The 46598-nt window shown below is 69.1% G+C and carries 48 protein-coding genes and 5 pseudogenes; 27 read left to right on the forward strand and 26 right to left on the reverse strand.

Annotation, left to right across the window (positions count from 1 at the left end):
- Positions 1–46: 46 nt before the first annotated feature.
- Positions 47–256 (reverse strand): hypothetical protein, encoded by a 210-nt coding sequence (locus IH45_RS1000000148945; protein ID WP_030674343.1) that lies wholly within the window; start codon positions 254–256, stop codon positions 47–49.
- 487 nt (positions 257–743) lie between these two features.
- The gene (locus tag IH45_RS01000000144200; protein WP_234440700.1) at positions 744–1028 is read right to left on the reverse strand and encodes a 2'-5' RNA ligase family protein; all 285 of its coding nucleotides are present in this window, start codon (positions 1026–1028) and stop codon (positions 744–746) included.
- A gap of 119 nt (positions 1029–1147) precedes the next feature.
- Here IH45_RS01000000144200 and IH45_RS0128015 point away from each other — a divergent pair, with 119 nt between their 5' ends.
- The 5 genes from IH45_RS0128015 to IH45_RS0128035 all read left to right on the forward strand — a co-directional run bounded on the left by IH45_RS0128015 (position 1148) and on the right by IH45_RS0128035 (position 4183).
- Positions 1148–1717 (forward strand): hypothetical protein, encoded by a 570-nt coding sequence (locus IH45_RS0128015; protein WP_234440701.1) that lies wholly within the window; start codon positions 1148–1150, stop codon positions 1715–1717.
- A 454-nt stretch (positions 1718–2171) separates the two neighbouring features.
- Positions 2172–2498, forward strand: a complete 327-nt coding sequence (locus IH45_RS0128020; protein ID WP_030674355.1) for an SH3 domain-containing protein — start codon at positions 2172–2174, stop codon at positions 2496–2498.
- Positions 2499–2545: 47 nt separating this feature from the next.
- Positions 2546–2800: a hypothetical protein gene (locus IH45_RS0128025; RefSeq protein ID WP_030674358.1), complete on the forward strand. Its 255-nt coding sequence runs from the start codon at positions 2546–2548 to the stop codon at positions 2798–2800.
- Between the two features lie 291 nt (positions 2801–3091).
- Complete coding sequence (locus IH45_RS0128030) at positions 3092–3781, forward strand: DJ-1/PfpI family protein (RefSeq protein ID WP_030674361.1); 690 nt, start codon at positions 3092–3094, stop codon at positions 3779–3781.
- Positions 3782–3862: 81 nt separating this feature from the next.
- Complete coding sequence (locus IH45_RS0128035) at positions 3863–4183, forward strand: hypothetical protein (protein ID WP_030674364.1); 321 nt, start codon at positions 3863–3865, stop codon at positions 4181–4183.
- Positions 4184–4229: 46 nt separating this feature from the next.
- On the opposite strand, the gene IH45_RS0128040 is transcribed toward IH45_RS0128035, so the two are convergent.
- Together IH45_RS0128040 and IH45_RS0128045 are read right to left on the reverse strand one after the other, a co-directional pair.
- Positions 4230–4628 (reverse strand): hypothetical protein, encoded by a 399-nt coding sequence (locus tag IH45_RS0128040; protein WP_030674367.1) that lies wholly within the window; start codon positions 4626–4628, stop codon positions 4230–4232.
- 101 nt (positions 4629–4729) lie between these two features.
- The gene (locus IH45_RS0128045) at positions 4730–5185 is read right to left on the reverse strand and encodes a winged helix-turn-helix transcriptional regulator (RefSeq protein WP_030674377.1); all 456 of its coding nucleotides are present in this window, start codon (positions 5183–5185) and stop codon (positions 4730–4732) included.
- A 279-nt stretch (positions 5186–5464) separates the two neighbouring features.
- Here IH45_RS0128045 and IH45_RS0128055 point away from each other — a divergent pair, with 279 nt between their 5' ends.
- Entirely contained in the window at positions 5465–6322 is an 858-nt protein-coding gene (locus IH45_RS0128055; protein WP_030674383.1) for a calcium-binding protein, read from the forward strand.
- Between the two features lie 93 nt (positions 6323–6415).
- Here IH45_RS0128055 and IH45_RS0128060 read toward each other — a convergent pair whose 3' ends face one another.
- A complete protein-coding gene (locus tag IH45_RS0128060) occupies positions 6416–6958 on the reverse strand; it encodes a DUF4334 domain-containing protein (RefSeq protein WP_234440702.1) in 543 nt (180 codons plus the stop codon).
- 164 nt (positions 6959–7122) lie between these two features.
- Here IH45_RS0128060 and argG point away from each other — a divergent pair, with 164 nt between their 5' ends.
- Complete coding sequence (gene argG / locus IH45_RS0128065) at positions 7123–8568, forward strand: argininosuccinate synthase (protein WP_030674388.1); 1446 nt, start codon at positions 7123–7125, stop codon at positions 8566–8568.
- Positions 8569–8740: 172 nt separating this feature from the next.
- Here argG and IH45_RS0128070 read toward each other — a convergent pair whose 3' ends face one another.
- Positions 8741–9463, reverse strand: coding sequence for a PhzF family phenazine biosynthesis protein (locus IH45_RS0128070; RefSeq protein WP_050515237.1), 723 nt, complete (start codon positions 9461–9463; stop codon positions 8741–8743).
- Positions 9464–9707: 244 nt separating this feature from the next.
- Here IH45_RS0128070 and IH45_RS0128075 point away from each other — a divergent pair, with 244 nt between their 5' ends.
- From IH45_RS0128075 to IH45_RS0128085, 3 genes and pseudogenes are all read left to right on the forward strand, one after another.
- The gene (locus IH45_RS0128075) at positions 9708–10283 is read left to right on the forward strand and encodes a restriction endonuclease (protein ID WP_030674402.1); all 576 of its coding nucleotides are present in this window, start codon (positions 9708–9710) and stop codon (positions 10281–10283) included.
- 39 nt (positions 10284–10322) lie between these two features.
- Positions 10323–10754 (forward strand): annotated as a pseudogene (locus tag IH45_RS1000000151100) (hypothetical protein); the annotation flags it as partial.
- 273 nt (positions 10755–11027) lie between these two features.
- Positions 11028–11633, forward strand: a complete 606-nt coding sequence (locus IH45_RS0128085; RefSeq protein ID WP_032918590.1) for a hypothetical protein — start codon at positions 11028–11030, stop codon at positions 11631–11633.
- A 95-nt stretch (positions 11634–11728) separates the two neighbouring features.
- Here IH45_RS0128085 and IH45_RS0128090 read toward each other — a convergent pair whose 3' ends face one another.
- Entirely contained in the window at positions 11729–12448 is a 720-nt protein-coding gene (locus IH45_RS0128090) for a TetR/AcrR family transcriptional regulator (RefSeq protein ID WP_030674408.1), read from the reverse strand.
- Positions 12449–12506: 58 nt separating this feature from the next.
- Between IH45_RS0128090 and IH45_RS0128095 the strand changes: the two genes are divergently transcribed.
- Together IH45_RS0128095 and IH45_RS0128100 are read left to right on the forward strand one after the other, a co-directional pair.
- Positions 12507–13370, forward strand: a complete 864-nt coding sequence (locus tag IH45_RS0128095; RefSeq protein ID WP_030674411.1) for an SDR family NAD(P)-dependent oxidoreductase — start codon at positions 12507–12509, stop codon at positions 13368–13370.
- Between the two features lie 436 nt (positions 13371–13806).
- Positions 13807–14271, forward strand: coding sequence for a cupin domain-containing protein (locus IH45_RS0128100; protein WP_030674414.1), 465 nt, complete (start codon positions 13807–13809; stop codon positions 14269–14271).
- Between the two features lie 163 nt (positions 14272–14434).
- Here IH45_RS0128100 and IH45_RS1000000151105 read toward each other — a convergent pair.
- Positions 14435–14797: pseudogene (locus IH45_RS1000000151105) on the reverse strand (helix-turn-helix domain-containing protein); the annotation flags it as partial.
- On the opposite strand from IH45_RS1000000151105, the gene IH45_RS1000000145495 reads away from it, so the two are divergent.
- The gene (locus tag IH45_RS1000000145495) at positions 14711–15124 is read left to right on the forward strand and encodes a hypothetical protein (protein WP_050515238.1); all 414 of its coding nucleotides are present in this window, start codon (positions 14711–14713) and stop codon (positions 15122–15124) included. The pseudogene IH45_RS1000000151105 and the gene IH45_RS1000000145495 overlap by 87 nt on opposite strands.
- A gap of 400 nt (positions 15125–15524) precedes the next feature.
- Here the strand turns inward: IH45_RS1000000145495 and IH45_RS0128110 are convergent, their stop codons facing one another.
- Both IH45_RS0128110 and IH45_RS0128115 read right to left on the reverse strand, forming a co-directional pair.
- Positions 15525–16316, reverse strand: a complete 792-nt coding sequence (locus IH45_RS0128110) for an SDR family NAD(P)-dependent oxidoreductase (RefSeq protein WP_030674417.1) — start codon at positions 16314–16316, stop codon at positions 15525–15527.
- A gap of 226 nt (positions 16317–16542) precedes the next feature.
- Positions 16543–17670 (reverse strand): serine hydrolase domain-containing protein, encoded by a 1128-nt coding sequence (locus IH45_RS0128115; RefSeq protein ID WP_267885163.1) that lies wholly within the window; start codon positions 17668–17670, stop codon positions 16543–16545.
- A 471-nt stretch (positions 17671–18141) separates the two neighbouring features.
- Here IH45_RS0128115 and IH45_RS0128120 point away from each other — a divergent pair, with 471 nt between their 5' ends.
- Entirely contained in the window at positions 18142–18678 is a 537-nt protein-coding gene (locus tag IH45_RS0128120; protein WP_030674423.1) for a hypothetical protein, read from the forward strand.
- Positions 18679–18872: 194 nt separating this feature from the next.
- On the opposite strand, the gene IH45_RS0128125 is transcribed toward IH45_RS0128120, so the two are convergent.
- Positions 18873–19436 (reverse strand): GNAT family N-acetyltransferase, encoded by a 564-nt coding sequence (locus IH45_RS0128125; RefSeq protein WP_030674427.1) that lies wholly within the window; start codon positions 19434–19436, stop codon positions 18873–18875.
- Positions 19437–19577: 141 nt separating this feature from the next.
- Between IH45_RS0128125 and IH45_RS01000000144215 the strand changes: the two are divergent.
- Positions 19578–20275, forward strand: a pseudogene (locus IH45_RS01000000144215) (inositol monophosphatase family protein).
- Between the two features lie 253 nt (positions 20276–20528).
- Positions 20529–20849: a hypothetical protein gene (locus IH45_RS0128135; protein ID WP_030674431.1), complete on the forward strand. Its 321-nt coding sequence runs from the start codon at positions 20529–20531 to the stop codon at positions 20847–20849.
- A 38-nt stretch (positions 20850–20887) separates the two neighbouring features.
- On the opposite strand, the gene IH45_RS0128140 is transcribed toward IH45_RS0128135, so the two are convergent.
- Entirely contained in the window at positions 20888–22264 is a 1377-nt protein-coding gene (locus IH45_RS0128140; RefSeq protein WP_394298715.1) for an MFS transporter, read from the reverse strand.
- A gap of 274 nt (positions 22265–22538) precedes the next feature.
- Between IH45_RS0128140 and IH45_RS0128145 the strand changes: the two genes are divergently transcribed.
- Together IH45_RS0128145 and IH45_RS0128150 are read left to right on the forward strand one after the other, a co-directional pair.
- Positions 22539–23000, forward strand: coding sequence for a winged helix-turn-helix transcriptional regulator (locus IH45_RS0128145; protein WP_030674437.1), 462 nt, complete (start codon positions 22539–22541; stop codon positions 22998–23000).
- 283 nt (positions 23001–23283) lie between these two features.
- Positions 23284–24273: a PI-PLC domain-containing protein gene (locus tag IH45_RS0128150; protein WP_030674439.1), complete on the forward strand. Its 990-nt coding sequence runs from the start codon at positions 23284–23286 to the stop codon at positions 24271–24273.
- 166 nt (positions 24274–24439) lie between these two features.
- Here IH45_RS0128150 and IH45_RS0128155 read toward each other — a convergent pair whose 3' ends face one another.
- Together IH45_RS0128155 and IH45_RS0128160 are read right to left on the reverse strand one after the other, a co-directional pair.
- On the reverse strand, positions 24440–24826 hold the full coding sequence (locus IH45_RS0128155; RefSeq protein ID WP_234440703.1) for a lytic polysaccharide monooxygenase: 387 nt from the start codon (positions 24824–24826) through the stop codon (positions 24440–24442).
- 351 nt (positions 24827–25177) lie between these two features.
- Positions 25178–25492, reverse strand: a complete 315-nt coding sequence (locus tag IH45_RS0128160) for a hypothetical protein (protein ID WP_158813293.1) — start codon at positions 25490–25492, stop codon at positions 25178–25180.
- Positions 25493–26230: 738 nt separating this feature from the next.
- Here IH45_RS0128160 and IH45_RS0128165 point away from each other — a divergent pair.
- The 3 genes from IH45_RS0128165 to IH45_RS0128175 all read left to right on the forward strand — a co-directional run bounded on the left by IH45_RS0128165 (position 26231) and on the right by IH45_RS0128175 (position 28562).
- Positions 26231–26485: a hypothetical protein gene (locus tag IH45_RS0128165; protein ID WP_030674448.1), complete on the forward strand. Its 255-nt coding sequence runs from the start codon at positions 26231–26233 to the stop codon at positions 26483–26485.
- Positions 26478–27647, forward strand: a complete 1170-nt coding sequence (locus tag IH45_RS0128170; RefSeq protein ID WP_158813295.1) for a DUF6895 family protein — start codon at positions 26478–26480, stop codon at positions 27645–27647. Before IH45_RS0128165 ends, IH45_RS0128170 begins: the two co-directional genes overlap by 8 nt.
- Positions 27648–27896: 249 nt before the next feature.
- On the forward strand, positions 27897–28562 hold the full coding sequence (locus IH45_RS0128175; protein ID WP_030674453.1) for a pyridoxamine 5'-phosphate oxidase family protein: 666 nt from the start codon (positions 27897–27899) through the stop codon (positions 28560–28562).
- A 48-nt stretch (positions 28563–28610) separates the two neighbouring features.
- Here the strand turns inward: IH45_RS0128175 and IH45_RS1000000150215 are convergent.
- Together IH45_RS1000000150215 and IH45_RS0128180 are read right to left on the reverse strand one after the other, a co-directional pair.
- Positions 28611–28829 (reverse strand): annotated as a pseudogene (locus IH45_RS1000000150215) (hypothetical protein); the annotation flags it as partial.
- A gap of 4 nt (positions 28830–28833) precedes the next feature.
- A complete protein-coding gene (locus tag IH45_RS0128180; RefSeq protein WP_030674456.1) occupies positions 28834–29460 on the reverse strand; it encodes a class I SAM-dependent methyltransferase in 627 nt (208 codons plus the stop codon).
- 93 nt (positions 29461–29553) lie between these two features.
- Here IH45_RS0128180 and IH45_RS0128185 point away from each other — a divergent pair, with 93 nt between their 5' ends.
- Together IH45_RS0128185 and IH45_RS0128190 are read left to right on the forward strand one after the other, a co-directional pair.
- Positions 29554–30144, forward strand: coding sequence for a helix-turn-helix domain-containing protein (locus tag IH45_RS0128185; protein WP_030674459.1), 591 nt, complete (start codon positions 29554–29556; stop codon positions 30142–30144).
- A 359-nt stretch (positions 30145–30503) separates the two neighbouring features.
- On the forward strand, positions 30504–31004 hold the full coding sequence (locus tag IH45_RS0128190) for a nitroreductase family protein (RefSeq protein WP_234440704.1): 501 nt from the start codon (positions 30504–30506) through the stop codon (positions 31002–31004).
- A gap of 32 nt (positions 31005–31036) precedes the next feature.
- On the opposite strand, the gene IH45_RS0128195 is transcribed toward IH45_RS0128190, so the two are convergent.
- Positions 31037–32062, reverse strand: coding sequence for a hypothetical protein (locus IH45_RS0128195; RefSeq protein WP_030674465.1), 1026 nt, complete (start codon positions 32060–32062; stop codon positions 31037–31039).
- Between the two features lie 110 nt (positions 32063–32172).
- Between IH45_RS0128195 and IH45_RS0128200 the strand changes: the two genes are divergently transcribed.
- Positions 32173–32820 carry a TetR/AcrR family transcriptional regulator gene (locus tag IH45_RS0128200; protein WP_030674468.1) on the forward strand — a complete coding sequence of 216 codons (648 nt, stop codon included), beginning with the start codon at positions 32173–32175 and terminating at the stop codon, positions 32818–32820.
- 371 nt (positions 32821–33191) lie between these two features.
- Here IH45_RS0128200 and IH45_RS1000000147015 read toward each other — a convergent pair whose 3' ends face one another.
- Positions 33192–34151: an MFS transporter gene (locus tag IH45_RS1000000147015; RefSeq protein WP_234440705.1), complete on the reverse strand. Its 960-nt coding sequence runs from the start codon at positions 34149–34151 to the stop codon at positions 33192–33194.
- 904 nt (positions 34152–35055) lie between these two features.
- Positions 35056–35748, reverse strand: a complete 693-nt coding sequence (locus tag IH45_RS1000000148950; RefSeq protein WP_030674474.1) for a hypothetical protein — start codon at positions 35746–35748, stop codon at positions 35056–35058.
- A 357-nt stretch (positions 35749–36105) separates the two neighbouring features.
- On the opposite strand from IH45_RS1000000148950, the gene IH45_RS1000000148955 reads away from it, so the two are divergent.
- Complete coding sequence (locus tag IH45_RS1000000148955; RefSeq protein WP_030674477.1) at positions 36106–36327, forward strand: DUF7489 domain-containing protein; 222 nt, start codon at positions 36106–36108, stop codon at positions 36325–36327.
- A gap of 106 nt (positions 36328–36433) precedes the next feature.
- Here IH45_RS1000000148955 and IH45_RS0128220 read toward each other — a convergent pair whose 3' ends face one another.
- Both IH45_RS0128220 and IH45_RS0128225 read right to left on the reverse strand, forming a co-directional pair.
- The gene (locus tag IH45_RS0128220; RefSeq protein ID WP_030674480.1) at positions 36434–36886 is read right to left on the reverse strand and encodes a hypothetical protein; all 453 of its coding nucleotides are present in this window, start codon (positions 36884–36886) and stop codon (positions 36434–36436) included.
- Between the two features lie 474 nt (positions 36887–37360).
- A complete protein-coding gene (locus tag IH45_RS0128225; protein WP_030674483.1) occupies positions 37361–38206 on the reverse strand; it encodes an alpha/beta fold hydrolase in 846 nt (281 codons plus the stop codon).
- A gap of 162 nt (positions 38207–38368) precedes the next feature.
- Here IH45_RS0128225 and IH45_RS0128230 point away from each other — a divergent pair, with 162 nt between their 5' ends.
- Positions 38369–39142, forward strand: a complete 774-nt coding sequence (locus IH45_RS0128230; protein ID WP_078897819.1) for an AraC family transcriptional regulator — start codon at positions 38369–38371, stop codon at positions 39140–39142.
- Between the two features lie 401 nt (positions 39143–39543).
- Here IH45_RS0128230 and IH45_RS0128235 read toward each other — a convergent pair whose 3' ends face one another.
- The 5 genes and pseudogenes from IH45_RS0128235 to IH45_RS0128255 all read right to left on the reverse strand — a co-directional run bounded on the left by IH45_RS0128235 (position 39544) and on the right by IH45_RS0128255 (position 44438).
- A complete protein-coding gene (locus IH45_RS0128235) occupies positions 39544–39792 on the reverse strand; it encodes a hypothetical protein (protein WP_030674488.1) in 249 nt (82 codons plus the stop codon).
- A 36-nt stretch (positions 39793–39828) separates the two neighbouring features.
- Positions 39829–40002: a hypothetical protein gene (locus tag IH45_RS1000000148960; RefSeq protein WP_158813297.1), complete on the reverse strand. Its 174-nt coding sequence runs from the start codon at positions 40000–40002 to the stop codon at positions 39829–39831.
- Between the two features lie 617 nt (positions 40003–40619).
- A complete protein-coding gene (locus IH45_RS0128245) occupies positions 40620–42092 on the reverse strand; it encodes a glycosyltransferase family 39 protein (protein WP_234440706.1) in 1473 nt (490 codons plus the stop codon).
- Positions 42093–42918: 826 nt separating this feature from the next.
- Positions 42919–43443: pseudogene (locus tag IH45_RS0128250) on the reverse strand (class I SAM-dependent methyltransferase); the annotation flags it as partial.
- Between the two features lie 116 nt (positions 43444–43559).
- The gene (locus IH45_RS0128255; protein ID WP_030674495.1) at positions 43560–44438 is read right to left on the reverse strand and encodes an SCO4651 family lipoprotein; all 879 of its coding nucleotides are present in this window, start codon (positions 44436–44438) and stop codon (positions 43560–43562) included.
- A 469-nt stretch (positions 44439–44907) separates the two neighbouring features.
- Between IH45_RS0128255 and IH45_RS0128260 the strand changes: the two genes are divergently transcribed.
- Entirely contained in the window at positions 44908–46320 is a 1413-nt protein-coding gene (locus IH45_RS0128260) for a lamin tail domain-containing protein (protein ID WP_030674499.1), read from the forward strand.
- The last annotated feature ends 278 nt before the right edge of the window (positions 46321–46598 follow it).

Below are 46598 nucleotides of genomic sequence, written 5' to 3' on the forward strand. Positions count from 1 at the left end.
CGACGAGTCGACGTGATGTGGGCACTCCTGCGCGACAACAGAGTCTTCACCTTCGCCCCGCCGGTCGCGCAGGCAGCTTGACGCAGTCATTGAAACTCCGGGGCGCGGAGCCGCCCACCGGACGCATCGGTTCGATCTCCAACGCCGCGTCCCCCACCGCGAACTGCGCGCGGCCGATCAGCGTGACCTGCTCGCGGGACGTGGCGACGAGCTGGTCGTAGCGTTCCCGCGTGACGTTTCCGATCCGCTCCGACACGAGGGCACCGCCTCACTCCGGGCGGGCCCGACCACCCACCGTGGTCGATCAGGAGACTCACCGCCCAGGCCACCGTCAGCGTGACGCCGCCGCCGGTGCGGTGGGGCAGACCCTTTTGCGTCGTTCCGTTACGGCGTCTCCGTGACGCCCTTCCGTGACGCCTCACGCGCCCGCCAGGCCCGCACCCGGCACCGCCGCGAGCAGTACACCGCCGACCGCTGACGCTCCACCCCCACCGTCCAGCGCCGCCCGCACACCGGGCACTCGGCCTCCTCGCCCCGCTGGATCGCCGCCGTCCGCCGCCGGGTCTGCTCAAGCTCCCGCCACCGCCGCTGCCTGCACCGCCCCGAGCAGAACACCGCATCCCGCGCCTTCGACTCCGGCAGCGGATCACCACACGCCCGGCAGTACCGACGAACACCTGTCCGCGTCGCCACCCCCCCGATCGTCCAACCGGACGGACGACCTGGCCAGCGTTCAAAAACACTCACTCAAAGGTGAGTGTGAAAGCGTCGTGCCCGGCGAAGAGACCGGTCAATTCGCGGTCGGTGACGGTATCGATACGGCTCTCGTGTAGAAACGGGTACAGCACGGTCACGTGTGCAGGGAACCCGGCCCGGACCAGCGGATCAGCTTCGGGAACCTTGATGGTGAACGCGGTATCGCCCGGAACGTCCGGCCATCCCGATTCCGATTCCGAGGCCGTGGACTCGCCCTCGTACGCGCCCTCGCCCTCGTTCGCGCCTTCGGCGGCATCTTCGTCTGCGTACATCCACGCCATGATCGCATCGGCGGGGCGGAAGGGTGGAGCCGGAGGCCGCCAGGAGTCCGCAGCTTCGGAGCGTACCCTCAGCCCATGATGTGCACTATGTGTTCCCACCTGGCGGTCCTGTGAACGGCTGGTGGCCCTACCTGGAGGAACGCACCCGGCGGGAGATCGACGCGCACGTTCTGCGCGACCGTCGACTGATGGCGGTCAAGGCCGTGTGGGAGGCGCTGAGCCCGTTGGAGTTGGGGCCGCACGCGGCTGAGCAGGTGGTCCACGCACGCTACGAGGCCCTCGGCGACCGCGTGCACTTCAGCCCGCCCGACCCGCTCGACGTCCCCGCACTCGCGGCCCGTGCCGCGGCTCTCCCGGGCCCGGTGGCCGCCATCGAGGCTCTGTGGGACGGCGACACCGTTCACGACTGGTTCGTACTCCTCGTCGCAGTCCTGGACCACCCGGCCGGCGAAGCGCGCCTGGCAACCGTCCACCACCGCCCTGGCGGCCCCGCACCAGGCACCACCGCCGCCGAGGCAGGCCGGAGCCTGGCCGACTCCCTCAGGGTGCCGTTCCACTTCGCCTCTCCGGATACTCCGGACGATGAGGCGCCGCGCTGGCGAACCGTCCCGCGTATTCACTCGCTGAGCATGAGCAGTGTCCAGACGACAGCGGCCTCCGGGGAACCCAACTGCTCGTAGACCGCAAGCACGTCCTGCCGGCAGGCACGAGCGCGATCGGGGTGTCCGGTGTGCCGCAGGGCGCGGCCCAGGGTGTCGACGGCGTCGGCGCGGACCCAGCTGTTGCGATGCTCTGCGAGGTGGCAAGGGCTCGCTCGACGAAGCCGTACCAGCGGTCACGCCATTCCCCTGCCCCGAACTGGGCCGGCCTCAAGCTGACTCGGCGCAAGCATCGACTTTGCGGAAGTAAAGTACTTGCGTCCGTCCGACGCTGTCCGCAATGGCCTCGCCGCTCTCGATGCCCGCAAAGGATCACTCGCGCGTCGTACCCGCTCACCCGTGTGTCATGTTCGCGATCAGATCATCTAGGATCGGCGCGCCGTCCGTCGGCCGACGTGGCGGCGCGGCGCGCCGAACGGGGGTGCGCCCGGCATCGGCGTGAACGACAAGGAGAAGCAAGGTGCGTCAAGGCCTGATGGGTAAGGGGATCGCTACGGCGGTCGCGACGGCCGCGCTGTTCGGCGGTGCCGTGGTCACCGCGCCGACCGCGAGCGCGGTCACCCACCCGAAGTGCAACCTCGACGAGCCCGACGCGAACTACTACAAGATCAGGGGCAGCGGCGTGAACTTCCGTACGGGCCCCAGCACGAAGTCCAAGTCGCTCGGCCAGCTGAGCAAGGGCACCAAGTTCACGTACTACTGCACCAAGACGTACCCCGAGGTGTGGTGGTACGGCAAAGTGACCTCCGGCTCGCACAAGGGCCAGAAGGGCTGGGTCCGGTCCGACTACGTGACGTACTGACGGCGCGCGCTGCGGGTGGAGCGACCGGCAACCGTAGGGTCTGACCAATGGGAATAGCTTTCGCAATCTTGTACGTGCTGGTCGGGGTGCTCGTGCTGTTCGACGTCGGAGGGTTCATCACCCGGCGATGTGAACGGATACAGAGCAAGGCTGCCGAGCGCCATAGCGAGATGATGGCGCGATACGGGCGCTTGCAGACGACTTACGTGGCGGGACCATTGGCCCAGCCGGCCGTTCTCCGCGCATTGAGTCTTCCTTTGATCGCGTTGGGCGCGCTGCTCCTTTTGCTGCACTTCGGCTGACGTACAGCAATCCGGTACTTCGGGGCCTGCGGCGGTTCCCCGCCGCAGGCCCCGATCCGTCGGTGCCCGGCTGCCGAAAGGCGCACTCCCGTCGAATGACATGCGTGGTCCGGATATCCCGCAATCACCGCCGCTTCGCAGCTCGGTGGCCTCTTCGCGGCGTAGGCGGGAGTGTTGGCGGGATCCCGTTGAGGAGTGTCACTTCAGCCACTGGGAGGCGCCGTCGGGAGGCGGTTACGTTCGGGGCACACCCGGCACAGACCGGGCTCCTCCCTGGCGAAAGGTCCCTCCATGCACGCTCAAATCGTCTTGTTCGACGGCTTCGACCTGCTCGATGTCATCGCTCCCTACGAGGTGCTGAGCGCCGGCGGCGCCGCCTCCTCGGGCGCGGTGAGCGTGGAACTGGTCTCCGCCGAGGGACCGCGCGAGGTGGTCAGCGGCACCGGTGGGACGGCGCTCCGCGCCACGGCCGCACTCGACCCCGGGCGCCCCGGCCTGATCGTGGTCCCCGGCGCGGCGGGCCGCATCGGAGGCCCCGACGAGGTCCCTGATCACGACGCGGGAGCCGGACCGGGGCAGCAGGACGACACCATCCCCGTACTGCTGGGCCGCACTCTGACCACCGAACTGCCCGCACTGCTGCGGGCCGCGATGGAGAACCCCGAGGTCACGGTCAGCGCCGTCTGCGGGGGCTCACTCGTCCTGGCCATGGCGGGCCTGTTGGAGGGGCGCCACGCCACCACCCACCACATGGGCCTGGACATGCTCGACGCCACCGGCGTCCACGCGGTGAGCGCCCGCGTCGTCGACGACGGCGATCTCGTCACCGGCGCCGGTGTCACCAGCGGCCTCGACCTGGGGCTGTATCTGCTGGAGCGGGAAGTGGGCCCCCGTATAGCCCACGCCGTCGAGGAACTCTTCGCCCATGAGCGCCGCGGCACCGTCTGGCGGAACAAGGGACCGGAGCCCGTTCGGTTCTGACAGAAATGCCCTCTCCTTTTCCTCCTTTTGTCCTCGTGCTGCCCACTCGCACCACCACACACCGTTAGGAAGAACAGCACCATGACCGTTGAAGGCACCTGGGATCTGTCCATGTCCACCCCCATCGGCAAGATCAAGGCCGTGGCCGAGTTCCGACGCGAGGACGGTCTCCTCGTCGGGACCGCCCGTGGGGCGGGGGAGGAAGTCCCGCTCAGCCATGTCGTTTTCGACGGCGACCGGCTCACGTGGAAGCAGTCCATCACCAAGCCCATACGGCTGAACCTGGCCTTCGCCGTGACCGTCGACGGCGACACCCTGACCGGAACCTCCAAGGCGGGGCGCCTCCCGGCCTCGAAGGTGACCGGCGAGCGCCGCGCAGTCCCGGCGGGTACGCAGAACTGAGGAAGGGGCGGCGGTCGCGGCCGGACGCTCACGAAGTGGGCGGTGGTTACAGGACGGCGTCTGTCCGCAGTGGTCCGGCGGTGATGCGCAGCGTCTTGACGCGCGGCGGTTCTTGCCGGTCGAGGTAGTAGATGTGCATGAACGGGGCACGTACGACGGTGCCGGGGTCGGTCTTCTCGGCCATGGTGGCCTCGCCGCGCAGGAAGCAGACACCGTCCGCTGTGGTCCAGGATTCGAGAACTTCATGGGTGATGTGCAGTGGCTCGTCGATTTTGACGAAGAACGCCTTGATGGCCTGGACCCCGACCACATGGGCGGTTCCGAAGAACATCTCGGTCTCGTCGGTCAGGTGCGCGAACCCTTCGCCGAAGGACAGGGTGTCGATCTCGCGCATGATCTGCAGCACCCACTCCGGGGTTGCGGTCGGGGTGGCGGTGTGGGGCATGGCGCGTTCCTTTCGGGCTGCGGGGCGGGGAGGCGGCGCGTACGGCGTTGATCTCGTCCGGATCTCCCGGGCGGTGATCAGGCCGAGCGAGGGCGGCGGGCTCAGCGGCCCGCTTCGGTGTCGAGCGGCACGAGAGCGGACGCCTCGATGGGCTGGTGACAGCTGCTGCATGCGAGGTACGGCTCGGTCCTGTCCCCGCATGCGGTGTGAAGCAACGGCCGGCCGTCGAGTTCCTGACCGCCCGCCCGGACCTCCGCCCAGCGGGTGACCGCCACGACGGCCGGGACGACCAACTCACGCGCTGCCACGGTGAGCCGGTATTCGTACCAGGGCTTGTCGGAGCGGTACGCACGCTTTTCCAGCAACCCCAGTTCGGTCAGGTCGTTCAGCCGCGCGGTGAGGATGTTCGCCGAGATCCCCAGCGCGCGTTTGAGCTCGCCGAATCGGTGCACGCCGAAGAAGATCTCTCGCAGGATCCGGTAGTTCCAGCGCTCGGAGATCGCGGCCAGAAAGGCCTGCCCGTGCTGGAAGGTGGGGCGCTTGTCGCTGTTGGCCACGGTGGACCCTTCATGGTTGCGATTCACTACTAGTGCGAGTTTAGAACCATAGAGATGTCATCGCGTTTGACGCGGTGAAAGAGGAGCGCGCGGGCTCCGTCCCGTCCCGCCCACTGGCGCTGCCGCAGGAATCGCCGCCCGCATGGACGGCCATGCCCCAGCCACCGCCCGGCCCGCCGAAGTTCACGCTCGACGCCACAACGCCCTCCTCGGCCCCCTGGTCCAACCAAGTGACCGCGAGCACCACGGCACACCGACGTCCCGAAGGGCCACCTCCGTATGCGCACCTACAGCACCGTCGCTGCCACCGCCTCCCTCGCCCTCACTCTCGCCCTCGGCTCAAGCGTCCTCACAGCGCCGACCGCCCAGGCAGCCTCACAGACCACTACGGCCACTGTCGTGCACGAGAACGGCGGCGAACTCACGTACAGGGCCGCCTCCGGCCAGCAGAACAGGCTGACGGTCGACGAAGAGATCGAGCACCGCGGCGAGTTCGACTCGTACTACGTCCTCACCTTCCGCGACCGGTACGACATCGCCATCGACGCGAACGCGGCGAACGCGGACGAGTGCAGGTACCCCGCGCAGGGGGACCACACCGCCGTACGCTGCGCGGTCAAGATCCCGGAGAACTCGGACGACTCGGACACCTACGGCATCGACCTCGGCGACCGGGACGACACCGTGACGCTCGAACCGGGCAGCAGCGCATGGGCCCGGGTCCACGGCGGCAAGGGCAACGACGTGCTCAACGGGTCTCCGGGAGCCATGCTGCACGGCGACGAAGGTGACGACCGCCTCGACGGCGGCGATGGACCGTTCGGCTTCGGCTCCTACGGCGGCCCGGGGAACGACACCCTCACCCACTGCGGGCAGGACTGCTACGGCGGCGCCGGCAACGACTCCCTGACCGGTACGGACGAGGAGAACAACCTGCACGGCGACGACGGCAACGACGTCCTGCACGGCCGGGGCGGCGCCGACGTCCTCTACGGCGGCAAGGGCAACGACCGCCTGTACGGCGAGGCGGGCGACGACACGCTCTGGGGCAACAGCGGTGACGACGTCCTGTGGGGCGGACCGGGCACCGACAAGCTCTCCGGGGGCCCCGGACGCAACGAGGTACATCAGGACTGAGCGGGGAGGAAAGCCCGGGGCGGGTGTGGAGCCGGGGATGAGCGGGGGTCTGGCCTCCGGCCTACCCGCCACCCCCGGCCGCCCGCGACGCCGTCATGGGCGCGGCACCGCGGATATGCGGGTGAGGTGGAAGTAGAAGTCCGCGGGAGCGCCCTTCTTGGCCATCACCCCCAGCAGCACGTCGTCGGTGAGCCGGCGGAAGTGGTCGATCACGGGCAGCTGGTCATAGACCATCGCCGTGGACTGCTTGCCGCGGTAGACGACCTCGTGCAGCGTCGCGAGCCCCATCTCCTCGTACGAGTAGACGGCGCCGCTCTCGTCGCGGCACAGCAGCGGCTCCACGTGATCGGCGTCGATGAACCGCTTGCCGTACCACCGCATCTTCGCCAGCAGCTCGGCGTTCTCGCTGGTGTGCTCGAACCCGCCGCCCTGCCAGGTGCCGGTGAGGACGCCGACATCGACCGGCTCAAGGCGGTCGAAGAGTTCGGCCAGCTTCGCGTTGGCGTATGCCCCTCCGGACGCGATGGTGTCCAGAACGTCGCGCACGTCCGAAACTTCACGCACGTCTCGCGCTTCGTGCGCGTCCTGCGCGTCCTGCGCGTCCTGTGCTTCGTGTACTTCCTGCTCGGCGCCCATGGGCGGACCTCCCTCGGTCGGGGTCGGGGCGGACGGAGTGTGCTCGGCGCCGCCCGCCGCACCGTACCCGGCCGCCGTGAGCGGAGCCAGGGCGAATGGCCGAGAGTCCCGGCCCGCCCTCGGCCCTCGTTGCATGAGCATGCGGAATGACGCATACTCTTCCTATGTCCAAGGTCCTCACCTCCCTCCCCGCCGGCGAGCGCGTCGGCATCGCCTTCTCCGGTGGTCTCGACACCTCCGTCGCGGTCGCGTGGATGCGCGCCAAGGGTGCCGTCCCGTGCACCTACACCGCCGACATCGGCCAGTACGACGAGCCCGACATCGCCTCCGTGCCCGGCCGTGCGAAAACCTACGGCGCCGAGGTCGCGCGCCTGGTCGACTGCCGTGCCGCGCTGGTCGAGGAGGGCCTGGCCGCGCTCGCCTGCGGGGCGTTCCACATCCGCTCGGGCGGACGCGCGTACTTCAACACCACGCCGCTCGGCCGCGCCGTCACCGGCACGCTCCTCGTCCGGGCGATGCTGGAGGACGACGTACAGATCTGGGGCGACGGCTCGACCTTCAAGGGCAACGACATCGAGCGGTTCTACCGGTACGGACTGCTCGCCAACCCGAACCTGCGGATCTACAAGCCCTGGCTGGACGCGGACTTCGTGACCGAGCTGGGCGGCCGCAAGGAGATGTCGGAGTGGCTGCTCGCCCACGACCTGCCCTACCGCGACAGTACGGAGAAGGCGTATTCCACCGACGCCAACATCTGGGGCGCCACCCACGAGGCCAAGACGCTGGAGCACCTGGACACCGGCGTGGAGACCGTGGAGCCGATCATGGGCGTACGGTTCTGGGACCCCTCGGTCGAGATCCCGGCCGAGGACGTGTCGATCGGCTTTGAACAGGGCCGCCCGGTGACGATCAACGGCAAGGAGTTCGCCACCGCCGTCGACCTGGTCATGGAGGCGAACGCGGTCGGCGGCCGGCACGGCATGGGCATGTCGGACCAGATCGAGAACCGGATCATCGAGGCCAAGAGCCGGGGCATCTACGAGGCGCCCGGCATGGCCCTGCTGCACGCGGCATACGAGCGCCTGGTCAACGCGATCCACAACGAGGACACCCTCGCCCAGTACCACAACGAGGGGCGGCGCCTCGGACGGCTGATGTACGAGGGCCGCTGGCTCGACCCACAGGCGCTGATGGTGCGCGAGTCGCTGCAGCGCTGGGTCGGCGCGGCCGTGACCGGTGAGGTGACGCTGCGACTGCGGCGCGGTGAGGACTACTCGATCCTCGACACCACCGGCCCGGCGTTCAGCTACCACCCCGACAAGCTGTCCATGGAGCGCACCGAGGACTCGGCGTTCGGCCCGGTGGACCGGATCGGCCAGCTCACCATGCGCAACCTCGACATCGCCGACTCGCGCGCCAAGCTCGAACAGTACGCCGGCCTCGGCCTGATCGGCGCCACGAACCCCGCCATCGGCGCCGCCCAGGCCGCGGCGACCGGCCTGATCGGCAGCATGCCGGAGGGCGGCGCCGAGGCCATCGCCTCCCGGGGCGAGGTTTCGGGGGACGACGCGTTGCTGGACCGGGCCGCGATGGAGTCGGGGACGGACTGATCGCTTACCGGTTACCGGTATGGGCGCCGCCTCCTGGAACAACGTGGCTTCCACGATGTCCGCTCTGCGACCTCGTGGGCGCGTACCCGGCGGCGGCGCCCCGACCTCGTAAGACCAATGGTGCGGTGCACACGGCGCCCGGACGTGGGCCGGGCGCCCCTGCACGCCCGCCTCAGCCCCGGCCGTAGGCCCGTTCCACCGCGGCGGTCACCTCCTCGGCAGGCGTTCGCACCGCGCACCGGCCGCCGAGTTCGACCAGGCCGTCACCGGCGGGGGAGGTACGTATCACCGAGCCCTGCCCGTGCAGGACCCGCAGCGGGCGCCCGTGCCGGAGAGTGAGCAGCATCGACGCGCTGCCGCAGGCCTCGTCCTCGCCCTTGCCGATCCGCGGGGCCCACAGCCGCGCGCGGACCTCGCCGGCGTCCTCGTCCGTCCAGGCCCAGACCTGAGTGAAATCCTCCCCGTCCGGAAGCTCGGTCAGCGCGTCGATCTCCGCCGCGGACGCCATCTGGAGATGGCGCCACGGCTTGGACCAGGCGGCGGGCGCGGTCAGCCAGCACACCCCCTCCGTGTCGCGTCGGCAGACCACCGGCCCGGCCTCCGGGACGATTTCCTCGACGGTGTGCCCCAGATGGTGGAGGGCTTCGAGCGTGCCGAGTACGGGGTGGCCGCCGAACCGGATCGGCAACCCGTACGAGCCGTGGATGGCGATCGTCGTGCGCCGTGCGGCCGGGAAGCGGACGAAGGCGACCGCGGGGATGCCGAGCCGGTCGGCCAGCTCCTGCCGCCGGTCCTGGGGCAGTCCGCCACCGTCCGGTTCGATCACCACGAGTACGGGATTCCCGTACTTCCCGTCATCGTCGACGAAAGCGTGTGCCAGCAAGCAGTCCACCATGGGTGTCTCCTCGTGCGTCGGTGGGGTCGAGAGATCGTGCGTCTCTGCCGGTGGGATCGCGCGTCCCGGGTGATCATGCCGCAACGCAGGTTCGCCGGCGCCGGGCGGCGTAAGGGAAGCGGCCTGAGCCTGGCCCCGGCCCTGCGCCTGGGCGCCTCGGCTCTTCCCCAACCGCACCGGGACGGATACTCCACCGCGCGAACGGGGAGGCAAACCGCAGCGCGGGCTTCGGGAAGGGGGCGGGATGGTGACGCTGGTGCTGTTGGGGGTGGCTGTTGCGGCGGTGGCCGTGGTGGTCGTTGGGCTGGTGCGGGCGGGGCGGCGCGAGGCGCGTGCCGAGTGCGTCCGCCGGCAGGAGGAGGAACGCCGCCAGGCGCGCCGGTCGTTGGCGGCGGTGTGGAAGATGAACGGCCGGCAGTTCGAGGAGTACGTGGCGGGGCTGTGCCGTAGAGACGGCTGCACGCAGGTACAGCAGGTGGGCGGCGCCGGGGACCTGGGCGCGGATGTCATCGCCTTCTTACCCGACGGCAGAAAGCTCGTCATCCAGTGCAAGCGCTACGCCAAACACCGCTCGGTCGGCAGCCGCGATTTACAGACCTTCAACGGCACCGCCCGCGACGAACACGGCGCCGACCTCCCCGTATTCGTCGCCTCCTGCGTCTTCACCCAACAGGCACGCGCTTTCGCCGCCAAACACCACCTCGTGCTCATCGACGTCAACCTGCTCGGCTTCTGGAACGGCGGCACGCCACTGACCGCGTTCTTGGACCTCGACATCGGCCGGTCGGGCAACCATCGCAAAATCGCCCCCGACGACTGAGCCGCGTCCGGCGGGGCGGGACGCACCGCCGGTTCGCGCCGCCCCGCCGAGGCGATGCCGGTGGAAACGCCGGCGCCGCTGTACACGGTGATCGACGAAGCAGACGTCGAACTGACGGCCTGCCGGCGGCGGGCCGGTTTCACGATCCGGCACCGCGAGTGGGAGTACGCCGTACCGACCGACCCTCGACGCACCGGGCTCGAAGCGGCCCTGCCGCCCTCGGGCGTGACGATCGTGCCGCCGGTCAGGCGGACGGGAATCTGCTGCGGGCGGTGGACCGCGCGGTCCGTGACGAAGCCGAGGCGGCCGTCGGGTGGCAGTCGTTGGGCAGCCGATGCCCGCTGAGGTGATCGCCCTCCTCGAAGGCGAACTCCCTGGGCGGAAGTTGACGCGTCCAACCGAGCGGCCTCGACGCTGTTCGAGGGCATCGGCGCCCGGCCGGTGAGCAGCAGCCTGGAGCTGGTGCGATGACGAAGAACAAGCTGGAACTGATGCGATGACGAAGAGCAAGAACGTCATCGAAGTCGGGAGCAATGACGGCTCGCCCGGCCGCGACCGTTCGACAAGAACGCAAATAGTACGGGCTCCAGGAAGGCGGCGGGCGGATTTCCACGGCCGGTGGACACTCTTCACCGCTTTGGTGAATCCGGTAGTGCGGCTCTCCGGTACTGCGGCATCGTCGTCTCCGGCGCCCTTGTGCACGGGCGTACTCGGGCGTGGTCGAAACGGCTGGAAGGATGGCCAATGGGCGAGCGGGAGACATGGACGACGGAAGAGTTCGGCGCCTCGCACGAAGGTGCGGTCGGTGTGCTCCTGGCCGACGGGACCGTACCGCGCCCGGTCTTCTTCGACAGCGGATCCGGTGTGGGCGGGCCGAGCGTTTCGCAGTGGAGTGTCTATGACGGCTGCTTCGCACACGTACCGCGGGCGGCCGCGTTGCGCGCGGTGTGTTCCTGCGGCTGGACCGGCACAGAGCACGGGCTGGACTGGGACGCGATCGGCGATCAGAAGCTTTCCGAGGCGGGCGCGGGCGCGGCAGACGCTTGCATGGAGGACTGGGACGTGCACACCGAAGAGGTGGAAAGGTCGGCCATTCCGCTGCCGGAGGCGTTCACCACTGCGCTGACCCAACTGGGGGAGGAGGTCGAGAAGCTGGCGAAGACCTCGCCGCTGGCGGCTCTGCGGGCAGCCCGCCTGCTGGAGGTGACCGCCGTACAGGCCGGGTACTGGCCGGCCCACGATGCCAGGCAGGACACGAGCCCCGAGCAGGCCGCCGCCGCGCTGGGGCTGAATGAGGACGAGGCACGGAAGCTGATGGCCCGCTTCGGGCGGTGGAGCCCGTATCGCTGAATCCCGTATCGCTGAAAGGTGGTGCTGACTGCGGTGGTCCTGCGCATGCCCCGCATGCCCCGCAGTCTCTGCCGCGGCTTCTCCCTCACCCTCGCCTACCCGGAGTCGTCGCCGGCGCCGTACCCCCGAAGCAGTCCGCCCAGGATGTCGGTCAGCCGCGGGGCGACGTCGACGACAGCGTGGGCGAGGTCCGGGTCCGATTCGTAAAGGCGGCGGAGTTCGGTGCCGGGGGCGGCCATCTGCCACAGTGCCCCGGCCATCGACGTGGCCGTGGCGACGACGTTGCCGGCCTGGGCCGGGCTCAGCGTGGTCACCCGGCGCAGCGCTTCGCCCACGGCCGTGACCTCGGCAATCGCGATCGTCTTGAAGGTCCGTACGCTCTCCAGCGAGACGTTGCGCTCCAGGTTCATCGGCGTGTGGGCGAGCAGGTCGCAGAACAAGGGCCGTGCCACCAGTGATTCGGCCAGCAGTCGGGCGACCGTGTGCGGGCGCGGCTCGCGGCCCGTGCCGGAAACAGCTTCCGCGGAGTCTGCGTCGTCCGCGCCGGGCGCCGCGTCGGCGAGCTGTGCGCGTACGGCCCGCGACCACTCCGCCCACCCGGCGGCGGCCAGGCGCAGAAAGATCTCTTCCCGGGTCTCGAAGTAGCGCAGCATCGCGGACTTGTGCATGCCGACCTCGGCGGCGATGTCGGTCAGGGTCACCGACCGGATGCCGTTCGCCGTGGCCAGGCGGGTCGCCGCGTCGAGGATCGTGGCCTCGCGGGCGCGCTTGGCCTCGGGGCTCCGGGCTCTCGTGGACTGACTGCGGCTGGCCATACGGGCATCCTAACGCAACCGGGTTGCACTATTAACGCAACCGTGTTTTGCTATCGGCATGGCAACCCAGACGTGGTTCATCACCGGTTCGTCCCGCGGCTTCGGCCGCTCCCTCGCCGTCGCCGCCCTGGAGGCGGGCGACCAGGTCGTCGCCACCGCCCGCAAACCGGAACAGCTCACCGACCTGGTCGAGCGGTTCGGCGACCAGGTCCTCCCGGTCGCGCTCGACGTGACCGACGCCGCGTCGGCCGCGGCCGCGCTCGGCGCCGCCCGCGACCGCTTCGGCCGCATCGACGTGCTCGTCAACAACGCCGGCTACGCAAACGTCGCCCCGGTCGAAACGGCTCCCGAGGACGACTTCCGCCGCCAGTTCGAGACGAACTTCTGGGGCGTGTACAACGTCTCCAAGGCGGCGCTGCCCCTGCTGAAGGCGCAGGGCGGCGGCATCGTCGTCCAGTTCTCCTCCGTGGGCGGGCGGGTGGGCGGCAGCGCCGGTCTCGGCTCCTATCAGGCGGCCAAGTTCGCCATCGACGGCCTCACCCGCGTACTCACCACCGAGACCGCCCCATTCGGCATCCGCTACCTGGTCGTCGAGCCGAGCGGCTTCGCCACCGACTGGGCCGGCGCGTCCATGGACATCCAGGACATCCCGCCGGAGTACGGGGCGACCGTCGGCGCCTTCACCGACCAGGCCCGCGGCAGCCGAACCGCCGGCGACCCGGACCGCGCCGCCGAAATCCTGGTGCGCGTGGTCAAGCGCGACCACCTCCCCACCCACCTGCTCCTGGGCGAGACCGCGGCCCGGATGGCGCTCGACTACTCGCGACGGCAGATAGCCGAGGCCGAAGCCTGGCAGGCCGTTTCCGTCTCCGCCGATTTCGGTGCGGAGTACCCCGTTGGGCTGCCGGAGGACGCCGCGTAGGCCGATGGTCGGCCGGGGTGAAAGTGAGGGCAGTCGGTGTTGCGACGGGGCGGGGAGTGCGCTTGAACGCGCTTTAGCTCGCTGCCTGTTCGCACTCCGGCTGCCCGGAGGTGGTGATCTCGGGCATGGGGTGTCGCGGAAGCCGGATCTTGCCGGAGGCATTGCGGTGAGGCGTACGTTCAGCGCGGGCTGAAGGCATCCGGCTACGGGCTGCTTCGCCGCCGGGGCCGGGCCGTGTCGACGCGGGTTCCTGTGTGGCCAAGAGGCCCCCGTGTGGCCAGGAGATCCCTATGCGGCCAGGAGAAGGCTTGAGAACAAGCCAACTGCTGTCGGCGTATGGAAGGGGCCTTCGCCTCATGCGACGATTTAACGGTCAATATTTGTGTCTCCGGTGAGCCGGCCGCCGACTCGGGACCGCGCGTCGGAAGGACCCCACATGAGTATTGCCCTCGTGCGGAATCCGGGGGACGGGCCGGATTTCCGCTACTACAAGAGCGTGATCGAGCAGGTCGTGACCAGTGCCGAGACGCACGGGGCGGTCACCGTCATGCGTCTCACCGTGGGCCGCGAGGACGCGCCGCCCCTGCACAGTCACAGCCGGGAGGACGAGAGTTGGGTGGTCCTGTCCGGCCGCGTCCGGTTCTGGGTCGGCTCGGCCTCGCTTGCCGAGTGCGAAGTGCGCGACGCCGAGCCAGGCGCCTACGTCTACGGGCCCCGACTGGTGCCCCATACGTTCCAGACCATCACGCCGACCGCGGAGCTGCTCATCATCAACAACCCTGGCGCCGTCGAGGGTTACTTCCACTCGATCGGCCCCGCCGACGCGCGCAGCGACGCGGAGCACGTCGACATCCTCGGACAGTACGGGGTGGTGCTTCTCGACGCCCCGCCCTCTGCGTGAAGGCGGGCGTGGTTGCGGTTGCGGTTGCGGAGGGAGGCGACCGAGCGGTTCGCGCGGGGGGAAGGAGGAGGCGGCGGCGATCGCCCGGGATCTGCGGGTCACCGCCCGCTCGGTGTGGCGGTGGCGGATGACCTGGAGTCGGCCAGGATCCCTTCCCCCAGTCGGTCACCGCCTGCCCGTCCCGTTCGGCTGCGCGGCGGGCGGGGGCCTGGCAGGTCCATCCGTGCCGCTTGAGCAGGACCGCCACGCCCTGGACGGTGTAGCTCTTGTTAAACCGGCGTCCGATCAGCGTCCTGACCCTCGACAGGGCCCAGGTCGGGTCCGGCCAGCCGTGCGCAACCGGTGGAAGGACCCGGGCGGCATGTAACACCTGGCTCGTCTTCGGGGACGAGACCGGCTGCACGCTGACGCCGCCCACCACCCGCACCTGGAGCCGCCGATGCCACACCCCGACCGTCCGGCTCCATGGCCGCTCCCGGCACCGTCGCCTGTCGGTCGCCGCCTGCTCTGCTACAAACCCGGCCACCCCACCCGACTGATCTACCGGTCCCGCGCCGACACTCGCCCCGAGGGGCGCAAGTCCTTCGCCTGGACCGACTACCGCGGCTTCCTTTGCCTCCTTCCGGCCGCTCACCAGCAGCTCGACGGCGACGTCGTGCTGGTCTGGGACAACCCCAACCCCCGCCTCGCGGCCGGCGTGCGGCGCTACGTCGCCGACCGCGACTGGCTCACCGCCTACCAGGCGCCTGCGGGGCGCCTGGCGTTCCGGCCCCTGATGTGGGTGGCCGTTCTCGGTGAGGGGAGCGGGTCGGCCTTCAGCTGGGGCGTTTCGGACGCGCGCAGGCTGTCATGAGGGCGCCTACCGAGGCGCTCTGGCCGGCGAACACAAGGCTGTCGCGTCCGTGAACCGCACAGATGAGCCTTTCAGTGTCTCTCGGGAATCGTGCCGCGCTGCGCGGTCGACGCTCCCCAGGAGCGGCCCTTGCCGGGGCATCGGGCATGCGGCTGGCCACTCCTTTCGCGCTCTGGTATCGCGGTATCGCGGGAACGGCCTGGCGCACGGCTCGGGCCTGGTCCGCAGCCGGCCCGGCGAGGCCCTGGCAGCACTGCCTGGAAGTGCCCCCGGTGAAGTAGTCGGCATACGGGGCGAATCCACCGCCGGGCTCCCGCCTCGGCGCCATGGCGGCGTCTTGCCCTGCCCCCTGGTGACCTCGGGTCGGGCGAAAGGCTGGACTTGGGCCTGAGCGAGTGCGTCAACGCTTGTGGCGCTGGCCCTTGGCCAGCTGTTCGGTGGTCTTGTCGCCGCCGATACGGCGCTGGACTGCGGCGGACAGGCTGGGGGCGGCGCCGGCGAACAGCGCGACCATGCGCAGGCCGAGCGGGGCCACATCCACCTCGGCGAGGTTGCGCTCGATGGCTCGTACGGTTGCGCGTGCCACGTCCCGCGGGGAACGCGTGCCGATCCCGCGCGGCAGGGTGGCGCCGGAATCGACGAACATGCCGGCGTCCCTGACGAAGCCGGGGAAGACAGTCGAGACGCCGACGTTGTGGGGGCGCATGTCCTCGCGCAAGGCGAGGGCGAAGCCGCGTAAACCGAACTTGGTGGCGTTGTAGAGGGACGCCTGACCGGACGCAGCCTTGCCGGAGAGCGAGGAGATGAAAACCAGGTGGCCGCGGCGGCGGGCGGCCATACGCTCCCCGGCCAGTTTCGCCATCACGATGGGGGCGCGGAGGTTGACGTCGAGCGCGCGGTCGATCTCGTCGATGGAGTAGTCGGTCAGCAGGCCGGTCGCGGGCAGCGCGGCGTTGGCCACGAGCACGTCGATCTCGCCCGCTGCTTCGAGCAGTTCGCCGATCGCGTCCCGGTCAGCCAGGTCGGCGGGGACGGCTCGGCCGCCCAGTTGCTCGGCCAGCGGCTTGAGCTTGTCCGTACGGCGCCCGGTGAGCACCACCTCGCCTCCGCGGGCGGCCAGGACCGTCGCCAGCGTCCGCCCTATTCCGCCGGTGGCGCCCGTCACCAACACCTTCGCGTCACGCAGATCCATGGCAGGAGGGTCCCATCGCTGTCATCGCCAGGACAGGGGCGGCGTGCGCCAGTTTCGCCGGGCGGGCGGACCCCGCCCGGTGGGACATGGAAGAGGATCCCGCCGGCAGGGAGGAGCGCCCGAGGACGGCAGCCGCCCTCTCCGTCTCCCGCTGGTGCCCCAACCCCAGGGAGCGACAACCTGGCACGTGCCATGCGGCAGCCCCTCCGACACCACGCATTGATGATCAGTAATGCGGCCGCGCCATGTCGAAGGCGGGGCGCCCGGTGTACTTTCCCGGCGGCGTCGTGCCGGGCTTCTTGCCGCAGAATTCCGCCTCCGCGACGTCCTGGTAATTCTGCGCCGTCTGCCGTGTCAGCCAGTCGCCGTTGATATTGAAGGCGAGCAGGTTCCGGCCGCCCACGGTGCCGGACATATGTGTGAGGGAGCCGTGCAGGCTCCCGTCGTGGCCCCATACCGTAATCCCGCAGGACAGGTCGCGGCCCATGAGACCGAGTCCGTACCGGTCGAAGAGGGCCCCTTCCGGCAGACGTACGGAACGCAGCATGGCGCGCAGCTGCACAGGCGGCAGTAGCTGCCCGTCCAGCAGCGCGGTCAGGAAGTGTTCGAGGTCCCCGGTGGTGGACACCAGGTCGGCGGAACCGGCCCACATGGTGGTGTTGTATTCCGTCGCGTCGTGGACTGCAGCATGCGGAGCCTGCACGTAGAGCGTCGAGTACGCGACGGGGTGCGGGGCGGGCAGGGTGGGATCGGTGTTGGGGAAGAACGTCTCGCGCAGCCGCAGCGGGTGCAGAATGCGGCGCTCGATCTCGTCACGGTAGGAGTGGCCGGTGACCTCTTCGAGGATCATTCCGGCGACAAGGTAATTGGTGTTGGAATACGCCCAACCGCTGCCCGGTTCGAACAGCGGCCGGTGTCGTAGTGCGGCCCTCAGCACGTCCTCGGGAGCGAATGTGTCATAGCGGTGTTCGAGGAAGCCCGCGCCGGCATATAGCTGCCTCAACGTAGGGTCCTCGGCGAAGTTGAACAGCCCGCTGGTCTGCTGGAGCACTTGGCGTACGGAAGTCCGGCGGCCGTCGTTGCCGTTGCCGCGAATCACACCCGGCAGCCACCGTTCCACGCTGTCGTCGAGACTGAGCGCGTTCTCGGCCTCCAGTTGCAGCATGACGGTGGCAAGGAACGTTTTGATGACGCTGGCGGCACGGAAGTGGTCGGCGGCGACGCGCTTGCGGCCGGTGTCGAGATCGGCGACCCCGGCCGTACCGCTCCACGTGCCGTCCTGGTCCTGGGCGAGGGCACCCACGCCCGGCAGCCCGGCCTTCGTCACCAGCCGGTCCAGGGCCTCCTGCGTCAACTGGTGTCGGCCGGGCGGCCGATGGCCATCTTCTGCAGCCCGAGCCGGCCCCGCCAGGGCGGTTACGCCAACCGCGAGACACGCCGCCATCGTTGCGTAAGCCCGTAAACGGATACGGATACGGATACGGGCATGGGCACGGGCGTGGACATGGACGCGGCGCGCGCCGACGCGGGCGGTTCGGTTGCGCATACGCGATCTCCCCCCAACTGCGCGCGGCGCGCGGCGGAAGGCGTCACCTTTTCCACCACACAGGCTGCGCGTGGCTCAGCGAGCAACAGTCGGCCGAGCATAATCGCTGCCCGAGTATGCGGCTTGAGTAGCGGTGGATGATGCGGGGAACGTGCGGTGATCGGCGATTTCAGTGACTCGTCAGGTTGGTGGGTGGGGGCAGATTCCGGTTACCGCTTCTGGCTACAGCTTCTAGTCGTCCCTTCTGGTTACCGCCCCCAGCTGGCAGACTCCTCGATCATGGCGAACAGCGGACTGTGGGTGGGCGTCCTCACGGCGTTCACCGCACTCGGAGCCAGCTACATCACCGCGCGGGCGACCTCGCGCGCGGCGCTGGCCCAAGCCCGAACGACCACGGTGGCGGAAGCCCTTCGCGAGCAGCGCGACCGACGCCGGTCCACCTATCGGGAGATGATGCACTGCGCACACGCCTTCTCCGAAGTCACGTGGCAGATCGACGACGTAGACGCGGCGCCTGACCGTGGAACCAAGGACCGGCTCCTGACGGAGATGTACGAGCGCATCGGCCCGGCCATCGGAAACATGAACAAGGCAACCCACGAGGTACGGCTCGACGGCCCGGCCGAGGTTTCCGCCGCGGCGGAGCAGGTGCGACAGATGGCGCGACGCGTACAGCCGCTGCTCAAGGCGCTCATCGGTGCGGAAGATCCTGGGCCGAGGCACGACTACGATGCCGCGTACCTGGAATTCCGGGACGCTCACGTCGCGTTCATCGGTTTGGCAAGGCGGGCGCTGGAGGTTGCGGATGGTGGATAACGGCAGTCATGGAGAATGAAGGGTAACGGTGGTCATGGCGAATGAGAGGTAACGCTGGTCATAGCGGAGCTTCGACGCCTGTGAAGAGCGGTACCCCGATCGGCTGCATCTGGTGAATGCGAAGTGGCCGCTGACACGTGCTTCCACACTTCCACGTGTCAGTGCTGCCCGCTTCCGTTCCTTTACGCCCGTTGTCAGCCGTGCCGACGGAGATCCAACATGTAGAAAACCTTGTCGAAGCGCCGTTCGCCGACGGCGACGAAGTCGGGCAGCCGGCCGTATTCGGTGAAACCCAGCGACCGGTAGAGGCGCAGAGCATGGTCGTTGTCGCCCCGGGCGTCCAGGGTGAGGACTTCGACACCCGCCCGCCGGGCATCACCGACCAAGGCAGCGGACAGCGCCCGGCCAACGCCGCACCCGTGCGCGGCGGCATCCACCGCGAGCTTCTCCAGGTCGGCGTGCGGCCGGTGGGTAGGCCGGGCATAACGCAGCCAGTACCCCAGCCCGACCAGCCGGCGGTCGACGTAAGCGGCACGCAGGGCTCCATCCCCGGCCTGCACCGCACGGAAGACGCTGCCGAACAGTTCCGCCACCTCGTGGCGTGAAGGCGGTTCGACCCAGCCGAGCGCAGCACCTCCGCGTACCAGGTCCGCCAGAATCCGATGGGCCGCCTCCGCGAACCCGGCTTCGAGGCCGGGATCGGACATCAGCTCCGTCCCATCCAGGACGACCGGCTCAGCGGCCCCCTTGCCGGTCATAACCGAATTCATGATCGGAAGCCTATCCGGCCGCCCGTGCGCCGGCCGAGCACCGTCACCGGCTACTCACGCCGGGATGCCCAGCGCTCTGGCCGGAAAGATCCGCCGGGTCGGCAGCCTGGCCTCGCTAGGCTGCACGGCATGATCGACTCGTACATGAGCTCCGACGCTGCAGTCGCGATAGCCGGGGCGCGGGCCGGCGCGGACGTGGTCCGCGAGATGTATGGCCGGCGGCTCAACCGTATCGACAAGGGCGCCGGGGACTTCGCCACCACCGCCGATGTGGAGGCCGAGAAGGCGATCCTCGGTGTCATCCGTGCCGCACGGCCCGATGACGCGGTGCTCGGAGAGGAAGGCGGACAGCAGGGAGCCGCCGGCGCTGTGCGCCAGTGGTTGGTGGATCCCCTGTGCGGCACGCTGAACTACGCGGTCGGCAACATGCTGGTGGCCGTCAACGTGGCGCTGCGGGACGGGGCGGCGGCGGTGGCCGACCCGTTCACGGGCGAGATCTTCTGCACCGACGGGAAGACCGCCCGGGTATGGCACGACGGGGCCGACGACGCGCTGCTGACCCCCACGCCGAACGCTTCCGGCCGCGCATCGTCTCCACGTCCCTGGCGCTGGCCTGGGTCGCTGCCGGCAAGCGCGCCGCGTATGTCACCGACGGCGGCGACCTGTCCAGCAGTGTGCATTTCGCCGCCGGCATCGCTTTGTGCCGGGCTGCCGGCTGCGTCGTCACCGGGATCGACGGTACCCCGATCGATGAGGGGGGACGTGGGCTTGTGGCCGCCGCCGATGACGATACCCACGGGCTGCTGATATCGATGCTGCGAAGCTAAGGCTGAAGCCGGAGCCGAGCCGAAGCCGAGTCGAAGCTGAAGCCGGAACTGAGGTTGCTGCCGGCTGCAAGGTTCCCGGCCAGGCGGTGTGTGTACCCATGGCATTCGGCGGCCGGACCCGCCCGAGCATCGAGCACCTCGACCCCCGAGAGCTCTGCGCTGGGAGTAATTCCGTTGTGGTACCCGAAGTTACGTCCATAAGGTCACCGTCATGTCCTTGCGTCCTCGAATGCGTCAAGCCCTGCGGGAAGCCATGAGCGCCCGTGACAAGACCGCGGTGAGCGCTCTGCGCTCGACGCTTGCCGCACTGGACAATGCCGAGGCGGTGCCTACGGAATCGTCCGAGCCGCGCGGCTTGGCTCTTGAGCAGTTGCCGGTCGGGGTCGGCGCCACCGAAGTGGCGCGGCGTGAGCTCAGTGAGCGTCGAGTCGTGGACATCGTGCGGTCGGAAATTGATGAACGACTCGCGGCCGCGGTGCAGTTGACGTCCCCCGCGCATGCCGCTCGGGCGACGCAGCTGCGCGAGGAGGCTGCCGTACTGCTTCGGCTTCTCGACGGTGCCGACGCGGCTTAGCGCCGCCGCCTCGTGATGGAGCCCGACATTGGGCCTGACTACGCGGCGCCCCGCGGCAGGGTGCCGTCCCCAGAGGGGCCGTCCCCAGAGGGGCCGTCCTCGGGCGCGCTGCCCTTGTTCATGCTGCCGTTCGGCATGCTGTCCCTCGAAGAAGGAACCCGGCCCACAGGCCCAGGCCGCTCACCCGCCAAGTTGACGACGCCCGGCATCCCCGTACGACGGGTCGTCGCCCACAGAATCAGGGCGGCGAGGCTGAATGACGCCCCGAGGGCTGTCACGGCCGGCCAGCCCGCTGCCGCGTAGGCGAGGGAGGAGCCGAGGGCGCCGAGGCTGCTGCCCGCCGAATAGAAGACCATGTAGCCGCCGATGATCCTGCTGCCCGCGTCGGGTCGGACGGCATGGATCAGGGTCTGGTTGGTTACGTGGACGGCCTGCACGGCGAAGTCCAGCAGGACGACGCCGATCGCCAGCGCCCACAGCGATTGCCGGGTCAGGGCGATCGGGAGCCAGGACAGCGCCAGCACGGCGAGGCCGACGCCCGTCGTACGCTGGGCGAACCCCCGGTCGTTCCAGCGCCCGGCCACTCCGGCAGCCACGGCCCCGGCCGCCCCGGCGAGCCCGAATGCGCCGATCGCGGTGTGCGACAGCGACCACGGCGGACTGCTCAGGGGCTGCGCCATGCCGCTCCACAGTGTGCTGAAGGCCGCGAACACCAGCAGGGCGAGCGCGCCCCGGATCCGCAGCAGCGGGTGGCGGGCGAACAGGGTGACGGTCGAGGTCACCAGCCGTCCGTACGACGCCACCGGCCGTCCGTGCGATGCCACCAGCCGTCCATACGACGCCTCCCGCACCCCGGCGGACGGCGCGCCCGGGGGCAGGCCGCGACGCACCCGGGGCAGCACACGATGTAGCAACAAGACGAGAATGGCGATGACACCAGCGGCCGCCAGATAGACGGCCCGCCAGCCGGCCAGGTCGGCGAGGACGCCGGCGGCGGCGCGGGCCAGCAGGATCCCGGTGACGATACCGCCGGTGACCGTACCGACGGCCCGCCCGCGCCGGGCGGGCGGGGCCAGGGCGGCAGCCGCCGCGACCATCGTCTGGGCGACTACGGCGAGCAGCCCGACCACGGCGAGTGCCCCGAGCAGCGCCGCCACGCCCGGCGCCAGCCCGGCGGCCAGCAGCGCGAGTGCCAGCAGCCCGAGCTGACCGGTGACCAGCCGTCGGGTGTCGAGCAGGTCGCCGAGCGGCACGAGCGTCAGCAGGCCGACCGCGTAACCGAGTTGAGTCACGGTGACGATCGCGCCGAGCAGCCCGGCGCCGAGCGCGAACCGCTCGCCCAGAGTCACCAGCAGGGGTTGGGCGAAGTAGACAGTGGCCACGGAGCTGCCGCAGGCGACGGCAAGCAGGGGCATGAGCCGGGCGGGCGGCGAAGCGTCCGACGGTAACGCCGCGGCATGCGCCTCAGGGGCGCCGGTCCCGCCGCACCCACCGACCGCACCGGAGCACTGAATCGCCATATCGACACACCTTCCGCTCGTTCCGCGCATTGCATCTGGTTGCAACTTGCCACCTGGCTGCCTGGGCGACAGTAGCCATGCAAGGTGGCATGTTGCAACCAGCTGTGAAAGAGTTCGGGGAGCCAATCCCTGGAGTGCGCCATGGAATTGGAAGCGAGAGGAGCCACGCATGGTCGCCCGCACGCGTTTCGACGCCGATCCCTGTCCCGTTGCCCGGTCGGTGAACGCCATCGGTGACTGGTGGTCGCTGCTGATCGTGCGGGACGCCTTCGACGGCAGCCGCCGCTTCGGCGAGTTCCAGCGCAGCCTCGGCATCGCCAAGAACATCCTGGCGGCACGGCTGCGCGCCCTGGAGAAGGCCGGGGTACTACGAGGCGCACCCGCACCGGACGGCGGCTCCCACCGCGAGTACCTCCTCACCGACAAGGGCCGCGCCTTGTTCCCGGTGATCGTCGCCCTGCGCCAGTGGGGCGAGGAACGGTGCTTCACCCCTGGCGAGAACCACTCCCGCCTGCTGGACCGCCGGACCGGCAGCCCGTTGCGGCGTCTGCAGATCCGGGCGGCGGACGGGCAGTTGGTGGAGCCGGAGGACACAGTCGTGGAAAAGGTGGTACGGGAGACAGACGGTTGAGACGGACGGCACCGCATGTCCCCGTACGGCATCGCACGCCCCCGTACGGCAGGCCCCCGTACAACTTGACGCCTGAGCAGGGCGAGAAGGCTGCCGCGCGGACGTACTTGCAGTCGCCCATGGCGTTCAAAAAGTACGGTCAGCCGTCTCGCGCCCTGCCACAAGGGCACCGCGGGTAACCCTTCGTACCGTCAGTTGGCCCGTTTGCTTCTATCACATGTCATGGTGCAGTTGGTGAGATCGGCTGTCCGCTTCAGGACACCGACATGAAGGAGTACCTTCCTTGACCACTCACCTTCGCCATGTCGCCGGCCCGCGGAGGGTACTGGCGCTGATGGCGGCCCTGTGCGCGATCATCGGTGTCACCGCGCTCGGTACGACCCCGGCGGCAGCGGCCGACCAGCGCCACGCGATCTACGCCATCGCGCACCGGGTCGACACCCTGGACGGCGTGGACGCCGCGCTCAACCACGGCGCCAACGGCATCGAGATCGACGTCTGCGCCTGGTGGAATCCGAACGAATGGCGCGCATACCACGACTGCTCCTCGGCCGGTGAGAACCGGCGGGGCCCCAGCTTCGACAGCATGATCGACCGCATCATCTCCAACGCCAACGCAGGACGCCGGTTGGCGCTGGTCTGGCTGGACATCAAGGACCCGAACTACTGCGGAGAAGCGCCGAACCGTACGTGCAGCGTCGCCGGACTGCGCGACAAGGCGCAGCGGCTGACGGCTGCCGGTATCCAGGTGCTCTACGGCTTCTACGAGTACCACGGCGGCAACACCCCGGACGTCGGCGGCAGGGGCTGGCAGAGTCTGGCAGGCAAGCTCGGCAAGCTGGAGGGCATCACGACGACCGGATCCCGCGATGCGGTCCGCAGCGCCTACAGCCGTTTCGGTTCCGGGTTCCCGAACGGCCGCCGGGTGATGGACTACGGCGACAACAAGATCTCCAACGGGTTCGGCAACTGCACGGAAGCCAGCTGGAACACGTGCGCGGAACTGAAGAAGGGTGCCGCGGACCGCGCCGCAGGCCAGCTCGCGGCCACGCTGTCCTGGACGACCACCTACAACGACCCGTGGTACGTCGACAAACTGCTCGGCGAAGCGCGCGTGGACGGCATCATCGCGGGTTACGCCAACTCCACCGGCGAGCGCGAGTACGACAACAGCTGGCAGTGCGCCAACGCCATCAACGCCATCCGCGACTGGGTGAACCGCCACGGCGCCACCCACCGTATGGCCAACAGCGGTGACCGCCTGTTCAAGTAGTGGAGGGCCTCGGGCCGGGGCCGTACCACCCCTGAACCTTCTCGAAGCCGTCGGCCGGCGCTCCGGTCGACGGCCCTTCAATTCGCCCTTCGATTCGATGAGGGGCAACGGCCGTGCGGGTGGCCTCTGCCATTCTCCAGGCCCGGCGGGCCTCCGACCGGACGGCTCAGCCGCGTATGTTCACGTCGATGCAGGCGTAGAACGCGTTGTCGGTATCGGCGATGTTCCAGACTGCCAGCACCTTCTGCCTGCCCCGGACCGTACCGAAGTTGGACGTCTCCGATGCGCTGACGTCGTGCACCTTCCAGCCCCGCCTTTCGTCATCGAGGTCGGAGAACTGCGCGTTGCCGCCGCTGCAGCTACTCAGCCCCTTGGGGCCCTCGACGGCGTCCGGCTCCCACTTGATGGGGCCGCACTCCACCGTCCCGGCGAAGCACTGGTCCTGGCGGCTGGCGGGCGAGGTGACCCAGAGGGGGCGTCCGCTCAGGAAAAGATCGGCGATTTCGGGGTGGCCGACTCGGCCCTCTGTCCGCCCTCTATCAGTCCAGACCATAGCGGATGACCGTACGCGGCCAACCAGCGGCCTGGGGGAGCGGCCCGGTGGAGCGGCCCGGTGGTGACCTGGCTGCCGCCGGAGGTAGCCGACCGGTGGTCGATCGATATGGCCATGTTCCCGCCCTGCACCGGGCACTTGCCCCCGGACACACCCGGCCCACCTGCCCCCGAACGCCTGCCCCCGCAGGCCTGCGGCCGCACGCCGACGAGCGCAGCCGCAGACCGTCCGTACCCCCTTCGACCAGGACCGGAGCCAACTGCCGTACCAGAGCCGGCAGCCCGGCCGGGGGAGTGAGCGTGGGCCTGATCGGCTAATTACCCCGGGCGCCTTCCGGCACCGTGCAGCCCCTTACACCCACTTGTAACCGTAGGTGCGGACCGAGGACGCAACGCTGCTGCAGTACGCGTAGGACCACTTACGGCTCTTCTTCCTCGCGCCGTACACGGTGGAGCCGTTCTTGCACTTGGCCCACGCGTAATACTTCCGCGAGGTGTTGCACGAGACTCCGGCGGTGACGCCGTCCGTCCAGGTCTGACACGTGGCCTTCGCCTGGGTGGACGCTGCCGGGGCCGCGGGCGCGGCGGAAGCCGGAGCCGCGGTGAGGCCGCCGGCGGTGAGCGCGGCCGTCGCCGCGATGATGGGCATGACAGTCTTCAGTCGCATGTGTCCCCCTACGGTGATCAGCGGACTGCTGCCCGACATGGCGGTATTCAACCCGGACCAAGACGGCGAGCACGTCAACCAGGGAGTGGAACTAAAGGTCAACCACGGCAGCAGGTCCGGCGGGCGTCAAACTCCCGCGGTACGGCCGTGCCCGCCCGTGTCTCCGCCGGGGCTCTCCACGGCCGCTTGACTGCCGTCGGCTTGGAGAGGGCCGCCTTCACCGACTTCGTCCCAGCTCGGCGTCGCACCCCATGGCCTTCTCGATCACATACGGGCACCTACGGGCACGTACGAGCATGTACGGGCACGTGCGGGTCGTGTTGTCAGTGGCTCGGGATACGGTGCGGTGACATGGGCCGGACGTAGGTCGTGCACGGAGGTTGTGCAGGGACTCGCGGCTATGGGGGGTGGGTCGGATAGGCCCCGGCAGCCGGCTCGGACCTGGAGATGTATATGCCGTGTCCCCACCCCCCCACCCGCGCGCGGCATCGGGGGCCGAGTCGCCGTCTTCGGACAGACGTGCCGTTCGACGTCGTCGGCGTCCGATTGGTCGGCCGAAGGACGCCGAAGGCCCGCCGTGAGCCGGATTGCGAGAACAGGCTCCAGGAACCGATGAGAGCCCGACTCCGCTTGCAAAATTTGTCACAGCACGCAGATATTCGTACGCACGGGCAATCCAATGACGTCAGGCCCAACGAACACACAACGCAGGAGGGACACCGACGACAAAGGAGGAACATGAAAGAGAGCCTGACGCACCGCGAGGTCGCCAAGATGGTCTCGGGGCTCATCGAAGCGGGCGTCATCAACGGAGGAATGACCCTCGGGCAGCTGGCGGAGGCGCAGGAGGCGGCTCTGTCGGACGGCCCCGAGGACCCGAACCTCCACATCCTGTGCTGCAACGAGTACGGTCTCGTGACCGAGGGGAACCCGCAGCAGCCCGCGGACGCTTCCGACGCGGTGGCGGAGAGCGTACGGAGCGACCTTGCCTAGCCAGGGTCAGGTGCCCGCCGGTTCGCCGGCGGGCACCGTCGCGGACGGGGCGTATCTCGGCGGCCGGATATGCGAAATCCTCGATTTCGCCGTGCGCCATATACCGCGGCTTCATTCCTATGCGGAGCACTGGAAGGGAAAGCAGGACCCCGTCGTCTCGATGAACGAGAAGATCGTGGTCGAGGCGGCCCTTCTCGCACTCACCTGCCATCGGATCAGCCACACGCAACCGCGTATCGCGTCCGCGGTCCGGGCGCTCGCGGAAGTCCTGCTGCCCCATGCCAGAAGCGCGCGGAACGCGGAACTGCTGGCGCGTCTCCCGCAGACCGCCACCTCGATCGGCATCTCGCACCTGCTCCTCGACCGCATCGGATTTCCCGACGCGCGCTACGACGCGCTCCACACGGCAGCGGTCGCCGCGGCGCACCCCTGCGCGCCCGAACGGCTGCCCTACCGCTTCATGGAACAGCAGTGGCTCGCCTCGCTCGCCCCGGGCGGCAGCAGTCGGCATGCGGTTGAGGCGCCGCCCGGGTCCATCCTGTACGCGGACCTGACGGCGGTCGAAATGCACCCCAACGACGTCTACGCGCTCACCCACGCGGCCATGTTCGGCACCGACTTCGGGCGGCGCGCGGTCGATCCGCGAGTCAGCATCGATGCCGTGCTGGACACCCTCGACTCCTGCCTGGCGCTCCAGATCGGCAAGGGGAACCTCGATCTGGTCGGAGAGCTGCTCTTCTCCGCCGCGATGCTGCGCCCCGGCACCACCTGCGCGTACACCCGCGCGGGCTGGGACCTGCTGACCGACGTGTGGGAGCGGTTCGGCTATCTGCCGACCCCGCAGTTCTCGACGCCCGAGTACGAGGAACTGGCGCCCAAGGTCCGCCCTGCCTACTCCTTCCAGCACACGTACCACACGATGTTCGTCGCCGGGATCCTCTGCGCGGTGCTGTACGACGCGCTCGACACGCCACCACGGCCACACGCGCACGCCGCGCCCGACGACGTGGGCTCGGACGCCGCCTTGGCGCTGGCCGCCAAGGACTACCGGCTCGATGTGCTCACACGGCAGCTCGGACGGCTTACGGTGGAGGAAGGACGGCTGACCCCGACGGCCAAGGCAGCGGCGCGCTACCTGGAGCTGCAACGCGCCAGGCCCTGAGAGCGTCCGCCTCAAGAGGGGCCGGCCCAGAACCACCTAACAGTGGTCAGGTCGGACAACATGGCCCGGTTCGCCCGCGCTAACCTCCGGCTCAGCTCAGTCCATGTGCTGACCAGATGACCGGACTCCTCGGCTCGGTGCCACACCGCCACGTTCTTCCGACTGCGCCGAGGAGCAGCGACCGGCCAACGCGGGCGAGATCACGCGCTGGCCCGCGCACTGCCTCGGTCGCCTTCTAGGGTCGTCCGTATGATGATCGACACTGAAGCTGCCGGCTCGCTCTTCGAGACCCTCCGGGCGGACGCCCTCACCAGCCCGGACCAGCTGCGCGAGTTCTACCCGCAGCCGAATCCGAACTCGCTCCGCAAGGAGATCGACCACCTGACCGAGGAGACCCGGGCGCTGATCGGCTGTTCCTCGCTGGTGTTCATCGGCAGTGCGGACGTCGAGGGCCGGGCGGACGTGACGCCGCGTGGCGGCCCGGCCGGGTTCGTCTCGGTGCTGGACGAGCGTACGTTGGTGATCCCCGACGCGACCGGCAACAAGCGGCTCGACACCATGCACAACGTGCTGCAGACCGGACGCGTCGGGCTGCTCTTTCTCATTCCCGGCCGCCCGACCACGTTGCGCGTCAATGGCCGCGCCTGCGTCTCGGCGCGCCCGGAACTGCTCGCCCAACTCACTCCCGTAGGTAAACCGCCGGTCACGGCGATTGTGGTGCATGTCGAGCAGGTCTATCCGCACTGCCCGAAGTCGCTGATGCGCGCCAGCGCCTGGCAACCGGAGCGGTGGGTGCCCGCTGACGCCCAGCCGACCAGCGCCGAGGTGACGCTGGCCCAGCTGAACCTGCCGGGCCTGACCGTCGACCAGATAGAAGAGACCGAACGGGAGTCACTGCGCCTGCGTTACGAGTGAAGCCGGACCGCGTGGATCGGGCGGACCGAGCAGATCAAGCGGACCGGGCAGGCCGAGCAGATTCGTGCCCGACGGCACCCCGACTGCCCGGACCTGCGATTCGGGTGCGCCGTCGACCTGCGCAGCCAACGAACCCCGGAGGTGGTCGAGGAAACCGCGCAGGACTTCTGCCTCGCTGCTTCCGGTGTGGGGCGGAGGGGTGTCGCCGTGACGGTTGCGGCGGGTGGCGCCGGGCACAGGTGTCTCCTCGCCTCCGGGGCCGGCCATCGGATCAGCCCGTACGGCGGATGAGAAGGACGTGGTCGGTGACCTCGGCGGTACGGCCACCCGGTCCGGTCGCGATCCGGCGGAGTGCCTCGGCCCGCTCGACCGTCCATGTCGCCGGGTCCAGGCCGATGCCCGTAGCGACTTCCCGCGGGCTCGGGTACCGGGTGTCGGGATCCTGGTCCCACGACCACGGTGCGGCCGAGCCATGGTCGACGACCAGCAGCCGCCCGCCCGGGCGCAGTGCGTGCGCCGCCGAGCGCAGGACGGTCGCCCGGTCCAGGGCGAAGGGCGTGTGCAGATAGTGGGCACAGACCAGGTCGAATCCACCGGACGGAAAGGACTCGTGCAAGTCGTGCCGTACGGGGAGGACGCGTTCCCCCAGGTCGTGTGAGCGGGCGAGGGCGGCGAGCCGCTCGACCGCCACGGCCGAGATGTCGGTCGCGGTGACCCGCCACCCCTGCCCCGCGAGCCACAACGCGTCGCCGCCGTTGCCGCATCCGAGGTCCAGCGCGTCACCGGGCGGCAGGCCCGTCACCGTCTCGGTGAGGCGGACATTCGGCCGCGGGCCACGGACTGCGGGCCGGGCCGCGTAGACGCCGTCCCAGAACGTGACCGCATCAGTGGTGTTCATCGAAACTCCTTGGTCCGTGTGCCGGTTGCGCCGAGTCTCGCCGGGCACACCACGACGTGGCACGGATTCTTGCGGTTACGGCAAGATGACCTCATGAATCGCAACGCGGACGACGAAGTGCTCGACGCGGTGGGACCACGACTCCGCGCCCTGCGGCGCGACCGCGGCATCACCCTCGCCGATCTCGCGGCGACGACCGGCGTCTCGGAGAGCACCCTGTCCCGGCTGGAGAGCGGACAGCGTCGGGCAACCCTCGAACTGCTGCTGCCGCTGGCCCGTATCTACGACGTGCCCCCGGACGACCTCGTCGGCGCCCCCCACACCGGTGATCCGCGGATCCACCTCAAGCCGATCAGGCGGTTCGGCATGACCTTCGTACCCCTGTCCCGGCGTCCGGGCGGGGTTCACGCCTTCAAAATGATCATCCCCGCCCGCCCGGAGCCACTCGAACCGGCCCCGCAGACCCACGAAGGCTTCGAATGGCTGTACGTACTCAACGGCCGCCTACGCCTCGTACTCGGCGAGCGCGACCTGACGCTGCCACCCGGCGAGGCCGCCGAGTTCGACACGTCCTTGCCGCACTGGCTGGGAAGCGCCGATGGTCGCGCGGTCGAGCTGCTCATCCTGTTTGGCCTGCAAGGGGTGCGTGCGCATGTACGTACTGACGCTCAGCGGTCGTCTTAGGACGGGCCAGGGGTACGTTCACGGGCCGTACGCAACGCGCGCCGATGCGCTCCGTACGAAGCGCGCACCGATGCGTCCCGTACGCAACAGGCACCGACGCGTTCCGTACGCGACGCGCGCCGACACGTTCCGTACGCGACGCGCACCGATATGTTCCGTACGAAGCGCGCGCCGAGAGCGCCGGCTGCCGCCTCCGGTCGGCCGGTCCGGCGCGGCGAAAGCTCTGAGAAGATCGTGAACAGCCGTGGTCGCTGTGGTCGGCCCTGGAGGGCTGGCTGCGACGCCCTGCATTCAGCCGCGCGTACCGAGGACCTGTGATGGACGTACCACCTCCCCCTGCCGTCTCGACGCTGACGTCCATGAGGGCGAAGCGGTGGTTCACCGACAGGCCGGTCGCGGACGAGGAGCTGCGCCAGGTGCTGGAGGCCGGACGCTGGACCGGCTCGGCCCGTAACCGCCAGCCCTGGCGGTTCGTCGTGGTGCACAGCCGCGCGGTCCGTCAGCAGCTTGCAGGCCTCGGCGCCTACGCCGGGCACCTTGCAACAGCGCCCGTGGTGATCGCACTGGGCGTCGAGGAGGACGCAGGGGGAGAGGACGCCCAGTTCGACGCGGGCCGCGCCGCGCAGAACATGATGCTCGCCGCCCACCTCCAGGGCCTGGGCAGTTGTCCGGCCTCCTTCTTCCCCGAGGCGAACGCTGACCGGGCAAGCCGCCTCTGCGGACTGACGCCACCTTGGCGGGCGCGTACCGCCATCTCCATCGGGCACCCCGCCCCGCCACCTGACGGCACCTCCGCGATTCCCACAGGCCGCCTGCCTCTGGCCCAACTCGTCACCGAGATCTCCGAGCCGCGTCACTGACCGATGCCACCGCTTTCGCGGCGGCGGGATGGTCAGCCGCGGTATTGGCGGGCGATCGCGGCGAACGAGGCCTTGGGCTCCCACGGCAGGCCGGGGTAGGTGTCGCCACAGCGGTCTTCGAGAACTTTGACGACGCCGAGGCTGGCGAGGTCGAGGTCGTCGCGGGGGTCGCCGTCGGGGCGGTGGGGCAGGTTGTAGAGCGCGAAGAGGAACACGAATGCGCTGTCGACGCCCTCGCTGTCGAAGACTTCCAGCAGTTCGCTCAGGTAGGCCGCCTGGCCGGCTTCGTCGCGCTCGTACCGTCCGGTCAGCCGGAGCGGGGCGCCGGTGGCCGGCTCGGTTTCGAGGACATCCATGCTGCGGGGCGCGACGTCACCGGCGCCGCGCCAGGTGGCGGTGCCGAAACCGGTGATGGCGACCGGTTTGGGCTGTGCGGTGAGGCTGCGTACGCCCTCCCGGAACCGGTCGGCCACCTCCGCTGACCGGATGAGTTCCAAGGTCGTGAAGTCGAACAGGTCCCAGTCGACGCCTTCGAACTGTATGGCGGCGTAAGTGACCTTGCCGTGGAAGTGCTCGCGGACCAGCGCCACGGCTTCGCGGAGGAAGGCGTTGAGACGGGTGCGGAGGGCGGCCAGCCGTTCGGGTCGGCGGGCCAAATCCCCCAGCAGCCAGTCGAGCCGCTCCTCGGTGCCGGCGCCCTCAAGGAACCCGTGGTTCATGACGCTGAGTTCCACGCCGACGACGAACACGACCTCGGCCCCCTGCGCCCGGAGCCGCTCCGCGCGCTGAGCACAGTCGGCGACCAGCGTGAGGATCTCGTCGGCCGTCAGCTCCAGTGGGTAGGGGGAGAACCAGATCTCCAGTCCCAGCTCGGCGGCGTGGCGGGCGGCGAGCTCCAGGCGCTGGGGGTCGCCGCCGGTGATGTGGACGGCGTTGCAGTGCAACTCGTCCTGGATGACGGCCAGTTCCCTCCTGACCAGGTCGGAATCGAAGCGCTCGCGGGAGGTGCAGCCGTGGCGGACGAAACCGGTGTCGTAGCAGATGCCTTTGGCGCGCATATGTCCTGCCCTTCCGTCGGGAGCCCGAGCGTAGGAGTAAAACATGCGTGCGCGCAAGTTTGCGTCGGCGCAAATTTGCGTGGCTGCATCCAAGCTGGAATGCTGCGCGGATGACGACGAGACGGACGGGACTGCGCGAGCAGAAGAAGCAGGCCACCCGGGTGGCCTTGCGGGAGGCGGCGCTGCGGCTGGCCCTGCAGTACGGTCCCGAGAACGTCCGCGTCGACGACATCGCGGAGGCCGCCGGAGTGTCGCCGCGGACCTACAACAACTACTTCTCCAGCCGCGAGCAGGCGATCGTCGCCGCCGTCACCGCCGAACGGGAAGAACGGATCGCCGCGGCGGTGGCGGACCGGCCCGCCCACGACCGCCTCGCCGACGCCCTGGCCGACGCGATCGTCGAGCAGTACACCGAACCCGACGACCACGACGTGCTGCTGCTGATCACCGAAAACCCCTCACTGCGCGACGCGTTCCTCGACACCGCCGCCACGCTCGAACACCCCCTCGCGGACGCGATCGCCCAGCGCCTCGGCGACACCGCCGGCACGCTCACCGCCCGCGTACTCGCGGCGACCGTGGCCGCCGCGGTCCGAGCCGCACTCCACCAGTGGCTCCAGCCCCCGGCTGCCCCCTGCGCCACCGGCGGTCTCGTCGTGCCGTCCGGCTCGCTACCCGACCTGCTGCGTTCCGCGCTCGCCGCACTCGCGCCGGCGCTTGATGCCGCCGACAAGCTCCAGGACGTACAGACTGGTTGAATCGCCTCTGCCCGATGCCGACCTGCGCCCCGCGCCAGCCGGCTCCCGACTACCCGCGGCGCATCGGTACGAGCAGTGGCGCCACGACCTCCATCACGAACCCTCGCTCCGTGCGACGAACCCTCGCTCCGTGCGACGCGACCGGATCATCCGGGGCGAGGGCCGTGGCCCAGCCCGTCCCTTCGGACGCGATCCCGGACTCGGAACCGCTCACCTAGGGCCGGTTCCCGATGACGACTTGATGTTCTGCATCGCAGGGCTGTGGCGGGGAGCCGGAATGGGTGCATGGCGCGGAGCCGGAACCAGTGCACGGCACGGAGCTGGAATCGGTGCATGGCACGACGCCGGAATCGGCAACCCGGCGGGACTGTTCAGCCGGGCCAGGGCCGAACAGCCCGACGGCGAGGGCCATGACCGCGAGCGCGGTGGCGCTCCACAGCAGTGGTGTGATGCCGGCCGCCTCCACGACGACGCCGCCGAGGAAAGCGCCCAGGGCAATGGCTGCGGTGAAGACACCCACGTAGCGCCCGGTGATGTGTTCGACGGGCGCGGCATGCCGCCGCGGCGCCTGCCGCGAAGTTGCCGACCAGCCCGAAAACGCCGTAGAGCAGCAGGGGCAGGGTGATGGCTCCGGGGGAGGATCCGGTGCGTTCTTCGAGTACGGGCCGTACGTAGGTGTAGGCGGCGAAGTGCGCGGTGACGAGGAACACGATCAGCACCAGGCCGACCACCACCGGAGCGGTACGCAGCAGTGACTCACGGCGGGTGCGGTGGTCCGTGCCGACCGAGGCGGCGGGGCGGGGGAGTCGGGGAAATGCCAGCCGCAGCCCTACGGCGAGCGCTGCCGCGGCTGCGGACAGTGAGGCGAAGGCGGCGCGCCACCCGAAGGCGTTACCGACGAAGGTGCCCAGGGCACGCCGATGACCGAGGCTGCCGCGACCCGCCGATGGTGAAGGTCGCCGCCAGCGCGACATTGCGGGGCGCGACGAGTCGCGTGGCGACCGCGGACGCCAAGCCCCACCCGCACCCATCCCGACTCCGACGACGACCCGGGAGACGACCAGCAGACCAAAACCGTCCGCCACGGTGGTCAGCGCGTTGCCGACGGCCAGTACCACCATCGCGACCGCCGACACCGCGCGCCGGTCGAGCGCGCCCACCACGCGTACCACCAGCGGAACCGTGACGGCGGTCACCAGGCCCGTGATCGTCAGGCTGAACCCTGCCCGCCCCGGGGAAATGCGCAAACCGTCGGCCAGCGGCGTCAGTACGCCAACCGGCAGCATCTCCGACGTCACGACCACGAACGTACTCAACGACAACACGGCCACCACCACCCACTATCACGACGTGGTACGAGCCGAAGCCGAGCCGGGTTCCTTCACCGAAGCATCTGCACCCATGACGCCAGTCAAACAGCGGGCCAGGCCCTGATCAACGGCGGTTTTCTCATGGATCGATCAGCTGGATTGGTTGGTGGGTGGCCGAGAGGGGCGCGATGAACCAGGTACGCGTACAAGAGATCGAGTGCCTGCTCAGGCTGGCCGAAGAACTGCGGGCGAGATCCCCCTGAGCTCACCCTTCTCCGCCGTACTCGACAACCGACTCGATACCGCGGCGGTATAACTACCGTCGTACGAAGCCGAGTTGACCGTCGGTTGCCGGTTCCATCCGCAGGGCCGGCTGCTCGCCGTCGCCTCTTCCCACCCGCTGGCCGACGTTGGGCATGTCCACGTCGAGCAACTGGCGGGCCTCGACACCCTCCACCCGACCGGCGACGCCCCCGACTACTGGAAAGCGGCGCGCGTGCCGCGATCCACCCCCGCGGGAGTGTTCATGCGCTCGACCCGTGGCATCGCCAGCGCCCAGGGGGCCTCGCGCTCATGGCTGCCGGCGACCACGCCATGCTGGTCTGCCGACCGCTGGCCGAGCGCGTCACCCGCAGCTCACCATGCTCGCTCGGTTTCTGCGGAAGGAGTTCACGGGGCCCAAGCTTTCGGAGCAGTCTCATGTCTGATTCGGTGTGCTTTTGTGGTGGTCGCTGTTTCGGTGAGGCGATGTCCGTGGCTGGGAACTGACCGCAGGGAACTGCACATATCACCGTGCGAGGGGCGCGGCGGCGCGTCGCGGGCGCCGGTCCAGCGCAGGCACGCACACGTTGAGGCCTGATTCGCCGTACGGGCCACGGCGTCGGCGCTGAGCAGCAACTGCGGACCAGCTTCTGCGAGGGGACTCTCAAGCAAGGCTTGCATATGTCACCGTACGCCCCGGCCTCAATACGCAGGCGACCCGGCGAGTCAACTCTTCTCCCCGGCTTTCCAGTTCGCTACGTCGAGCGTTGTAGGCGTCTTCGTCGCGCTCTGCCAAGTACTTATTCATCTCGGTGTCGAAGTCGTTGGCCCAGGTGTACAGGTCGTCCACCAGATCGCCGGGCAGAGCGAGGCCGGCTGCGGGGTCATCTGGCATGAAGTCACCGAACCCCTCCGCGCGGAAGGGCCCCCACTTGTACTCGGCCATGATGGTCATGTGAAGTGGATGCGGTGGATTGCCATGTAAGTCCTGAGTCCAGGACAGGCGCGAGCACCCCCAGCACACGAACTTCGCCGTGCCGTGCTGAGCGTCCCAGTAGCGCACGGCCCACGGCGGCCCCAGGTGCTGCGCCACGGACTGGGCAAGTCCACGGCCGATCCGGACGTGTTTACGCAGACTTGCCTTGACGGTGAAGCCTTCCGGCGGAAGCTCGGCGTTCCATGACGTGAGCCTGTGCATCACGCCTTCAGGAAGGCGCAGGGCAGGATCTCCCGTCGACAGGCCGATCGTGAAGTCCTCCGGGGTGTCCGCATGGAACCCCGCGGTCGAGGTGTACAGGGGGGAGTCATCTCCTCGTGCCCGCACTAGAAGTTGACGGGGCGCCTCTTGCTCATTCATGCCGGATGCTTTCCTACGATGTGAGCGTCGTCATACACCATTATGGTGAACGCGGTCTCGAATCCTCCAGCTTCTCCAGCGCGCGAGAGGGGCGATGTGGATGAGCCAGGCACTTACGTCGACCAGTCCAAGTCCTCAATGGGCGGCCTTACTGGTCGACCACCGCGCCTGGCTCCACCGGAACGACGGCGTGCAGGTACGTGGTGTCGATGTGAGGGCAGCCATGAGCGTCATCGCGAGGAGCGCTCCCGCCATCCCGACGGGCCAGGTCCCACGCCCCGCCATGACATTTGTCATCCCCAGGATGCGACTCGTGGCCCTGCAAGGGAGATGGCTGATCCCCGTAGACTTCACGTCATGTTCAATTCTCGCAAATTCGGACGAGACGACTCCTGGGAAGGTGTCATCGTCAAGAAATCCCGAGGCATGCTCGACGGATCGAACATGTACCACTTCATCGAGCTTCGCCTTGACGACGACGAAACCGTGAAAGTCCGGATCAGTCGACGACTCTGGAAGTCGATCGCGGTCGGCGATCGAATCGTCAAGCGGCCGGGAGCTGATCCGGCCAAGGTGTAGCCCTGCAAGTGAAGCACGGCATGCCCATTGAGCAGGGTTACTGCGGTTTTCGCAAGTGTGAGATGGTCGGCGGCCGCGCGGTCCGTTGGAACTCGCATACCCGACGCTAACGGATATTGCGAGCCAGCCAGGGAGTCAGACCGGGGCCGGTGATCAATTCCCTGTACGTCTCATCCCCGGGCAGCGGCACGACGAGCCACTGGCCCGGCGGAAACAGTCGGCTTTTGGTGAAGGCGAGCCCACCGTAAACGGACCTGAGGAACGCGGGAACGCAGTCGCGGGGGACGTCGTGGAATTCCACACCGTCCACGGTGATCTGCGCGTCGTCCTCGGGGAAGAGCCGGACGCTCACCGCCGGCGAACCCGCCAACTCCACGAACGCCTCGTGCGGCAGCGAGCCATCGGGGTCGAACACCGTGAAGGGCGCGGCTGCCGTACGGCGCGACGTCTGATCCGCGCCGATGTCCTCGGTGACGGACATCGTCAGCTCGAATTCCCTTGCGATACCGCGAATCGCGGTGACTGCTGCCTCGGTGGTCGGCAAGTGCGTGTTTCCCATACCCTGATCATGCTTGACGCAGGCAGAGTGTGGCCAGGCTGCCGACGGGCTCTGCAAGCGGGGCCATGCCGTTGTGGGCAGGACGCGGGCGCAAGGTGCGTCCGGCAGCCCTAACTGACCGGAGCATCGTACGCTGGTACGGCTCGCGTGGGCCGAACGGGATGGTCGGCCACGCGCGTTCGGCCATCGCGCGGTCGGCCCGGCTGGAGCTACGGCTGCCGCCCATGACAAGGAGCCCTTACGGCATCTAAGCCTGCGCGAAACGTCCATACCTTGATTGTGTGGAAAGAGCCCGGACCGTCTCGGCCCGGGCCCTCGTTGTTCCTTACGCCGAGAGTCGCCCTTAGCGTTGCTTGCTTCGTGTGTCCCCCGGGGCCGACATGGCTTGCGGGAGGGGCCGGCCGGTCCGCCGCCCGGCTTACAACTCGGGGCGTAAGCACGTGACAGGCGACATCGGCAAGTGACCCTTGACGCTCAAGCGGTGTGATTCCCGGTGAAAGCCAGAAGAAGTGCGGCGGTCCGCAGCGGTTCCTCCACGATGGGCGTGTGTCCGGCACCGGGCAGCAACTCGACCTGCGCATCCGGTACTACGCGATAGTCGGCCGCGGATGAGGGCCGCCACCTGCGGTCCTGATCGCCGAAGATCACCTGCAGTGGCTTGCCGAGGGTTGTCAGACGATTTGGGAGCGCCCGCTGGTTCAGATAGGCGGTGGATGCCTGCATTGCGGCGGTGACCGCGTGGTAGGTCATACCGCGCAGTTCGTCGACGAGTTCTTGTGGGACCGGGTATCCTGCGCGGAATCCGGTGCTCGCGAACCTGCGAATCTGCTCGTCGGTCGGTGGCCATTGCGTGGGGTCGAGCGTGATGGGCCCCGGTGCGATGAAGGCGTCCATGCTGGGGCCGGTGTTGATGAGCGTGAGCGCGGTGACCAGGTCGGGCCGTTGCTCGGCGAGAGCGGTAGCGGCGTAACCGCCACTGGAATGGCCGACGGCGATGACGTGCTTGACGCGGAGCCGGTCCAGCGCAGTGCCGAGCGTGCGCGCCTGCTCGGAGGTTCCGTAGCCGCGGCCGACCGGTTCGGCCGAGCGGCCGTGACCCGGCAGGTCGATCTGGATGACGTGATGGGACGCGGTCAGCAGCGGAACCAGCGCATTCCACGAACGGCTCGAAGTGGCGGATCCGTGGATGAGCAGGAGCGCGGGGGCGCTGCGAGGGCCGTCCTGGCAGACGTGGATGTCGCCGTGCTCCAGGTGGAGGACCGAGTCCTCGGTGGTGCCGGTGTCGCCGTTCACCTGCGGCTTCCTGTCGGGAAGAGTCATGGGCCCACTGTCGCTTTCGGGGTGCGCCCACGGATTGGACGAATGTTCCCTCCCTGGCCCGCGTAGCATTCGACAATGGGGTCCACCACGCGTGCCCGTAACGATCCTGCTGTGTGGGACGTCGCACGTCCGCAGCGGCCCAGCCGGGTGGCCGGTGTCGACATGGCCGGATTCCGGGTCCCGGGTCCGCTCGTCGGCGACCTGCGGGTGATTCCGCACCCGGCCGTGATGCTGATCCTGGAGTTCGGAGCGAACGCGCCCACCGTGGACGACGGCGCCGGGCGGCGGCATCGGGGAAGTCTTGTCGCCGGTCCCGGATGCGGCTCCGGCGGCGAGGTTCGCGCGTGGGGCGAGGACATCGAGTGCGTGCAGGTGCGCCTGTCGCCGTTGGTCGCAGGTACGGTTCTGGGCGCCTGTGCGGCCGACCTGGCGGGTGCCGTGGTGTCCCTTGACGACCTGTGGGGCCGGGAGACGGCACGGATTCGGGGGCGACTGAGCGAGATGCCCTCGTGGAACGACCGCTTCGCGTTCATGGACGCGCTGATCGCACGCCGATGTGAGACGCGGTTGCCGGTGGACCCGGCGGTGGCCTGGGCCTGGAATCGGATTGTCGTCAGCAGGGGAGTCGTCCGGGTCGATCACCTGGCGGCAGAACTCGGATGGAGCCGCAAGCGTCTGTGGTCCCGGTTCCACTCGTACATCGGCATGCCGCCGAAACGTGCCGCGAAGCTGGTCCGCTTCGACCATGCGGTGCACCGCATGGTCGGCGGGGAAGGCGCAGCCCGAGTCGCGGCGGACAGCGGCTACTTCGATCAGTCCCACCTGCACCGGGACATCATGGCGTTCACCGGCTCAACCCCGGCTACCGTGGTGGGCGAGCCATTTCTGACGGTGGACGACCGAGCATGGCCAATCGTCGAGCCTCCCAACCAGTGATCTGACGTTCACCTTGCTCGTCAGCATGCAGGCTTTCGCGACGGTCGTGTTGCCGGTCTCGCCGGCCTGCTGCAGCACGTGGTTGCGCAGTGCGAGGATGCGCTTGCGGGCGTGCGGCTTGTCGACCACCTCGTATTCGACTCGTATTCGGCCTGGTTCTGGTGGCCACCGGGGATGCCCGACTGGGGGAGCGGCGCTCCAGGCCCCGCCGGGCCGTAGCGCGGAGTGATGTATGCGGGGATGCTGAACGCCGAGCGGGCCAGCTGCTCCGGCAGTGCCTTTCGTCGCGAGTTGCGCCCCCGCGGACCGTCCGCCGCCGTCGACCACGACCGGGAGACAGCCGGGCGCGCGGCGCCTTGTACGGGAGCCGCAACAGCCGGCTGTCTCGCATCGTGACCTGATTACGTATGGCCGGCGAGTTGAAGCATTTCGACCCTTCCGTTGCCCCCTCCGTCGTCCAGGACCAGAAATGTGGCGCGTGAACTCTGGCTCAAGCGGATCTGGAACTGATCACCCTGCAACCTCTTGTAGTTCGTGTCACCGGCCCTGGCGGCTGCCTGGGCGGGGTGAAGCCCATCGTTCTGGATCGCGTTCTGGAAGGTGTCGAACTTTTCTTGCTCGGAATGGGTGAGCTGACCGATGACTTCCATTCGACTCTTGTCGAACGTTCAAGGCGTGGTGTGCGTCTATTCCGTCGTCACGGTGATGTCTTCAAGGGGCAGGTTTTGGACAGTCAGTTCGATCCCACCGAAAGAGCGCTCGAACTCATTGCGCCCCACCCTGAGTGCGTTGACCTCGGTCGCGGACCCGCCCGCAGTCATCTTGAAATTCCCGTCGGCCTTGCAGTCGACGACCACCATGGTCTACCTGCCGAACGCCCAGGTGGTGATGTGCGCTTGCACTTCCTGCGGGGCCAGGTGGAAAGGACCAGCCATGGATGATTCCTCCCGTGATTCGCGAAATTACGTATTCTCATCCGGGGCTGCTGCCTGCTTGGGAGAGGTTTCGGTGCCCGCCCCACGGATAAAGCCGGGATTGCTGCACGCTGCGACTCCGGTTTGGGGTGGGGGAGGGCGAAAAGGCCGATGTCCGAGGCCCGTACCTCGGAGGCGACGATATCGACTGCTGGTGACTGCCCCCCGACTGGTCACATATCCCGGTGCTATTCGTTCTGCGTGCCATCAGACCGTCCCGTACGCGATCCAATGGCCGGGACTGGCGCTCGCCCAGCCGGACCACAGCCCCACCGTCCAGCCCGAAGTTCAGAGCCCGAAGCCCGAAGCTCAGAGCCTGAGAATTGGAGCCCGAAGCTCGGAGCCCGAAGCGGTCGCGAGCCGCCCCTTCCTAGCAGGCCCGGCGGATCACATCAGCGGAGATCGCATCATCAGGCCGCTCGGCGAAAGTCGGGGCCGGGCAGCCGCAGGGTGCGCAGTCGCCGATCACCCACCGCTGCCGGCTCGTACGCGTCCCTTCCGGATCAGCGGGCGGGCTGGTCGGTGGGCTGCCCGGTGGAGGGGCGTTGTTCGAGGGTGATGTCTACACCGGGAGCGCTGTGGTGGTAGGTGGGGGAGAAGCCGGCGCGGGTGAGGGCTTGCTTCTGGGCTGCGGCGGTGCGGACGGCGGCCTGGCGGGCGCCGGCGGAGAGGTGGTTGCAGGTGATGTGCCACACGCGGGGCGTACGGGTCAGACGCTGTTGCAGGAGGGCCGGGTCGGCGGGCAGGTTGTCCAGGGCGCCGGTTGCGGCGGCTGTCCGGGCCAGGCCCAGGTCCGAGCGGCCCGTGAATGCCTCCTTGAATGCGGTGGCGATCAGGCCGCACCGAGCACCGGTGAACAGGACGGCGTCGCCGGGGGCATCGTGGATGCGCAGGGTCCTGATCACGGCACGGGTGTCCCACTGGCGGCTGTCCTCCTGGCGTATCGCCAGGTGGGACGCGGTGAGGGGAACGGCTGCCAGAAGCGCGAACAGCAGCTGCAGACGCCAGGGGATGACGGTGGCGGCTGTCGCGAGCAGCAGAGCCAGGGCCGGCAGGCAGAACAGCAGGTAGCGGTAGGCGAAGAGGGGGTGGCCGAGGGAGACGGCCATGAGGAGCAGCGGGGGTACGACCAGCCAGGGCACGCTGACCGCCAGGGCCAGGTGCGGGGCCTTGCGCCGGCGCGTCACCAAGAGGATCAGGGCGGCGAGGGCGGTGAAGATGAGCAGAAGTCTCAGTGCGGTGGGGAGGGTGGCCTGGCCGGGGGTGAGCAGCCAGGTGAAGTAGTTGAACGGTGTTCCGGCGGTGACCGGTGCGGCTTCGCCCACCGCGGAACTCTGGGCGGAGGCGAGGATCAGCAGCGGGACGACGGCGGCGAGGCTTGCGGTCGAGGCCAGCAGAAGGCGTACGACGACGCGGCGGCCGGGGCGCCGCAGGGCCACGGTGAGCGCGTGGGCGGCCACCAGCAGTAGTCCCAGCAGGTTGAACCAGCCCAGCAGGGCGATCAGCACGGCGTAGCCGGCCAGCCACCGGGCTCGGGCGCGGCTGGACAAGATCTTCACCAGGACGCCCGTGGCCAGCACCGCCACCGCCATGACGAAGGCGAACGAGCGGGCCTCCTGCGCGTAGCGCGACGCGGTCGGCAGAACGGCGAGCAGCAGCCCCGCGCACAGCCCCAGACGCGGACCGCCGAGCAGCCGGCCCAGCCAGGTGAGGCCGGCTGCCGCGACGGCCACCGCCACCGCGGAGGGTGCCCGTGTGGAGAACTCGTTGAGCCCCCCGTTCATCTGCCCGACCAGCCACATCAGCACGTAGTGCAGGCCGTGGACCGCGTCGACCTGTCCGAGCAGCTCCATCATCTGCGGCCAGGAACGCCGGGACACGTCAATGGTGACGATCTCGTCGGTCCACGCGGAAGGGTTCCAGTTCCCCCAGATGCCGAGGACGAGCCCGACCACCGGCGGCACCAGCCCAGCCACGCGCCTGAGCAGGGCACGGCCGACGGAGGCGCCGGGTATGACAGGCAGGGCGGGCTGGGGTGAGGTGGCTGTCACAGTGATGCTTTCGTCGCGGGCGCTCCCGTACCGGAGGCGGTGCCGGGACGGGTGGCGAACCGCATCGTGTGACCGAGCAGGACGCCGCCCATGTTCGATGCATTATGCGATATACGAGATCAATGTCTAAAAAAGGGGTCATCGAAGGGACTGTAAGGGAGTCTTCGTACTCGTCCCGCCGGGGCCGCCCCGTCCGTCCGCCGCCGCGCGCCCGCGGGTGTCGTCATATTCGGCGGAATGCGCATGCCGGCCCCGGCCGGCCGCGAACTGATCGAGTCCGTGCCGGTCATCCGGCATCGGACGGTGGAGTGGGCCTGCAATCCGCTGCTGAAGCCGGGCCCGCTGCAGGGCGACGCTGTACGCCTGGACGAGCTGCGGCTGATAGTGCGCACCCCCCCGCGCCCCGCATCCCGCACCGCACCTGGCACCGAACCGCACCCCGCACCGAACCACGATGCCCGGCAAGCGGTGCGCCGCCGACTGCTCGACGGCCGGGCTCCCCCTGGCCCCTGCTGCGGCACATGGACCGGCACGGCTGCATCGGCCCCGCGCGGTCGGCCAACCACCGTACCCTCGCTCCCCAGCGTGCCGTGGCGGGATCACCCACCGACACCGCAACCACATCATCCAGACCGCGGCCCGCCCCGCCGGGCCCGCCCCGCCACCCACTGCCGAGGGGCGGGCCGCCGCCCAGACCAAGATGGACCCCGGCAGAAGGCCCTGCGCCAGCGCCGCTTCCGATGCCTGATCGTCAGTCGGGACGCCTGGCCATGACGACCACACTCGGCCCGCTGTACTCCTCCGCGGGCAGCCGGAGTTCGGCGACCGGGCGTAGGCCGGCCTGTTCGATCAGGTCGACGAGTTGTTCCGGCCGCCATTTGTAGGTCGTCCAACGAACGGGTACGCCCCCGTAGGCCTCGGTGCGCGCCGCGTCCTCGTCGCCGACGTGTGTCCCGGTGATGAAGTGCCCACCCGGCTTCAATGCGCCTGCGAACAGGGAGAGAACCTGCGGAAGGACATCACGTGGGAGGTGGAACAGGGACCACCACCCGAGCACGCCGCCAAAAGACGCTTCACCAAGGACGAGGTCGGTGGCCGGGGCGACACCGAATCGGCATTGCGGATGAAGACGGCAAGCATTCTCGATCATATGAGGAGACAGATCCACCCCGGATACGTCGAGCCCACGCTCGGCCAGGTAGGCGGTCACCGTTCCGGGGCCGCAGCCGACGTCGAGGACACGCCCGAGCCCGCTCACGGCGTCGGCGAAGGTGTCGGGCGGGCAGCGGCCGCCGCCCGGGGCCCCGACGCCGCCCGGGCCCCGGCCCCCCTTGTCGGCGTCGAAGGGACATCGAAGGGACGCCCAGTGCCGGCCAAATGGAAGGCCGCAGCTCAGCCGTGCGTGCGGTTGTCCTTGCCTCTCGACGCCACGTACTGCGACCACGTGGCGACGTCCTTCGGATCCGGCGCCTTGATCTTCGGGTCGGCGCCGTAGTCCGAGAACTCTTCGGTGATCCGCTCGTCGCCCTTGGGTGTCCGGCCCTTCTCCTCTTCCTTGGCGATGAACCCGTTGTCGTCGACCCAGACGTCGATCTGGGTCTTCTTCAGGCCGGATGTGCCGGATTGCAGGAGGTACAGGTCGCGGTAATCCTTCGTCATGGCCGGACCCTCGTAGTTCTTCAGGTCGGCGAGAACGACCGTGCCGCGGTAGTGGTCGGCGGCCCGGCCGCCCACCGTTTCGCGGCCGACGTGCTTGAGGTCCTTGGAGGCGGCCAGCAGGGCGCCGACCCACTTCTTCATGGAGCCCGCTACGCGCCGCCCGGCGTTCTCCTTGGCCGGCGTCGACGGCGAGGCGGCCGGTTGCTTCTTCGTCGCGGATTCGGCCTCGGCCGAGGTGAACCAGGACTTGCCCGGAACGTCCTTGGTGGCCATGTACGACGTGCCGTCCACGGACAGCATGTGGACCGTCGCTGTCTTGATCTCGGACGCCTCGGGCTCGTTCCGGAAGGCCATGTCGGTACGGGACTCCGGCTCGTCGCCGGTCTTGGCGGTCTCGACGGTCCGGTACGAGTTCTGCCGGGCCATCTTCGCCAAGGCGGCCTTCAGTACGGCGGGCGCATCGGCACGCTCGCCGGCCGCCGCGCCGCCGGGACGGTCGGAAGAGCCGCCCTTCGCGTCCGACGCCTTGGTGTCGTGGCTGCCACAGGCCGCCAGGCCCATGACCAGAGCGGCGCTGATGGCCGCCGTGACGCTCTTACGGATCGCCTTCACGGCTTTCGCAGTCCTTTGTCAGTTCTCGAACAAACAGGGGGAGACTACCCCTTCTGCCGCATCAGTCTCGAAACATTTATCGGCAGATCAGCTGTCCCGCGCACAAGCTCCGACCCGGCTACCGGCGTGTCCTCGCCGCACACACGCCACGCCCTGCGGCGGCAAATCGGCAAGGAGCGTCGGGTTGTTCACCGGCAGGCCACCCATCTCCGTCCGACGGGCGCAGCATTTCCTGTGCCACCGATGGGACCGGCTTCGGCTCACCTCCGGCCGCGCGGAGCGCCCCCTTCGCGGCCCGTGATGTCAGAGAACTGCCCGGCCTTCCATGAATCCTTCGGCCTTCGTTCACGTGCTGTCTGCGCAGCGGGGGCGTTTCGTTCGGCCCGTGCCGGGACCGTCGTGCCGCCCCACTATCCCCCCACTATCTCCCCACTGCCCGCCCATTCTCCGCGACCTCTGGACGAACACCGTGACCGCATCACGTACGCGCCGCCGACCCCGTGCTCTCGCACTCCTCCTCGCCACCGGTACGGCACTGGCCGGCGCACTGACTGCTCCCCCTGCCCACGCGGCCCCGGCGGCCGATGGCATCCGTATCAACGAAGTGGTGACCACCGGGGACACCGAGGACTCGGTCGAGCTGTACAACAAGGGCACCGCGACGATCGACATCTCGGGCTGGATTCTCAAGGACGACAAGGACGGCTCGAAGTACAAGATCGCCTCCGGGACCACGCTGGCTGCGGGCGCTTTCCGCGCCTTCGACGTCCACGACGCGTTCGGGCTGGGCTCGGACGACAAGGCCCGTCTGTACCTGCCGGACGGCAAGACCCTGGTCGACAACTACTCCTGGAGCAAGCACTCCGCCCCCTCCTGGTCACGCTGCCCCGACGGCACCGGCGCCTTCAAGGCGGCCGGGGTGACCCTGGGCGCCGCCAACGCCTGCGGTGGGGGCGGCACGAAGCCCATGGCGTGGCCCGGCAGCAATTCCGTGACGACCGCCGACGCCTCCCACGTCTTCGGCCGGGACCTCAGCGGCCTCCACCAGGACGGCGACATCATGTGGGGCGCCCAGAACAGCGGCAAGCTGTGGCGCCTGGTCCGTAACGGCTCCGGCGGCTGGACACCCGACACCGGCAGCGGCTGGAAATCCGGCAAGACCCTGCGCTTCCCCGGCGGCTCCGGTCACCCCGACAGCGAGGGCGTCACCGTGACCGGCAACGGTTCCGCCGCCGGTGTCTTCGTTGCCAGTGAACGCAACGGTGACGCCTCCGGCACCAGCCGCCTGTCCGTCCTGAAATACGACGTCTCCGGCACCGGTACCGCCCTGACCGCGGCCAAGGAGTGGAACCTCACCTCAGACCTGCCGCCCGTCGGCTCCAATCTCGGCTTCGAGGGCATCACCTGGATTCCCGACACCTACCTGACCCGAGCCGCCTTCAAGGACGCTTCCACCGGCGCCGTCTACGATCCGGCACGCTACGGCGCCCACAGCGGTGGCGTGTTCTTCACCGGCGTCGAAGGCACCGGCATGATCTACGGCTACGTCCTGCAGGACTCCGGAGCCTTCACCCGGGTCGCGTCCGTCAACAGCGGCATGAGCGGCGTCATGGAACTGCAGTGGGAACCCCAGGCCGCCCGCCTGTGGACCGTCTGCGACGACACCTGCGACGGCCAGCACCGTACCCTGAAGATCAACTCCGCCGGCACCTTCAGCACCACCGCCGTCTGCAACCGCCCCGCCGGCATGCCCAACTACAACAACGAAGGCTTCGCCGTGGCGGGCGCAGACGAGTGCGTTGCCGGAACCAAGCCCGTCTACTGGTCCGACGACGACAACGACGACGGCCACGCACTACGCAAAGGCACCATCACCTGCTGACCCTTGCTACGGCCAGTCGCGCGCCCTGAGCGCGGCGCCACGCACTGCACCGAGGCCGGGGCCGCCGCCTGCCGGTGGTCCGTGCGGCTCGGACGGCGCCGACTCGGAGGTCGGTATGAGATGCCGGCCGGGCCTGAAGGTGAGGCGGGCCTGAGGGTGAGGCGGGCCTGAGGGTGAGGCGGTCCAGGAAGCGAGGCGTGCCCGCCCGGGGTCGGTCAGTCGGCAGCAGACCTTACGTATCTCCACCCGCCCCGCGCACCCGCCGCACCATGTGGGAG

It is taken from the genome of Streptomyces rimosus subsp. rimosus (genome assembly GCF_000720725.1).
Lineage (GTDB): Bacteria > Actinomycetota > Actinomycetes > Streptomycetales > Streptomycetaceae > Streptomyces > Streptomyces rimosus_A.

What these genes read in the sequence shown, in the direction of transcription:
- IH45_RS01000000144200 (WP_234440700.1), bottom strand. Translation starts at nt 1,028, where the DNA reads ATGTACGCAGACGAAGATGCCGCCGAAGGCGCGAACGAGGGCGAGGGC.
- IH45_RS0128020 (WP_030674355.1), top strand. Translation starts at nt 2,172, where the DNA reads ATGGGTAAGGGGATCGCTACGGCGGTCGCGACGGCCGCGCTGTTCGGC.
- IH45_RS0128025 (WP_030674358.1), top strand. Translation starts at nt 2,546, where the DNA reads ATGGGAATAGCTTTCGCAATCTTGTACGTGCTGGTCGGGGTGCTCGTG.
- IH45_RS0128030 (WP_030674361.1), top strand. Translation starts at nt 3,092, where the DNA reads ATGCACGCTCAAATCGTCTTGTTCGACGGCTTCGACCTGCTCGATGTC.
- IH45_RS0128035 (WP_030674364.1), top strand. Translation starts at nt 3,863, where the DNA reads ATGACCGTTGAAGGCACCTGGGATCTGTCCATGTCCACCCCCATCGGC.
- IH45_RS0128040 (WP_030674367.1), bottom strand. Translation starts at nt 4,628, where the DNA reads ATGCCCCACACCGCCACCCCGACCGCAACCCCGGAGTGGGTGCTGCAG.
- IH45_RS0128055 (WP_030674383.1), top strand. Translation starts at nt 5,465, where the DNA reads ATGCGCACCTACAGCACCGTCGCTGCCACCGCCTCCCTCGCCCTCACT.
- IH45_RS0128060 (WP_234440702.1), bottom strand. Translation starts at nt 6,958, where the DNA reads ATGGGCGCCGAGCAGGAAGTACACGAAGCACAGGACGCGCAGGACGCG.
- argG (WP_030674388.1), top strand. Translation starts at nt 7,123, where the DNA reads ATGTCCAAGGTCCTCACCTCCCTCCCCGCCGGCGAGCGCGTCGGCATC.
- IH45_RS0128070 (WP_050515237.1), bottom strand. Translation starts at nt 9,463, where the DNA reads ATGGTGGACTGCTTGCTGGCACACGCTTTCGTCGACGATGACGGGAAG.
- IH45_RS0128075 (WP_030674402.1), top strand. Translation starts at nt 9,708, where the DNA reads ATGGTGACGCTGGTGCTGTTGGGGGTGGCTGTTGCGGCGGTGGCCGTG.
- IH45_RS0128085 (WP_032918590.1), top strand. Translation starts at nt 11,028, where the DNA reads ATGGGCGAGCGGGAGACATGGACGACGGAAGAGTTCGGCGCCTCGCAC.
- IH45_RS0128090 (WP_030674408.1), bottom strand. Translation starts at nt 12,448, where the DNA reads ATGGCCAGCCGCAGTCAGTCCACGAGAGCCCGGAGCCCCGAGGCCAAG.
- IH45_RS0128095 (WP_030674411.1), top strand. Translation starts at nt 12,507, where the DNA reads ATGGCAACCCAGACGTGGTTCATCACCGGTTCGTCCCGCGGCTTCGGC.
- IH45_RS0128100 (WP_030674414.1), top strand. Translation starts at nt 13,807, where the DNA reads ATGAGTATTGCCCTCGTGCGGAATCCGGGGGACGGGCCGGATTTCCGC.
- IH45_RS1000000145495 (WP_050515238.1), top strand. Translation starts at nt 14,711, where the DNA reads ATGCCACACCCCGACCGTCCGGCTCCATGGCCGCTCCCGGCACCGTCG.
- IH45_RS0128110 (WP_030674417.1), bottom strand. Translation starts at nt 16,316, where the DNA reads ATGGATCTGCGTGACGCGAAGGTGTTGGTGACGGGCGCCACCGGCGGA.
- IH45_RS0128120 (WP_030674423.1), top strand. Translation starts at nt 18,142, where the DNA reads ATGGCGAACAGCGGACTGTGGGTGGGCGTCCTCACGGCGTTCACCGCA.
- IH45_RS0128125 (WP_030674427.1), bottom strand. Translation starts at nt 19,436, where the DNA reads ATGACCGGCAAGGGGGCCGCTGAGCCGGTCGTCCTGGATGGGACGGAG.
- IH45_RS0128135 (WP_030674431.1), top strand. Translation starts at nt 20,529, where the DNA reads ATGAGCGCCCGTGACAAGACCGCGGTGAGCGCTCTGCGCTCGACGCTT.
- IH45_RS0128140 (WP_394298715.1), bottom strand. Translation starts at nt 22,264, where the DNA reads ATGCCCCTGCTTGCCGTCGCCTGCGGCAGCTCCGTGGCCACTGTCTAC.
- IH45_RS0128145 (WP_030674437.1), top strand. Translation starts at nt 22,539, where the DNA reads ATGGTCGCCCGCACGCGTTTCGACGCCGATCCCTGTCCCGTTGCCCGG.
- IH45_RS0128155 (WP_234440703.1), bottom strand. Translation starts at nt 24,826, where the DNA reads ATGGTCTGGACTGATAGAGGGCGGACAGAGGGCCGAGTCGGCCACCCC.
- IH45_RS0128160 (WP_158813293.1), bottom strand. Translation starts at nt 25,492, where the DNA reads ATGCGACTGAAGACTGTCATGCCCATCATCGCGGCGACGGCCGCGCTC.
- IH45_RS0128165 (WP_030674448.1), top strand. Translation starts at nt 26,231, where the DNA reads ATGAAAGAGAGCCTGACGCACCGCGAGGTCGCCAAGATGGTCTCGGGG.
- IH45_RS0128175 (WP_030674453.1), top strand. Translation starts at nt 27,897, where the DNA reads ATGATGATCGACACTGAAGCTGCCGGCTCGCTCTTCGAGACCCTCCGG.
- IH45_RS0128180 (WP_030674456.1), bottom strand. Translation starts at nt 29,460, where the DNA reads ATGAACACCACTGATGCGGTCACGTTCTGGGACGGCGTCTACGCGGCC.
- IH45_RS0128185 (WP_030674459.1), top strand. Translation starts at nt 29,554, where the DNA reads ATGAATCGCAACGCGGACGACGAAGTGCTCGACGCGGTGGGACCACGA.
- IH45_RS0128190 (WP_234440704.1), top strand. Translation starts at nt 30,504, where the DNA reads ATGAGGGCGAAGCGGTGGTTCACCGACAGGCCGGTCGCGGACGAGGAG.
- IH45_RS0128195 (WP_030674465.1), bottom strand. Translation starts at nt 32,062, where the DNA reads ATGCGCGCCAAAGGCATCTGCTACGACACCGGTTTCGTCCGCCACGGC.
- IH45_RS0128200 (WP_030674468.1), top strand. Translation starts at nt 32,173, where the DNA reads ATGACGACGAGACGGACGGGACTGCGCGAGCAGAAGAAGCAGGCCACC.
- IH45_RS1000000148950 (WP_030674474.1), bottom strand. Translation starts at nt 35,748, where the DNA reads ATGAATGAGCAAGAGGCGCCCCGTCAACTTCTAGTGCGGGCACGAGGA.
- IH45_RS1000000148955 (WP_030674477.1), top strand. Translation starts at nt 36,106, where the DNA reads ATGTTCAATTCTCGCAAATTCGGACGAGACGACTCCTGGGAAGGTGTC.
- IH45_RS0128220 (WP_030674480.1), bottom strand. Translation starts at nt 36,886, where the DNA reads ATGGGAAACACGCACTTGCCGACCACCGAGGCAGCAGTCACCGCGATT.
- IH45_RS0128225 (WP_030674483.1), bottom strand. Translation starts at nt 38,206, where the DNA reads ATGACTCTTCCCGACAGGAAGCCGCAGGTGAACGGCGACACCGGCACC.
- IH45_RS0128230 (WP_078897819.1), top strand. Translation starts at nt 38,369, where the DNA reads ATGGCCGGATTCCGGGTCCCGGGTCCGCTCGTCGGCGACCTGCGGGTG.
- IH45_RS0128235 (WP_030674488.1), bottom strand. Translation starts at nt 39,792, where the DNA reads ATGGAAGTCATCGGTCAGCTCACCCATTCCGAGCAAGAAAAGTTCGAC.
- IH45_RS1000000148960 (WP_158813297.1), bottom strand. Translation starts at nt 40,002, where the DNA reads ATGGTGGTCGTCGACTGCAAGGCCGACGGGAATTTCAAGATGACTGCG.